General features: G+C 53.8%; 40 protein-coding genes and 1 other annotated feature (1 of these 41 running past the window's edge). Of the genes, 9 read left to right on the top strand and 31 right to left on the bottom strand.

Translation table 11 applies throughout. The features are described 5' to 3' along the window. Nucleotides 1–18 precede the first annotated feature (18 nt). Genes spoVAE through AC6CHQ_RS01770 form a run of 4 tightly spaced genes read right to left on the bottom strand, consistent with a single transcriptional unit; the run spans nucleotide 19 to nucleotide 2,247 of the window. A complete protein-coding gene (gene spoVAE, locus AC6CHQ_RS01785; RefSeq protein ID WP_251239760.1) occupies nucleotides 19–381 on the bottom strand; it encodes a stage V sporulation protein AE in 363 nt (120 codons plus the stop codon). After that, nucleotides 378–1,400, bottom strand: a complete 1,023-nt coding sequence (locus AC6CHQ_RS01780) for a beta-ketoacyl-[acyl-carrier-protein] synthase family protein (RefSeq protein ID WP_251239759.1) — start codon at nucleotides 1,398–1,400, stop codon at nucleotides 378–380. Before AC6CHQ_RS01780 ends, spoVAE begins: the two co-directional genes overlap by 4 nt. Continuing rightward, nucleotides 1,394–1,849 carry a stage V sporulation protein AC gene (spoVAC, locus tag AC6CHQ_RS01775; protein ID WP_092054060.1) on the bottom strand — a complete coding sequence of 152 codons (456 nt, stop codon included), beginning with the start codon at nucleotides 1,847–1,849 and terminating at the stop codon, nucleotides 1,394–1,396. The genes AC6CHQ_RS01780 and spoVAC overlap by 7 nt, the downstream gene beginning before the upstream one ends. Continuing rightward, nucleotides 1,849–2,247 (bottom strand): hypothetical protein, encoded by a 399-nt coding sequence (locus AC6CHQ_RS01770; RefSeq protein ID WP_092054063.1) that lies wholly within the window; start codon nucleotides 2,245–2,247, stop codon nucleotides 1,849–1,851. Before AC6CHQ_RS01770 ends, spoVAC begins: the two co-directional genes overlap by 1 nt. Before the next feature lie 148 nt (nucleotides 2,248–2,395). On the opposite strand from AC6CHQ_RS01770, the gene AC6CHQ_RS01765 reads away from it, so the two are divergent. After that, a complete protein-coding gene (locus AC6CHQ_RS01765) occupies nucleotides 2,396–2,869 on the top strand; it encodes a CotY/CotZ family spore coat protein (protein ID WP_498080650.1) in 474 nt (157 codons plus the stop codon). 413 nt (nucleotides 2,870–3,282) lie between these two features. On the opposite strand, the gene AC6CHQ_RS01760 is transcribed toward AC6CHQ_RS01765, so the two are convergent. Next, nucleotides 3,283–3,678 (bottom strand): hypothetical protein, encoded by a 396-nt coding sequence (locus AC6CHQ_RS01760; RefSeq protein ID WP_498080649.1) that lies wholly within the window; start codon nucleotides 3,676–3,678, stop codon nucleotides 3,283–3,285. A gap of 47 nt (nucleotides 3,679–3,725) precedes the next feature. Then, nucleotides 3,726–5,099 carry a magnesium transporter gene (mgtE, locus tag AC6CHQ_RS01755; protein WP_498080648.1) on the bottom strand — a complete coding sequence of 458 codons (1,374 nt, stop codon included), beginning with the start codon at nucleotides 5,097–5,099 and terminating at the stop codon, nucleotides 3,726–3,728. 127 nt (nucleotides 5,100–5,226) lie between these two features. Between mgtE and prpE the strand changes: the two genes are divergently transcribed. Further along, nucleotides 5,227–5,967, top strand: coding sequence for a bis(5'-nucleosyl)-tetraphosphatase PrpE (gene prpE / locus AC6CHQ_RS01750; protein WP_498080655.1), 741 nt, complete (start codon nucleotides 5,227–5,229; stop codon nucleotides 5,965–5,967). Between the two features lie 10 nt (nucleotides 5,968–5,977). On the opposite strand, the gene AC6CHQ_RS01745 is transcribed toward prpE, so the two are convergent. The 4 genes from AC6CHQ_RS01745 to AC6CHQ_RS01730 are packed head-to-tail and all read right to left on the bottom strand — an operon-like array spanning nucleotide 5,978 to nucleotide 8,764. Beyond that, complete coding sequence (locus AC6CHQ_RS01745) at nucleotides 5,978–6,889, bottom strand: RluA family pseudouridine synthase (protein WP_498080647.1); 912 nt, start codon at nucleotides 6,887–6,889, stop codon at nucleotides 5,978–5,980. Next, a complete protein-coding gene (locus AC6CHQ_RS01740; RefSeq protein ID WP_092054082.1) occupies nucleotides 6,879–7,682 on the bottom strand; it encodes an NAD kinase in 804 nt (267 codons plus the stop codon). Before AC6CHQ_RS01740 ends, AC6CHQ_RS01745 begins: the two co-directional genes overlap by 11 nt. Beyond that, nucleotides 7,679–8,353 carry a GTP diphosphokinase gene (yjbM, locus tag AC6CHQ_RS01735; protein ID WP_498080646.1) on the bottom strand — a complete coding sequence of 225 codons (675 nt, stop codon included), beginning with the start codon at nucleotides 8,351–8,353 and terminating at the stop codon, nucleotides 7,679–7,681. The genes AC6CHQ_RS01740 and yjbM overlap by 4 nt, the downstream gene beginning before the upstream one ends. A 30-nt stretch (nucleotides 8,354–8,383) precedes the next feature. After that, entirely contained in the window at nucleotides 8,384–8,764 is a 381-nt protein-coding gene (locus AC6CHQ_RS01730; RefSeq protein WP_498080645.1) for a UPF0738 family protein, read from the bottom strand. A gap of 194 nt (nucleotides 8,765–8,958) precedes the next feature. Here AC6CHQ_RS01730 and AC6CHQ_RS01725 point away from each other — a divergent pair, with 194 nt between their 5' ends. Together AC6CHQ_RS01725 and AC6CHQ_RS01720 are read left to right on the top strand one after the other, a co-directional pair. Then, a complete protein-coding gene (locus AC6CHQ_RS01725) occupies nucleotides 8,959–9,360 on the top strand; it encodes a globin domain-containing protein (RefSeq protein WP_092054093.1) in 402 nt (133 codons plus the stop codon). After that, the gene (locus AC6CHQ_RS01720) at nucleotides 9,357–10,154 is read left to right on the top strand and encodes a DsbA family protein (protein ID WP_092054097.1); all 798 of its coding nucleotides are present in this window, start codon (nucleotides 9,357–9,359) and stop codon (nucleotides 10,152–10,154) included. Before AC6CHQ_RS01725 ends, AC6CHQ_RS01720 begins: the two co-directional genes overlap by 4 nt. A gap of 453 nt (nucleotides 10,155–10,607) precedes the next feature. Here the strand turns inward: AC6CHQ_RS01720 and pepF are convergent, their stop codons facing one another. The 5 genes from pepF to AC6CHQ_RS01695 form a co-directional block, all read right to left on the bottom strand. Then, a complete protein-coding gene (gene pepF / locus AC6CHQ_RS01715) occupies nucleotides 10,608–12,422 on the bottom strand; it encodes an oligoendopeptidase F (RefSeq protein WP_498080644.1) in 1,815 nt (604 codons plus the stop codon). Nucleotides 12,423–12,471: 49 nt separating this feature from the next. Continuing rightward, nucleotides 12,472–13,620 (bottom strand): competence protein CoiA, encoded by a 1,149-nt coding sequence (locus tag AC6CHQ_RS01710; protein ID WP_498080643.1) that lies wholly within the window; start codon nucleotides 13,618–13,620, stop codon nucleotides 12,472–12,474. A gap of 253 nt (nucleotides 13,621–13,873) precedes the next feature. Next, nucleotides 13,874–14,533 (bottom strand): adaptor protein MecA, encoded by a 660-nt coding sequence (mecA, locus tag AC6CHQ_RS01705; RefSeq protein ID WP_092054109.1) that lies wholly within the window; start codon nucleotides 14,531–14,533, stop codon nucleotides 13,874–13,876. 237 nt (nucleotides 14,534–14,770) lie between these two features. Continuing rightward, nucleotides 14,771–15,169, bottom strand: coding sequence for a transcriptional regulator SpxA (gene spxA / locus AC6CHQ_RS01700; protein WP_008296836.1), 399 nt, complete (start codon nucleotides 15,167–15,169; stop codon nucleotides 14,771–14,773). Nucleotides 15,170–15,604: 435 nt separating this feature from the next. Further along, the gene (locus AC6CHQ_RS01695; RefSeq protein ID WP_498080642.1) at nucleotides 15,605–16,801 is read right to left on the bottom strand and encodes a putative glycoside hydrolase; all 1,197 of its coding nucleotides are present in this window, start codon (nucleotides 16,799–16,801) and stop codon (nucleotides 15,605–15,607) included. Between the two features lie 131 nt (nucleotides 16,802–16,932). Next, nucleotides 16,933–17,143 (top strand) — a binding site (T-box leader). Between the two features lie 543 nt (nucleotides 17,144–17,686). Here AC6CHQ_RS01695 and trpS point away from each other — a divergent pair. Continuing rightward, complete coding sequence (gene trpS / locus AC6CHQ_RS01690; protein ID WP_498080641.1) at nucleotides 17,687–18,679, top strand: tryptophan--tRNA ligase; 993 nt, start codon at nucleotides 17,687–17,689, stop codon at nucleotides 18,677–18,679. Nucleotides 18,680–18,945: 266 nt separating this feature from the next. Here the strand turns inward: trpS and opp4C are convergent, their stop codons facing one another. From opp4C to AC6CHQ_RS01655, 7 genes are all read right to left on the bottom strand, one after another. Continuing rightward, nucleotides 18,946–19,863 (bottom strand): oligopeptide ABC transporter permease, encoded by a 918-nt coding sequence (gene opp4C / locus AC6CHQ_RS01685; RefSeq protein WP_092054127.1) that lies wholly within the window; start codon nucleotides 19,861–19,863, stop codon nucleotides 18,946–18,948. Nucleotides 19,864–19,878: 15 nt separating this feature from the next. Continuing rightward, on the bottom strand, nucleotides 19,879–20,844 hold the full coding sequence (opp4B, locus tag AC6CHQ_RS01680) for an oligopeptide ABC transporter permease (RefSeq protein WP_498080640.1): 966 nt from the start codon (nucleotides 20,842–20,844) through the stop codon (nucleotides 19,879–19,881). 446 nt (nucleotides 20,845–21,290) lie between these two features. Then, on the bottom strand, nucleotides 21,291–23,030 hold the full coding sequence (opp4A, locus tag AC6CHQ_RS01675; protein ID WP_498080639.1) for an oligopeptide ABC transporter substrate-binding protein: 1,740 nt from the start codon (nucleotides 23,028–23,030) through the stop codon (nucleotides 21,291–21,293). A 36-nt stretch (nucleotides 23,031–23,066) separates the two neighbouring features. Beyond that, entirely contained in the window at nucleotides 23,067–24,074 is a 1,008-nt protein-coding gene (locus tag AC6CHQ_RS01670) for an ABC transporter ATP-binding protein (protein ID WP_092054140.1), read from the bottom strand. Continuing rightward, on the bottom strand, nucleotides 24,071–25,102 hold the full coding sequence (locus AC6CHQ_RS01665; RefSeq protein ID WP_092054144.1) for an ABC transporter ATP-binding protein: 1,032 nt from the start codon (nucleotides 25,100–25,102) through the stop codon (nucleotides 24,071–24,073). Before AC6CHQ_RS01665 ends, AC6CHQ_RS01670 begins: the two co-directional genes overlap by 4 nt. A 293-nt stretch (nucleotides 25,103–25,395) precedes the next feature. Continuing rightward, entirely contained in the window at nucleotides 25,396–26,640 is a 1,245-nt protein-coding gene (gene fabF, locus AC6CHQ_RS01660) for a beta-ketoacyl-ACP synthase II (protein WP_251239742.1), read from the bottom strand. 70 nt (nucleotides 26,641–26,710) lie between these two features. After that, nucleotides 26,711–27,643, bottom strand: coding sequence for a beta-ketoacyl-ACP synthase III (locus AC6CHQ_RS01655; protein ID WP_251239741.1), 933 nt, complete (start codon nucleotides 27,641–27,643; stop codon nucleotides 26,711–26,713). A gap of 184 nt (nucleotides 27,644–27,827) precedes the next feature. Between AC6CHQ_RS01655 and AC6CHQ_RS01650 the strand changes: the two genes are divergently transcribed. Beyond that, on the top strand, nucleotides 27,828–28,013 hold the full coding sequence (locus AC6CHQ_RS01650; protein WP_092054156.1) for a DUF2929 family protein: 186 nt from the start codon (nucleotides 27,828–27,830) through the stop codon (nucleotides 28,011–28,013). Nucleotides 28,014–28,065: 52 nt separating this feature from the next. Here AC6CHQ_RS01650 and AC6CHQ_RS01645 read toward each other — a convergent pair whose 3' ends face one another. From AC6CHQ_RS01645 to AC6CHQ_RS01635, 3 genes are all read right to left on the bottom strand, one after another. Then, on the bottom strand, nucleotides 28,066–30,195 hold the full coding sequence (locus AC6CHQ_RS01645) for an ATP-dependent Clp protease ATP-binding subunit (protein WP_498080654.1): 2,130 nt from the start codon (nucleotides 30,193–30,195) through the stop codon (nucleotides 28,066–28,068). Between the two features lie 155 nt (nucleotides 30,196–30,350). After that, nucleotides 30,351–30,659 (bottom strand): metal-sulfur cluster assembly factor, encoded by a 309-nt coding sequence (locus AC6CHQ_RS01640; protein WP_092054159.1) that lies wholly within the window; start codon nucleotides 30,657–30,659, stop codon nucleotides 30,351–30,353. A 37-nt stretch (nucleotides 30,660–30,696) separates the two neighbouring features. Next, complete coding sequence (locus AC6CHQ_RS01635) at nucleotides 30,697–31,473, bottom strand: prolyl oligopeptidase family serine peptidase (protein ID WP_251239740.1); 777 nt, start codon at nucleotides 31,471–31,473, stop codon at nucleotides 30,697–30,699. Nucleotides 31,474–31,614: 141 nt separating this feature from the next. On the opposite strand from AC6CHQ_RS01635, the gene AC6CHQ_RS01630 reads away from it, so the two are divergent. Genes AC6CHQ_RS01630 through AC6CHQ_RS01620 form a run of 3 tightly spaced genes read left to right on the top strand, consistent with a single transcriptional unit; the run spans nucleotide 31,615 to nucleotide 34,655 of the window. Continuing rightward, entirely contained in the window at nucleotides 31,615–32,439 is an 825-nt protein-coding gene (locus AC6CHQ_RS01630; protein WP_092054168.1) for a Cof-type HAD-IIB family hydrolase, read from the top strand. 12 nt (nucleotides 32,440–32,451) lie between these two features. Next, nucleotides 32,452–33,303 (top strand): DegV family protein, encoded by an 852-nt coding sequence (locus AC6CHQ_RS01625; RefSeq protein ID WP_251239739.1) that lies wholly within the window; start codon nucleotides 32,452–32,454, stop codon nucleotides 33,301–33,303. Nucleotides 33,304–33,323: 20 nt separating this feature from the next. Further along, the gene (locus AC6CHQ_RS01620) at nucleotides 33,324–34,655 is read left to right on the top strand and encodes a CoA-disulfide reductase (protein ID WP_498080638.1); all 1,332 of its coding nucleotides are present in this window, start codon (nucleotides 33,324–33,326) and stop codon (nucleotides 34,653–34,655) included. A gap of 62 nt (nucleotides 34,656–34,717) precedes the next feature. On the opposite strand, the gene AC6CHQ_RS01615 is transcribed toward AC6CHQ_RS01620, so the two are convergent. The 6 genes from AC6CHQ_RS01615 to addB form a co-directional block, all read right to left on the bottom strand. Further along, nucleotides 34,718–36,172, bottom strand: coding sequence for an alpha-amylase family glycosyl hydrolase (locus AC6CHQ_RS01615; protein WP_498080637.1), 1,455 nt, complete (start codon nucleotides 36,170–36,172; stop codon nucleotides 34,718–34,720). A gap of 249 nt (nucleotides 36,173–36,421) precedes the next feature. Next, nucleotides 36,422–36,793: a YisL family protein gene (locus AC6CHQ_RS01610; RefSeq protein ID WP_498080636.1), complete on the bottom strand. Its 372-nt coding sequence runs from the start codon at nucleotides 36,791–36,793 to the stop codon at nucleotides 36,422–36,424. 72 nt (nucleotides 36,794–36,865) lie between these two features. Next, nucleotides 36,866–37,768 carry a fumarylacetoacetate hydrolase family protein gene (locus tag AC6CHQ_RS01605; RefSeq protein ID WP_498080635.1) on the bottom strand — a complete coding sequence of 301 codons (903 nt, stop codon included), beginning with the start codon at nucleotides 37,766–37,768 and terminating at the stop codon, nucleotides 36,866–36,868. 82 nt (nucleotides 37,769–37,850) lie between these two features. Then, nucleotides 37,851–39,011 carry a DUF418 domain-containing protein gene (locus AC6CHQ_RS01600; RefSeq protein ID WP_251239734.1) on the bottom strand — a complete coding sequence of 387 codons (1,161 nt, stop codon included), beginning with the start codon at nucleotides 39,009–39,011 and terminating at the stop codon, nucleotides 37,851–37,853. Beyond that, nucleotides 38,980–42,702, bottom strand: a complete 3,723-nt coding sequence (gene addA / locus AC6CHQ_RS01595; RefSeq protein WP_498080634.1) for a helicase-exonuclease AddAB subunit AddA — start codon at nucleotides 42,700–42,702, stop codon at nucleotides 38,980–38,982. The genes AC6CHQ_RS01600 and addA overlap by 32 nt, the downstream gene beginning before the upstream one ends. After that, nucleotides 42,677–43,063, bottom strand: the 3' end of a protein-coding gene (addB, locus tag AC6CHQ_RS01590; protein ID WP_498080633.1) for a helicase-exonuclease AddAB subunit AddB. 3,114 nt of this gene lie beyond the right edge of the window; only the last 387 of its 3,501 coding nucleotides appear in the window; its start codon lies off the right edge, out of view; the stop codon is at nucleotides 42,677–42,679. The genes addA and addB overlap by 26 nt, the downstream gene beginning before the upstream one ends.

The following is a 43,063-nucleotide window of genomic DNA, read 5'->3' as shown; positions in this document are numbered from 1 at the left end:
ATGGGAAGCAGGGCTTTATTAGGGTCTTCCTTTGGAACGGAACAGCAGCGAAGCGATAAACCCAAACAGGATTGCTGCACTGATGCCTGAACTCGTCACTTCGAACATACCGGTAATGACACCTACAAGGCCATGCTTTTCCGCTTCCTGAAGTGCGCCGTGCGTCAGGGAATTCCCGAAAGAGGTGATCGGTATCGTTGCACCGGCCCCCGCAAAGTCGATCAGCGGTTCATAAAGCCCGAACCCGTCGAGGATCGCGCCTGAGACGACCAGAAGACATAATGTATGGCCCGGGGACAGCTTGGCGACATCAAACAGCAGCTGCCCGATCACGCATATCAGTCCGCCGACAACAAAGGCAATGACAAATGCAGTCATCATCTTTCCTCCCCCTCTCCCATGGTCAATTCAATCGCATGGCAGGTGCAGGGGATGCTTTCCCCCTGCTGGAAGGAAAGCGGGGAAAGCAGGGCGCCGGTGGCCATCAGAAGCGCCCGGCTGTATTCCCCTTCCATCATCCGGTTGTATACATCGGAGAAAAATATTGCGGCTGAACAGCCCGCCCCGCTGGCACCGGAAAAGAAGGCTGAATCCCCGCCATAAAATTCTTTTCCTGCATCTCTCCACCGTTCCCCTTCGACGTTGTATCCTGCTTCTGAAGCCATCTGCAGGAACAGCTGCGTCCCGATCGCACCGAGATCACCGGTGATGATGACGTCATAGTCTTCGGGGGCGGTACCCGCAGCCTCCAGATGTCTCCTGAACGTATCAAATGCGGCGGGCGCCATGGCCGCTCCCATGTTCAAAGGGTCAGTCAGGCCATAGTCCACCACCCGGCCAACTGTTGCCTGAGCGATTTCGGGATAGCCCTTCTCGTGGGGAGTAACTGCGGCGATCCCGGCTGCCGTAACTGTCCATTGGGCATTCTGCGGCTTCTTGAATCCATATTCGATCGGATACCTAAACTGCCGCTCGATGGCATTATGGTGGCTTGCCGCTCCCGCCAGCACCAGTGAAGCTCCCCCCGCTTCCGTAAGCAGGGCCGCATTGGCGAGGGCAGATGTGGAAGTCGCACAGGCCGAAAACAGCCCCACATACGGCAGGCCGGTTGAGGCGGCGGCAAAATTGGAAGGCGTCATCTGATTGACAAGATCCCCGCATACCAGATAATCCGCATCACTCATCGTCTTTTCCGCCTTGTTCAGCACCAGGTCGCACGCATCTTCAATAAGTTGCCGATGGGCCTGCTCATTCGTCTTCTGGCCACAAAGTTCGGAGTCATGTAGGCGGTCAAACTGATTGCTGAATGGGCTGTTTTTCTTTTCCGCAGGTCCCGCTGCTACAGCGGCCGCACGGATAATCGGCCTGCCTGCAAAACGGATTACCCCCCTGGCTACCATCCGACCACCCCGAACTTCACAAGAATCGTTTTGATGAGCGCCACCACAAATGCGGAAAAGACACCGAATACGATGACGGATCCGGCGAGCTTGAACATATTTCCGCCGACCCCGAGAACGTAGCCCTCCGTCCGGTGCTCAATCGCAGCCGAAATCATGGCATTTCCGAACCCGGTCACCGGCACGGCGGAACCCGCCCCGCCAAACTGGGCGATCCGTTTGTATTTTCCGAATCCGGTCAGAAGCATGGCAATGAAAATCATTGTCGCAACTGTCGGATTGCCTGCAGTCCGCTCTGTAAAGTCAAAGAAGTACATATAAAAATACATGATGCCCTGCCCGATGGCACAGATGATTCCGCCTGTCACAAATGCCTTCAGCAAATTCAGGGCCAGCGGCGTCTTGGGCGTGGTCTGCTGCTCCAACTGTGTATACGCCTGGCGGTCCATCAGGTTTCCTCCTTAGAGAGGGATTTGATTGTTTCAACTTTTTTATGCAACTTATCTTCCTCCTCAAGCTCTTCCAGCTTGTCCGTCTCCCAGTAGATCTTCAGATCCGCAGAAAGGGTGACTGTCTCATCCGGAAATGCTTTTTCCATCTTGCCGGTCAGTTCTTCTTCGATTTTCGCTTTGCGGTATCGGTTAAACGGGCTGACCTCCACGCCCACCAAAAGGTCTTCTTTTACAAAGACCGCCACGGCCGATGTGATCTGTTCCTCTTCACCGAGGATTTCCTGCACTTTCCGGTTGTCTTCGGGTTCTCCGCCTGAAACCCGGATCTCCTCTCCGCCGGCTCCACAGCCGGCGACCAGCAGGCACAGCCCGGCAGAAGCTGCCAATCGTTTCAACGGCTCCACCTCCCGTTTTTCTCTTAGTATGTCCACCACCACTTACAGTTATGCACACTTACAGCTATGCAGGCTGTGCGTTCGCCCGGACACCCCTTTTCAGAGCGCATATGGTAGACAGAGATCAAAAGGGAGGAGGTGTTCAGAAATGAGCTGCTGTGGTGATAAGAAAGACTTTACCGCCGGATCCTCTTCCTTCGATCACTGCCTTTGTGATGTGATCAGGACGATCAAGGACATCCAGGATGCAGGAACAGATGAGTGCATGGGCTGCAACGATTGCTTTATGGAACCGCTTGGTGGGCTTGTCAGCCCTGGCCGGCGTTCCCCTGTCGACACGCGCGTCATCTCGCTCTTGACAAAAGATGGCTCCGCGTTTAAAGTATCGACTGCACATTGCCCTAGATACTGCAAAGAATCCTATTCTGGCCAAACATGCTTCTTCCGCATTGAGCGGATCATCGGCAAGTGCTGCGTTACGCTTCGTGCACTCGAAAAAGTTCCGCAAACTCCAGCACACCCATGTGGATTTATCGCAACCGACGTATGCCTCACCGTCGATATCCGATGCTTCTGCGGTGTCACATGCGTCACTGACTGCTTCCTCGACATTTGCGACTGACCGCCGTATTATGGAGTGTCCCGCCGTCCGGACTCAACCGGGCGGTGTTTTTTATGTTCTTCGAAAGCTTCCGCCCAAAATACGGCTTTGTTAAAGAGTGGTGTTGCTTTCCGTTACGGGCGGACGCTTTCCGCGGGGAAGGCTAAGAGCCGGCGCCAATACGAAGGTTGGCGTCTGCGCCCAAAAGCACAGCGTTGGGAAGCACCAATCTGCGAAGTCTCTCCGCACTTCCTTTTCCGCAGGACAATAAACAGCTTCCTCGAACTTGCCTCGCACGAAGGAAATGCGAAGCATTTTCGTGGAGTCGCCTTCACTCCAATCCACAGCTAAATATCAACATCATCCATTAACAGAGCCAAAAATAAAAAGCCGACGGATCTCCGCCAGCTTTCAGGGTTTGCAATTTGTGTTCATTAATACGGAAAAGGTTTTCCTTTCCACCAGATGGCATCCAGATCATCGATGGATAATTCCATTTCGATTTTTTCTTCGTTGATGCCCTTGACAGCGACTTTGCTTTCCTCGAGATTCAAAATTTCGCCGTTGATTACAGTTCCATCTTTTAACCGAAACTGGATTGGACGGTACACTTCCCGCTGGAACGGGCGTGACAAAAACCGGAGCTGTGTGAGCAAACGGGCCGTCTCTTCGGGCCGCTTCGGCAATTCATACACCGATGTACTTTCTTCCGCAACTTCTTCCTCTGCCAGAACCTCCTCCACCGCCTCGCGGCTATAGACCGGCTCTGAAACAAAGTAAACAGGCGGCGCATCCACAAACAGCAATGGCCCTCCGTCACGTTCTGCCATGGGCTCACATCCTTTTTCCCCATCCTATGCCGGATGGTGCCCAACTGTCACAGCTGGGAAATGAATGCCGTAGCAAGCCCAAGGTAAATCAGAATGCTGATAATGTCGTTCAGCGTCGTGATGAACGGGCCGGATGCGACCGCAGGGTCGATTTTCAGCCGGTGCATCAATAGCGGGATAAAGGAGCCGGCCAGCGTAGCTACAAAGATCGAACCGACGATTGCCACACCGACCAGGAGCCCAAGGACGAGCTCGTGTTTCCAAAAGTAGATCAGCCCGACGACAAAGATGCCGCACACCGTTCCGGTGATCAGTCCTGTTCCCGCTTCCCGCGCGAGAAGCTTCATCCTGCTTTCGCCTTCGATATCGCCCGTAGCGATTCCCCTGACAGCGACAGCAAGCGCCTGTGTCCCGCTGTTGCCGGCCATTCCCGCAATAAGCGGGATAAAGACCGCGAGAAGTGCGACCTGATCAAGGGTCTGTTCAAAACGTCCCATCAGGTTGGCCGTCACCATCCCCAGGAAAGTAAGCAAAATCAGCCATGGCAGACGCTTTTTGGCCGCTGCGAGCGGGTTCCGGTCGATGGTATCCATGTCCGATACACCCGCAAGCTTGGAGTAGTCGTCGGAAGCTTCTTCTTCGATGACGTCGATGATATCATCGACCGTGATGATCCCGAGCAGATGCTGCCGGAAATCGACCACCGGCATTGCCAGGAAGTCATAATCTTTCATCATCCGAGCAACTTCTTCCTGGTCCTCGCTGACTAGGACGCTGACAACCCGCTCATTCATAATGTCCGCCACAATTGCATGTTCGTCCGCAATGATCATATCCCTAAGCGACACAACGCCCGCCAGGCGGTTCTCATCATCGGTGACGAAAATATAATAAATGGTTTCCGCGTCGGGTGCCGCGTTCCGGAGAATGGTCATCGCGGAGCGGACCGTCGAATTTTCGGGGATTGTGACGTATTCCGTTGTCATGATCGATCCGGCCGTATATTCCTCATAGTGCAGAAGGTCTTTAATTTCGCTTTCAGCCTCGTCATCCATGAGAGTCAGATAGGTCAGTACCTTGGATTTGTCGAGCTCATTAAGCACATCGACCGCGTTGTCTGCGTACATGCCGGCGAACATGTCCGCCGCATAACGCGTGTCCATCTCGTCCAGGTATGCGTCAAACTCATCGTCCTCAATCTCCGAGACTTCGAAAATCTCCGCGAGTTCCTTCGGAGAAAGGAATTCATACATTTTCCTCCGGAGTTCCGGACCTGCTTTTTCATAGTACTTTGCCTGGTCATACGGATGGCCTGCGAGGAACTCATCCCTGAATGCCTCCGGATCCCCCTCTTCCAATAATCGGGTAACCAGATCCTCGTCGATATAGGTTTCTTCCTGCTCATTCAGTGCTTCCGGCATGCAGAGCCCTCCTTTCAATACCTGACATTCCGCAAATCTCCCTTAAACGCGTTGGAGGACGGCTGTCCGGGGTAGACTCAAGATAAGACGATTCCTGCTAAACAATGCTGAATGGGGTGTTAACATGTTGAAACTGGACATTTTCGGGGACCTTCATGGGTGCTTTGATGAATTCATGGAGCTGTTCGCCAAGCTCGGATACCACATGGAAAACGGTCGCTATGTCCATCCGGATGACCGGAAACCGGCATTCGTGGGAGATGCGACGGACCGCGGCCCGAAATCGGTCGAGATGCTTAAATTCCTATTTGCCCTTCAGGACGCCGGCCAGCTGATTTATTCCCCGGGAAATCATTGCAACAAACTATACCGGTACATGCTCGGCAACAACGTCCAGCAAAAGCATGGACTGGAAACGACTGTCGCGGAATTGGGTGCCCTTTCAGGCAAGGAGCGGGAGCATATCCGCAAGCGCTATATCCGCTTCTACGAATCGCTCCCGCTCTATGAAATGCTGGATGATGGGAAACTGATCATCGCCCATGCCGGAATGCGCGAAGACCTGATCGGCAGAAAAGACGGCAGCCGACTGCGCACGTTTGTCCTGTACGGGGACATCACCGGCGAGACGCTGCCGGACGGACGTCCTGTAAGGCGGGACTGGGCAAAGCATTATAAAGGAAAACCGTTCATCGTCTACGGCCATACCCCGGTTTCCGAATGCCGTTTCGTGAACAACACGGCCAACATCGATACGGGCTGTGTGTTCGGCGGCAAACTGAGCGCACTCCGCTATCCGGAAAAAACAGTGGTCAGCGTTCCTTCCCGCCAACCTTTCCAGCCGGAGAAATTCAGCGATTTCAGCTGACCTCCTCCATTCACCTGTGAAAGCCGGCCACCGCCAGCATATCTGCCGGCACCGGGCTGTTGATGGCAATCGGTTCCCCGGAAAGCGGATGGCTGAAAGATAACCCGGCGCAATGGAGCGCCTGGCGGCCGATCCTTTTCGTGCTGCCCCCATACAGCGTATCCCCTTCCAGCGGATGGCCGATGTGGGCAAGGTGTACACGGATCTGGTGGGTCCTTCCGGTATGGAGGATCACCGACACCCTGGAAACCTCATCCCCGGGCAGCCCTGCTGTTTCCACCACCCGGACTTCCGTTACGGCCCGCTGACCTCCGGGTAGAACCATCCGCTCGATGATGCTCCCTTCCTTGCGTCCGATCGGCTCATCGATGAAAAAGTGCCGCTCCCTGAATCCTCCGTCCACGATTGCTTCATATTTTTTGAGAACCCCGCCGGCCTTCATCTTCTCTGACATGAGGTGATGGATGTGGCGGTTTTTTGCGATACATACGATTCCCGATGTTTCACGGTCGAGCCTCGTGACGACATGCACCGTCGCCGGCGTGCCGTCTTTCACGAACTTCCCGGCGACCGAATTGGCAAGGGTGCCGGAAGGAGCATCCCTGGAAGGGATGGTCGCCTGTCCGGCGGGCTTGTCCAGAATGAGCAGCGCCTCGTCCTCATAGAGCACCGAAAGCAAGCCCTCTTCCGGGATAAGCCCCGCTGCCGGTTTTTCCAGGGGAAAAATGATGGTGACCGCGTCTCCTGCCCCCAGTTTATGGCGCACCGTCTTTTCCTCACCGTTCACGAGTATGTTCCCGCCTTTGTATTTGACCGCAGTAAGCGTCCTCCGGGAAATCCCGCATTCCGCCAGGAAGTCCCTTAATACGACACCTTCCGATTCCACGGTAAACGATAGCCGGTAGCGGCGGTCAGAGGACATCGCTGTCGATAAAGGAGTCGTGGACCCGCTTCCAGAACGGGAACGGACGGAAACGCGCAAAGCGCACGCGTTCATCCGCAACCCGGTAGCTGATCGTCTTGACATCCTTGTGGAGAAGATGCAGATGGTCAACCGTCACCATGAAGTCTGGCCCTTTCACCGGCTTCAGCACACAGCTGTGATGGGCCGGCAGAACAAGCGGGGAGCCTACAGTACGGAACACCCGGTTGTTGATCGACGCCATCTCAGTCAGCTGCATGGCCGGCAGTGCAGGGTGGATGATCGCTCCCCCCAGCGACTTGTTGTAGGCGGTGCTTCCCGAAGGCGTAGAAACACAAAGCCCGTCCCCCCTGAACCGCTCGAACGGCATGCCGTTCAGCTCGACATCCATGACGAGCGTGACGTCCGGGGACTTTACGGTGGATTCGTTCATGGCGAGATAGACTGCATCGTTCATGTCGTTCCGGTATTGAATCGCCACTTCCAGAAGAGGATACTCGATGACGTCATAGTCATGCTTGGCGATTGAGATGACGAGCTTCTCGATTTCCGGCGGCTGCCAGTCTGCGTAAAAGCCGAGATGTCCCGTATGGACGCCGACAAACGCCGTATCCGCCAGCCTGTCCCGGTAGCGGTGGAAGGCATGAAGAAGCGTTCCGTCACCGCCGATGGTCAAAACGATATCGGGTGCCTTCTCGTCATACTCGAGGCCGAAGTCATTCAGGTACTGTTTTGCGCGTGCCGCAAGATCGTTGGATAGATCATCGCCCCTGGACTGAATCGAGTACTTCATCCTTCATCGCCTCCTTTTCCGGATTTCCTCAGGTCATTTCTTGAATCGCTCTTGTATTCACTGAAATAGCGCTGGGCTTCCTGGATTTCGTCACGGATCTTCGACATCTCTTCGTCGAGTGAAAAGGCCGCCTCCGCTGCACTTTGCAGGCGCTCCTTGATCACTTCAGGAAAATCCCCCTTATATTTATAGTTCAGAGAATGCTCGATCGTCGCCCAGAAATTCATCGCGAGCGTCCGGATCTGGATTTCAACCGGGATCGCGATTTCCCCGTGGATCGTCTGGACTGGGTACTCGACAATCATGTGATAGGAGCGGTAGCCACTCGGCTTATTTTTCGAAATATAATCACGCTCTTCAGTCACGACCATATCTTTGCGCCGCCGGATACTTTCGACGACCGCTCCGATGTCATCCACGAACTGGCACATGATGCGCAACCCTGCAATATCGGGTATTTCCGACGCCAGCAACTCCGACGGCTCAAACGGGATCCCCTTTTCAAGCGCTTTGTCGTAAATGCTCGCGAGCGGTTTTACACGGCCTGTCACAAACTCGATCGGCGCGTGCTCGATCTCGGTTGCAAACTGCGTCCGCATGCCTTTCAGCTTGATCTTCAGTTCATCGACCGCCTGCTTGTAAGGCTCGAGAAACCGTTCCCATTGTCCCATTGGCTACTCCCCCGTTCGGTCTGGCGCTGCTCAGGCGCCCAGGATCTGACTGAATGCCTTCTCGACCGCCGTCGAGAAGACCTCGCCGTAATTGTCATTGCCTTCGATATTGAAAATCAGCATCTCCAGCTCCTCCGCGAAATTCACCAGCTCGAGCCGGTGTCCGCCCACGGAGAGCCCGGGCGTCTGTCCGCTTTGCAGGGCTGTCGCCATCTGCGGCCAGATCTCTTCCGGAAAATGAACATGGACGAACCGCTCCCCGTCGTCCAGCAAGTAGACGAACGTCCCGGAATCGGTGTCGGTGATCATTCTTCCGGCGGGACGCATTCCGGACAATTCCGTCCCTTCCCGCAGGATAAATTCGGTTACATCGCCGGTTGTTCCGGCACTCTGAATGATTGGCTGATTCATCTCAAGTTCTCTTCCTTTCTCAACAAGCAATTCATCTCACTTCAGTCTATCACAGCCTGCATCCGCGCGCAGTTACCAATTGGGAACAAAGGCCTGTCGCCCGGATGGAAATCGATTTATTTGTAGAACCTGAATCCGGTTGATAGAATGAGTCTACAATCACAGGCAATGGAGTTTGCAAAGGAGCATGCATCATGACCCGGAAACCCATCATTCCTTATGAAGAGATCGGCCCGGAGCTGCTGTCCGATCTCGTCGACACGTTCTACGGTAAAGTCGCCCGGCATCCGATGCTCTATCCCATTTTCCCAGATGATCTGACTGAAACTGCCAGAAAACAAAAACAGTTCCTCACCCAGTTCCTGGGTGGCCCCAATCTATATAGCGAAGAGCATGGGCATCCCATGCTGAGGGCACGGCATATGCCGTTTCCGATCACATACGACCGCGCACAGGCCTGGCTCGAGTGCATGGCCGAAGCAATGGATGAGGTCGGGATGGAAGGCAAGATCCGTGATGACTTCTATAACCGGCTGATCCTGACTGCAAACCATATGGTCAACCGGACCACACCGGATGAGGAGGGATCGCCTTGAACCTGCTTCCCAATCATTCCGAGATGCTGGCGGCAGAATGCTCGTCAAAACCGCTTGAACTCTATGTCTTCATCGATCCTTCCGATGCCGGCTGCTATGGGCTGATTCCGGTCCTCCGCCGCCTCCAGGTAGAGTATGAACAGTATTTCACTTATCGGATCATCATGAAGACCTCCCTCTCTCCGCAAAAGAACCTTGGCCAGGGCCCCCATGATACACGGGTCCCTCACCCGGCTCTGCCGGCAGTCGCTGTCAAAGCGGCTGAGTTCCAGGGGAAGCGGGCCGGATTCAAGTACTTGTCCAGGCTTCTCGACTACCGCTTCCTGAAGGGTCGTGACATCACGACACAGGAAGTCCTTCTCGAAATCGCCGAACTGACGGGGATTGATGCGGCTGAGTTCATCCAGGACTTCCGGTCGGTCAATGCTGCCAAGTCATTCCAGTGCGATCTGTACATCTCCCGTGAGATGGAAGTGCACCAGGCTCCAAGTTTCGTCTTTTTCAACAACAACTTCGAAGACGAGGGCCTCATGGTGGAAGGCATCCACGACTATGAAATGTATGTAAAAGTACTTGAGGAACTGCTCGGCCGGCAGATGGAAAAAGCCGTCCCTCCATCCCTTGACGAACTCTTCAGGCGGTTCGACTCCCTGACAACAGGTGAAATCGCCGCCATTTATAAGGTGAATGTCCGTACGGCAGAGCGCGAGCTGAAGAAACGCCTGCTCCAGCGCCGCATCGAATGCCTGCCAGTCCGGGGCGCCACTCTCTGGCGAAGAAAAATGGACTTATAATCATGAAAAGCCGGGACCTTATTAAAGGTCCCGGCTTTATTATGCGCATCCTTCAAACGGATGACATTTTCACGAAATATAAAGAGCACCCGCTCCGGGGGAGGAGCGGGTGCCATTTTCGTATTACACGAAGGGGATGGGGGAAATGTTCACGTTCAAACAAAAGGGGTGTTTGTTTTCGTGAAATATTTCACGCTCTTAATTTATCACGAAATAATTGATTGCGCAAGATTTCACATAAGAATTCACAGGGTTGTCATATTGCGAGCGTTTTCAACCCTAATTTTACTATTCCAGCAAAAAGAATCTGAATGATGAGAAACGGAAATGTCCGATACTTCCCACCCTGGCTAAGATCAGTTGTCCGGGTCATAACGCAGAAAAAACTGCAGACAAGGATACATTGTCTGCAGTCTGTTGCCGGCATCGTTCACGCTTCTTCAAGCGGATGGTTCAGCCGAGCAATTTCTCAAGTTCGGAAAGCTTCTCTTCAAAGGCCCGGCAAGCTTCCTCAATCGGCTGGCTTGAAGTCATGTCGACCCCTGCCTGCTTCAGGACTTCAATCGGATAGTCGGAAGAACCTGCCTTCAGGAAGCGGCTGATATAGCGTTCGACGGCCGGCTCCCCCTCTTCAAGGATTTTGTTGCTGAGAGCGACCGCAGCGCTATACCCCGTCGCATATTGATATACGTAATAGTTATAGTAGAAATGCGGGATGCGCGCCCACTCGAGTCCGATCTCCTCATCGGCGATGATGTTATCACCAAAGTATTTCTTGTTGAGCTCATAGTACACTTCGGTCAGCTTATCGGCGGTAAGTGCGACTCCCTGCTGATCCAGCTGGTGGATCGCATGCTCGAATTCCGCAAACATCGTTTGGCGGAATACCGTGCCGCGGAAGCCTTCCAGCCAGTGATTGAGCAGATAGATCTTTTTCTGTTCATCTTCCAGCGTCTTCAGAAGATGATCGTTCAGGAGCGCTTCATTGCAGGTCGAAGCGACCTCCGCGACAAAGATGGTGTAATCGCCGTAGACGAACGGCTGGTTGTTCCGTGTGTAATAGCTGTGGACACTGTGGCCGAATTCATGGGCGAGCGTGAACAGGTTGTTCACATTGTCCTGCCAGTTCATGAGGATGTACGGGTTTGTCCCATAAGACCCGGATGAATAGGCGCCGGAGCGTTTGCCTTTGTTTTCGCGGACATCCACCCAACGGTTCTCAAGACCCTCCCGGAGAATTTCCGTATACTCGTCACCCAGTGGTGCCAGCCCCTCAAGCATCAGCTTTTTGGCTTCTTCATAAGGAACTTTCATTTCAACATCTTTTACAAGTGGGGTATAGAGGTCCCACATATGAAGTTCGTCCACACCAAGAAGCTTTTTCCGGAGTGCCACATACCTGTGCAGCAGGTGAAGGTTATCGTTGATCGTTGAAATGAGGTTATCATAGACGGATTCCGGGATATGATTGTTCGAAAGAGCCGCTTCCCGTGCCGATGAATAATTCCGGATGCGTGCGTTCACGTTATTCGATTTGACCTCACCGGCCAATGTCGATGCGAAGGTATTGCGGAACTTCCCGTACGTACCGTACATTGCGCGGAATGCCGCTTCCCTCACCGACTGGTCACCGCTTTCGAGGAACGTCGTATAACGACCGTGGGTCAGCTTTACCTCGTCGCCGTTTTCATCTTTGATCGTCGGAAACTCCAGGTCAGCGTTGTTCAGCATGCCGAAAGTCTCGGATGATGCATTGGCCACCTCGGAGAACTGCGCGAGGAGCGCTTCCTGATCTGCCGGCAGGACGTGTGGCCGCTGGCGGTTCACTTCTTCGAGGGCATGGCGGTAGACCTGCAGCTCTTTCTCGTCTTCCACGAAGCGGGTAAGCTTCTCCTCGTCGATCGAAAGAAGTTCAGGGACCAAATAGGACAGTCCTGTTGAAATTTTGACATACAGCGATTTTGCCCGGCTGTCCATCGCCTGGTAGGTGCTGTTCGCCGTGTCCTGGTCATAGCGCATGTGAGAATACGCGTAGAGGCGCTGGAGGCGCTCAGAGAGCTCATCCCGGTATTTCATGGCAGCCAAAAGTTCCTTCGGGCTATTTCCGAGTGTGCCGCGGAATGTATCCGCTTTCTTTGCCAGCTCTTCAATGGCCTTGTATTCGGTTTCCCATTGATCGTCCGACGCGAAGATATCTTCCAGACGCCATGTCTCTTCGACTGCGACCTCGTCTCTTGTCAGCACATCCGTTTTGGGTTCGTTGCTCAATTGGATTGCTCCTTCCTTCGATTGCCAAAATAAACTCAAGAACATTTTCTCAATATTCATTATGGCTTGCAAGGAATTCTTTCCAAAGAAACAAGATTGACGGAGCCGCCAGCTCCGTACAGCCGAAGATGTCTTCCAGGCATGTGACGCCGCTGGAAGCAAGAAAACGGCCATAGGCAGAAACTGCAGCAAAACCGTCTCCCTTTTCGGGCGGGACTGTCCTCAGAAAGTTTCGGATGACAACAGGACTTTCAGGATCCTTCACCTTTTCACCGAACACAAAGAATACGAACAAAGCCTGCCACTCCGCATCATTCTCTTTGAAAGCTTCCGCTCCGGGTGTCGGCACACCGATCAGGGGCGGCAGCCGGTCTGCACTGATCCGGTTCTCATAGCATGCCCGTAGAAGCGGATCTCTGATGCCTTTCCTGTTGTATGAGACTCTCCGGTTCAGATGCGATTGCCGCCTTGAAGAGTAAATCTTTAGATACTGTCCGAACGTTTCTTCATCAGCCGGAGACGGGACCGCAAACGGGAACTTTTGAAGTGTATAAGGGATGGCGACAAGTTTCCCAAGGAATGTGTTGCCGCTGATATGCATCGGATGGATAAAATAAAAAAAGTGTTTGGTAATCGGGTCATAGGTCATCAGGTATTTCCCGTACTGGCTGTCCTGCCGGATAAATAGCTGCAGAAATTCAGAGATGGCCAGGGCACGCACCGGCTGCCCGCCCGCACTCCATTTTTCAGGAGTGGCCGGAATCCAATGCGGAATAACGCCGCCCTGTTCGTAGCCTTCTGTACGTCTCCTGACCAGCACGGGCGGAATCCGGCTGCATTGGAACTCGATGGCATGTGCCCGGCCGTCATATTCCACCAGCAAGTCGGGCCGCTGCCCAAGGGCATTCAGGGAGGTCTCCATGCCCGTCCTGAGCCCGAGACCGGTAAACATCTCATAAAGCTGTTGTTTTCCGGCAAGATGGGCAGGTGTCTCCCCTTCCGAAAACATGCGCCTGCAGTCGCTTCTTGCCGCATGGGCAAAATGCGGAACCCGTACATCCCCTATTTTCAGCCACATTTTCCCCAGGCATTGAGGGCAGCGGAAATGATGCTTGCCCTTGAGTGCATGGAGTGATTCTCTGGTCAACTCCTGAGTAATGATAATTGGTGTCCCATCATCCAATACAGCGGCCAACATGATGCATCCTTCCCCCTCTCTTTCCGACATTGTAAGCGCGCTCATGAATTCCGGCAACCACACTCACTGACAAAGGAATAGCCACTTTTTGATTTTGACTTCTGAATTTGTTCCAAAATTAAATTTCACCCCAAAAAATCACGCCAAAATAAAAAGATGCGGATTTTGCAATCCGCATCTGGAAATTCCAATAATTTGTCTTTTCCCGACCAAAAGAAAAAAGCTGCACGGTCGGATCCGTACAGCCCTGAAATCAGAAATGTTCCGCGATCGTGCCAAAGACGTCTTCGGCGATAATCGTTTTACCGTACTCCTCGATGCGGTGAATCGTGACGTTCGTCCGCTGAAGATACTCTGTGAGCACGCTGACCACATCCTCGAGGTCATCTTCATCGCCAGGCAGGCCGTCGAAGCCCACATGGAGATAATAGTGATCCTCGAAAAGATGCAGCGAAGTTCGGAGCGCCTCTTCTTTTAGTATCTGCGCCAGCGGGATCAGATCATCGAATTCGCCGACGAGGAAGGTGGAATCTTCCCAGTCGTCCTCTTCCTGGCGGAATCCGGGGACGTACTGATCAAGATTTTGGAGGTCTGCGTATGAAGATTCATCTTCCTGGAACATCCGCTTCCCGTCCTGGCCGAACGGAGGTTCCAACTGTTTCCCGTCACGGGACACCTGGGCGCGGGTTACGGTCACTTCAAGTCCCTTATCCATCGCGTGGACCTGGATCCAGAGCGGCCCCTCGATGGTGAAGTCGGCTTCCTCATCGACTTCCTCCATCATTTCCCAGAACAGCTCTTCACTCCGGTCGCGATTGTACCAGATTTCGTCGCGCGTAAAACCGCGTTCTTCAATATCAATATACGAAATGAAAAACTTTACAGTATTTTCATTGATGCGTTCGATTTCCATGTTACACCTCTCCTTTCCGACGGTCTTCTCAGAGCCGGGTGTGACAATGCATTCCGCCGATGGCAAGTGTCCTGCTGTCAGTATATGCCGTCACCGTCAAAACTGGAAAGGCGTGTCCAGTCGGAGCGGCTGCTTGTAGTATTAGCATTGTATTGGAGCAAATGCAGGAAAGCAAGAGAAAAAAACGAAAAAGACTGACAGGTCATTCGGAACATCCCGTCAGTCCACCCATTTTTCTCAGTTGACCATCCGCTGTGCTTCAAGGAGCTGGTATGCCCTTACTTTGCGCGGAAGGAAACGTCTGATTTCATCCTCGTTATAACCGACCTGAAGCCGTTTGTCGTCCAGGATAATCGGTCGCCTCAGAAGGCCCGGATGTTCCTGGATCAGTTCATATAGCTCATGCAGAGGCAGGCTCTCCAGATCGACATCAAGCTTCTGGAAGATTTTCGAACGGGTCGATATGATTTCATCGGTCCCGTCCTCCGTCATACGGAGGATCTGCTTGATCTCATCGATCGTCAGGGACTCGGAGAAAATGTTCCGTTCTGTATATGGAATCTCATGTTCCTCCAGCCAGGCCTTCGCCTTTCGGCAGGAAGTACAGCTAGGGGATGTAAAGAGGGTCACGCTCATCCACAACACGTCCTTTCAAGAAGTAGGAAGTTGGAATCTGTTGAATATGCTATTTTAAAATCATTCTAATGTCTAATGTCATAAGTTTATTATACACCATTTTTATACTTGGCGAAACACAGTTTTGAAAAAAGTTTTCATTTAGCCGTTAACCTTCACACCTTCGCTATATTTTCCGGTTAAACCGAGCGGACGTTTGTGTCGGAGCTGTTATACCCATTCCGGAATAGGCACAAACACAGTTTGACAGTCCATTCTCAATTATGGCTTGGCGAATGAAAATAGCGGAAAAGCGGGACCATCATGGCCTCCCTATCTATTAGTACGTCCCGGGTGAAAATAAGTTCCGCTTTATTTGTACTATTTCCCATTTTATATAGAGATAAACGAAAAAAGGTCCACACCTGAAAATTAAATTGGTGTGAACCTGCTTTCTCACGGCGTATAGTCGACGCCTTCCGTATATGTGTTTCCTGCATTCCACAAAAGAAACTCGCTGATTCCCGCATCGTTGAGTGCCTTGATCTGCGCTTCCACTTCGGCCTTTCCGTAACGTTTGTAATTGCCGCTCCCCAGCCAGCTTGCGGTGAAGTCCTGCAGCCACGGCCTGGAGACCGGCGGGGTTTCGAGGGCCGCAAGCTTCTCGTTCTCGACCTTTGCGTATTCGGCCACGAGACGGTATGGTTCCAGGTCGGGCTTCGGGATACCGAAATAGGAAGTCCAGTGGCTCGGGTAGATCATCGAAGAAATGACATCCACATTTTCCGAGATCTTCGAGAAGTTCTGTCCGATACCCGGCGCTTCAGGCAAAGTGGCCGAGTAGCCGAAGATATCCACGGAGACTTCCACATCATAAGGTTTCAGCTGTTCCCTGGCATAGGCAACAAAGTCCGTGACAGCCTGTACGCGACGCTGAATCGGATCCAGCTCCGAGTCCTCGTAGTCGCCGAACGTATACTGAAGCGAATCCGCCCTCGTCTCGAACCCTTCAGGGAAACGGACATAATCAAACTGGATCTCTTTGAATCCGAGCTTTGCCGCCTCGATGGCGATCTCGACATTGTAATCCCAGACTTCTTTCATGAAGGGGCTGACGAACGCTTCTTTGCGTCCGTTTTTCCACACCTGCCCTCCGGCCGTGTAAGAAAGGTCCGGACGCTTCTCAGCAAGTACGGTGTCTTTGAAGACAACCACCCTGGCGATCGGATAGATCTGCTTTTCCTCGAGCTCCTCAAGCATCGCTCTCGGGTCTTTTATGTATGGCTGGCCAATCTCCTTCCCGGCGAGCGGTGAGTCTTCCGCCGGTTCGTAGGTCAAATATCCGAAATCATCTTTGATGTCGATGACCATTGCATTCAGATCGGAGTTCTCAATCAGATTGACAAGACGTCCGAATCTTTCTCCTCCCGCAGAATGTCCGGTCACATAAACACCTCTGACCGCGTCCGGATATTCGAATGACAGTCCCGAGTCGAAGCGGAACAGCTTGGATGAAGCCACCATTTCCTGATCGATCTCCCCGTATTCATAGGACACGCCTTTGAAATCGGACGCAGGCTCCTCGGCCGCGGCTGCCGGAGCTGCTGCCATTGTGCCCGCGAGAGCAAACGCTGCCATCCATTTAAGCTTCATGCAAACAACCCCTTTTTCTCTTGTGCCTATTATTCTATCAGCTCAGACAATTAGAAGGAAGGAATTTCAAGAAGATTCGTGACAGGCAGTTGCAAGTTCCCGGGGCGGGCTATATAATAGTTAGAAATTGATGATCAGCTTCGATGGAGAAGAGTAAGCGGGGACCTGCCGTACAGAGAGCCTGTGGACGGTGTGAACAGGCCGGCGTTCCCCGCTGAATGGACTCCGGAGCCGGCCGGGCGAACTGCAGTAGCCCGGCCCGTCCGCCCGCGTTACGGGTCTGAGCGGCCTTCGGGCAATGCGGGTGGTACCGCGGCTGATTGAACATCATCCGTCCCTTTTTTACGGGATGGCGTGGTGATTTTTTTTTGGCTTCATAATGCTCGTTTGATTTCCGTTACAGGCGGCGCTTTCCGCGGGGAAGGCTAAGAGCCGACGCCGATACGAAGGTTGGCGTCTGCGCCCAAAAGCACAGCGTTGGGCAGCATAGCTCTTTCTGCGCCCAAAAGCACAGCGTTGGGCAGCACAGCTCTTTCTGCGCCCAAAAGCACAGCGTTGGGCAGCACAGCTCTTTCTGCGCCCAAAAGCACAGCGTTGGGCAGCACAGCTCTTTCTGCGCCCAAAAGCACAGCGTTGGGCAGCATAAAAGTGCGAAGTCTCTCTGCACTTCCTTTTCCGCTGTCCAGCTGTAGAGGGCCAACTCCTCGGGTCATAAGCCATTCCACTCCGCGAAGCAGGCTTCGCTGCGCGGCATGTCTTATGCCTGTCGGGGCTGACCGTCCCTCTTCGCTTTCAATGCAGGAGTCGCCGCCCTTCACTCCATCAACAGCTAAAATCCAGCCACACATTTAGACTTTTATAAATTTTTTAGGAGGTTTTATAACAATGAAACGGATCTTCTCAGGGGTGCAGCCGACTGGTACAGTGACACTTGGCAACTATATCGGTGCATTCCGGCAGTTTACAGAACTTCAGCATGAGTACGACTGTATTTTCAGCATCGTTGATCAGCATGCGATTACGATGCCCCAAGAGCCTGATGACCTCAGTGAGGCCATCCGTCGTCTTGCGGCCACCTATATTGCTGCAGGCATCGATCCTGAAAAAGCCACACTGTTCATCCAGTCGGAGGTTCCGGCACATGCACAGGCAGGTTGGATCATGCAGTGCATTTCTTATATTGGAGAACTCGAGCGCATGACTCAGTTCAAAGACAAATCCGAAGGCCGCGAAGCGGTCTCTTCTGCCCTGCTCACCTACCCTCCTCTGATGGCGGCGGACATTCTGCTTTATGACTCTGACATTGTGCCCGTCGGTGACGACCAGAAGCAGCACGTAGAGCTGACGCGCGATCTGGCCGAGCGCTTCAATAAGCGTTACGGAGACACGCTTACCATTCCTGATATCCGGCTGCCGCAGCACGGGGCCCGCATCAAGTCCCTGCAGGACCCTCTTAAGAAGATGAGCAAATCCGACACCAACAAAAAAGCACTCATCTCCCTTCTCGATGAGCCGAAACAAATCGAGAAAAAGATCAAGAGTGCGGTAACGGATTCTGACGGCAAGGTCGCTTATGATGTTCCGAACAAACCTGGTGTAAGCAACCTGCTGAATATCGAGGCCTCACTGACCGGGCATTCCGTAGAGGAGCTTGTCCGGAAATACGAGGGCAGCGGCTACGGTGCCTTCAAGGCTGGCGTGGCAGAAGCCGTGATCGGACACCTCACGCCGATTCAGGAGCGCTACAATGAACTGATCGGCTCAAAGGAGCTCGACCGGATCCTTGACGAAGGTGCCGAGAAAGCCGATGCAATCGCTTCGGCTACTCTTTCCCGGATGGAATCCGCGATGGGGCTCGGCCGGAAACGCAGAAAATAAGCACGATCAGCGACAGAACCATGAGCTTGAAGTCCGCCGTGGACAAAATATACCGGAACACCGTTTCCCAAGAATGTCCCAGGGCCCGGTAGTTCAGGAACAGCACAAGATGTGACAGCGTGATGACGCAGAGTCCATACGATACGAGAAACAGGAAGATTCGGTTCATCGGATGCGCCCTATCCTTTCTCTGATTTATACACCATATGAAAAAGCGGACCCCTTCTTTCGGAGGGATCCGCTTTTTGTATACGGCCTGATTTAAATCAGCGCTGTGATTTCGGGTTGAGGGCATCTTTCAGGCCTTCCCCGATAAAGTTGATGGACAGAATGGTCGCCGTGATGATGAGTGCCGGCGGCATCCAGATCCACGGCTTGCCCTGGAGGACATCCGGTTCGTTCGCGAAGGCGAGCATATTGCCCCAGCTCGGCGTTTCCTGCGGGACACCGAATCCGAGGTAACTGAGACCGGTTTCTGCCACGATCAGGCTCGCGAACAGGAGTGTCGACTGAACAATGATCGTTGACAGGACGTTCGGCAGAAGGTGCTTGATGATGACCTTTGCCGGTGATGTGCCGATCGAAATGGCTGCGAGGACATATTCATTTTCCTTCTCCGCGAGCACCTTTGAACGCACAATCCGCGCGACCCCGCCCCAGCTGAGCAGCCCGATGACAAGGATCAGAACCCAGAGGCCGTCAATGATACCGAAGAGGATCGTGTTCAGGACAATGACGAAGACGAGGAATGGGAAGTTCAGGACAAAGTCCGTGAATCGCATGAGCAGGCTGTCGACCGCGCCGCCGAAAAATCCTGCCACGGACCCGACGATGGTTCCGAGGACGACGACGATCAATGTCGCGCTCGCGCCTACAAGAAGTGAGATCCTTCCGCCGTAAAGGAGCCTGGTCATGACGTCTCGTCCGCTCTTATCCGTACCGAGCAAGTGGTCACCGTTTGGCGCAATGCTCATTTTGCTGATATTGACTTTGGTGATGTCAGGAATCGGCGACAGATAAGGTGCAAGGAATGGAGCCAGCAAAGTAAGGATGATTACAAGAATCAGGAATACGGTGCTGATCATCGCCATTTTATTTTTCAGGAATTTTCTCCTGGCAATCGCCCATGGAGATGAGCTCTTTTCGGGGCGCTTGACGGCCCCGGTTGCTGCATTGGTTGTCATGATGTTGCTTCCTCCTTAACCTAAGCGAATCCGCGGATCGACGATTCCGTAAAGAATATCGGCGATCAGGTTGCCGATCAGGACCATCGCGGACAGCATCATCGTGATGGCCATGACGGTCGGATAGTCACGGTTGTTGACGGAATCCAGGAACAGGAGCCCGATTCCCGGGTAAGTGAAGATTTTCTCCGTGATGATGGCACCGCCGACAAGTGCGGCGATATCGAATCCGAGGAACGTCACGAGCGGGATGATGGAATTCCGAAGGATGTGGACATTATAGATTTTGCCCATCGGCGTTCCCTTGGCGAGTGCCGTCCGCACAAAGTCTTTTCTCGAGTTCTCGATCAGGTCATTCCTGAGGAACTGGGTGTAGGACGCTGTACTGAACATCCCGAGAACAAATGCCGGAAGCATGACATGGTGGATGCGGCTCATCCAGTACTCAAGTGTCCCCTTGTCGATTTCGATATCCACTGATCCAGCAAACGGGAACCAGTTCAGCTTGAATGCGAAGAAGTATACGGCGAATACACCTGCGACAAACGAAGGGATCGCTATGCCCGCATAGTTGAATCCGGCAATGAGGTTATCTCCGACCGTATACGGTTTCCTTCCTGAATACATCCCCATTGCAAATGCCAACACATAGGTGATCAGCAGTGATGTCAGTGCCAGGAAAATGGTGTTCGGCAACTTTTCCGCAATCAGGTCGGCAACCGGCATCTTATAGCGTGTCGATTTTCCAAAGTCCCCCTGCATAAAGTCAGTTACCCAGCGGTAGTACTGGACATATACCGGATCATTGTAACCCAGTTTTTCACGCATCTCTGCTATGTACTCCGGGTTGGTGTTGTTCGGGTCGATCTCGCCGCTCAATGAATCTCCGGGCATCGCCTTCGCCAGGAAGAACACCACGACGGATACGAGGATCAGCATGGGAATCATGCCGAGAACGCGGCGCAGCGTGTATTTAAGCATACGGGTACTCTCCTTCTTGTCTGTCTCTCTTCGTTGTGACTCTCAAACACGGTAAGAGATATTTAGATTAGGCTCTGTTATAGAGTGTTGTTGCTTTCCGTTACGGGCGGACGCTTTCCGCGGGGAAGGCATCGAGCCTTCTGCGAAGTCTCTCCCCACTTCCTTTTCCGCTGTCCAGCTGTAGAGGGCCAACTCCTCGGGTCATAAGCCATTCCACTCCGCGAAGCAGGCTTCGCTGCGCGGCATGTCTTATGCCTGTCGGAGCTGACCAGCCCTCTTCGCTTTCAATGCAGGAGTCGCCGCCCTTCACTCCATTCCACAGTTAAATATCAACATTATCCGCTAACAGAGCCTTAGAATAAATACGTCTTACCGTGTTTAAGAGCAAAAAAAGAGCAGTGGCGGACGGGCTTGCCGCCCGCCACTGACAGGTCAGATCAGTGTAATTATTGCTTCAGATACCATTCAGCAGGACTGTTGTAGCCCGAAACGTCCATCGAGAAGCCGCCGACTTTCTCGCCGACTCCCATGATCTCATCGAGTTCAGCGATGAAGATCATCGGAACATCTTCAGTTACTTTCTTCTGCCATTCAGCATAGATCTGGGCACGCTTCTCCTGGTCGTCGCCGACTTCCTCAACGCTCAGAGCCTGCTCGAGGAGAGCATCCGCTTCAGGGTTGTTGTAGCGCGGGTAGTTCCAGATCTGGTCAGCTTTCCAAAGTCCGGACGGGTCAGGGTCTGTGCCTGTGCTCCAGCCGCCGAAGAATGTCTCGATCGAAGGTTCGTCTTTTTCCACCATGTCGTAGTAAAGGTTGACTTCAACCATTTCGACTTCCGACTTCAGGCCGACTTCTTCCCAATACTGGGCAAGTGCTGTCGAGCGGGATTCGAAAGTAGGGTTCCCTGTTGCATAGTGCGAGAACTTCACGACGAATTCTTCGCCGTTCGGATCTTCACGGAAGCCGTCGTCGTTTGTATCAACGAAGCCTGCTTCATCAAGGAGTTGTTTCGCTTTTTCAGGGTCGTAGTCGTATACTTCGACTTCACTGTCATCAGCTGCGATCCAGTGTGCAGTCGGAACCGGCTTGTTGACCGGCTTGCCGTAGCCGAAGAAGAATGCGTCGATCCACTCTTCACGGTTGATGGCATGGGCCATAGCCTTACGGAGGTTGACGTCTTGATATTTCGGAAGTTCTTCAGTGATTGTCTTCGAGGCGTTGTCGAATTTGCCGAGTTTGAAGCCGACATAGTAGTACGACAGGCCAGGTGCGGTTACAACTTCAACGTTGTCGAGTTTCTCAACGTCAGGAGCCGAAACCGGCTGCAGCGAGATCATGTCGATATCGCCATTCTGGAGAGCGCCGACTGTCGCCGTGTTGTCGATAACACGGATGATGACCTTGTCGAGGTTAACTTCGCCATTCCAGTAATCTTCGTTTTTCACGAGTTCAATCGACTCGCCGGGAACGATGTTTTCAACTTTGAACGGACCGAGGCCGACCGGCTTGGTGCGGACCTGTTCGGAACCGGACATGTCTGCCACTTCGATTCCTTCAAATTCCTTCTGGGACATCGGGTAAGACCAGATGTTCGTCAGGTTGTTCAGGCGTGGCTCATCGAATGTAACTTCGATGGTGTAGTCATCAACGACATTCAGGCCGGAGATGCTGTCTGCTTCGCCTGCGCGGAATGCCGGTGCACCTTCGATTGTTTCAACGTTTGTGTAACGAGGGCCGTCATAGTCAGGGTGCGCGATAGTTTCAAGTGCGAATACCCAGTCATTGACTGTGAGTTCCTCACCGTTGTGCCACTTGACGCCTTCCTTGAACTTGAATGTGAAGTGCTGGTTGTCTTCAGTTTCCCATTCAGCAAGGTTCGGTATCGGCTGGAGGTTCTCGTCATAGTCGATGAGACCTTCATCGAAGAAATCGATGATTTCTTTATCTGTAGCGATACCGTAGAACGCCCAGTTGTAGAGACCTTCAGGAACAGCGTCGAGACCGTATGTGAGCGTTCCGCCCTGTTGTGGCTCGCCGGATTGTTCTTCAGTCGCTTTTTCTCCGTCTTTGCTATCGCCCGAATCAGTTTCGGACGCATCGTCGCTGCCGCCGCCGCCACAAGCCGCAAGGAATGCGGAAAGGACGAGGATCATGGCGAACAGCCAGAGCATGGATTTGCGTTTCATGCTTGTTTCCCCCCCATTTTCATGGATATTTTTTGATCAGTACAGTACGCACGCAACGTGATGCCCCGGTCTCACCTCCTTCAGTGGAGGCTTCTCCTGCGAACAGATTTCCTGTGCCATCGGGCAGCGCGTATGGAACGGGCAGCCTGTCGGCGGGTTCGCGGGACTCGGCACATCCCCCTGCAGCACAATCCGCTCTTTCCGCAGTTTCGGATCAGGTTCCGGAATCGCGGAGATGAGCGCCTGTGTGTAAGGGTGCAGCGGCTCGCTGTAAAGATCTTTATTTGAAGCAACCTCGACGAGATTGCCCAAATACATGACACCGATCGTATCGCTCATATGCTTGACGACACTAAGGTCGTGGGCGATGAACAGATACGTGAGGTCGAACTCTTTCTGAAGGTCTTTCAGAAGGTTCAGGACCTGGGATTGGACAGAAACGTCCAGTGCGGATACCGGCTCATCGGCAATGATGAGCTTCGGGTTGAGGGCCAATGCCCTGGCAATGCCGATCCTCTGGCGCTGGCCGCCTGAGAATTCGTGCGCGTATTTATAGTAAGCGGTCTCCGGAAGGCCGACCCGGACCAGAAGGGACTTGACGAATTCTTCAAGTTCTTTCTTATCACGGCGCTCAAAGTTCTTGATCGGCTCCGAAATGATGTCGCCGACCATCTGCATCGGGTTAAGGGACGCATACGGATCCTGGAACACCATCTGGAAATCCTGGCGGGCCTTGCGAAGCTTGGATCCGCCGATCCTGGTAATGTCCTCTCCGTCGAAGATGATCTGGCCGCCGGTCGGCTTGATCAGGCGCAGGATCGTCCGGCCGGTTGTGGATTTACCGCATCCCGACTCGCCGACCAGGCCCATCGTTTCCCCTTTTTTGATGGTGAATGAGATATCATCCACGGCCTTTACATTTCCTACGACTCTCTTAAAAAAGCCGCCGTGGATCGGATAATAAGTTTTGAGGTTTTTTACTTCAAGGAGATTTTTGCGCTCTTGCTGCGGTTTCCCCTGTTCTGTAAAGTCTTTTGTTGTCATCGTGCACCTACTCTTTCTTCTTTCGGCCAGCTTTCCTCATACAGCAGGCAGGCCACTTCGTGTCCGCCTTTGGTGTCTTCGAGGAGCGGGGTGATCTGCATGCATTCCGGCATCGCTTTCGGGCAACGGTTCGCAAACCGGCATCCGACTGCAGGCATGTCCTTGACCGATGGTACGAGTCCTTCGATCGTTGCCAGGCGCTCCTTTTCTTCCTCCATCTTCGGGATGGCCTCCATAAGGAGCTGTGTGTACGGGTGCTGAGGGTTTTCGAACAGATCCTCGACTGTTGCCCGTTCCACAATCTTGCCTGCGTACATGACCAGGACGACATCGCAGATCTCAGCTACAACACCAAGGTCGTGGGTGATGAGCATGATCGACATGTCATTCACTTCCTGGATGCTCTTCAGCAGATCCAGAATCTGGGCCTGCACTGTGACATCAAGTGCCGTGGTAGGCTCGTCCGCGATCAGCAGTTTCGGCTGGCAGGCAATCGCCATCGCGATCATCACACGTTGCCGCATCCCCCCGGAAAGCTGGTGGGGGTACTCATCGATGATCTGGTCAGCACGTGGAATCCCCACATTTTTCAGCAATGTAACCGCTTTCGCTCTTGCTTCATTTTTAGTGATGTCTTGGTGATTCAGCAACACTTCTGTGATCTGGAAGCCGATTGTAAATACCGGATTCAGGGAAGTCATCGGCTCCTGGAAGATCATGGAGATATCTTTGCCCCGGATGTTGTTCATCTTTTTCTCGTTATATCCGACGATGTCGGTACCTTCGAAAAGGATCTCTCCTCCGCGCACCTTTCCGATGCCCTTTGGCAGCAGATGCATGATGGAAAGCGACATGACGCTTTTGCCGCAGCCGGACTCTCCGACGATGCCGACGATCTGTTTGCGGTCAACCTTGAAGGAGACTCCTTCAACTGCGTTATAGTATTGTTTCTCGATTTTAAAGCCGGTCTGTAGGTTACGGACCTCCAGGAGAGGTGTCTTTGCCGGTGTGTTTAGTTTGGATGTCATGAATACACCTCAAGATTTCTATTTTTCTGTTATTTTTTGCTCTTGCTAAATTTTATTACAAATAGATTACATCCGCAAGCTGTTTTTTGAATTTCCTGTAACGAGTATACAATTCAAACCATTCTTTCGGCTCTAAAACCCAATCATATCAAGGGTTTATACCAATATGTCAGAATAATTATTTTTGAATAATTTATTAATATCATACGAATCTCCTATTATATTTGAATCGTATTTCACGTAAAAAAGCCCTGGTCTCCACAATTGGAAATCAGGGCTTTGCATCTATTTTCTTATTCCGCTTTTTTGAAAAGGAGTGAAACGTTGTGACCTCCGAAGCCAAGAGAGTTGCTCATGGCATACCGGATGTCCTGCTTTCTTGCTCCGTCCGTGACATAATCCAGGTCGCATTCCGGATCAGGGGTTTTATAGTTTGTGGTCGGCGGCAAGATGCCTTCATGAAGGGCAAATGCGGTAAATACCGCTTCCACACCGCCAGCTGCGCCGAGCAGGTGTCCCGTCATGGATTTCGTGGAGCTCATTGCCAGGTTGTAAGCATGCTCCCCAAAGACAGATTTGACGGCCTGGGTCTCAAATTGGTCGTTGTAAGGTGTGCTTGTACCATGGGCATTGATATAGTCGACTTCATCCGGACTGATGCCGGCCTTCACGATCGCCTGGGTCATTGCACGGGCCGCGCCTTCTCCCTCCGGAGCCGGGGCCGTGATATGGTGGGCGTCACCGGTTGATCCGTAACCGACAACCTCTGCATAGATTTTGGCTCCCCGTTCTTTTGCACGTTCATACTCTTCGAGAATAAGGATGCCGGCGCCCTCTCCGATAACAAAACCATCACGGTCCGCGTCAAACGGACGGGATGCCGTTTCAGGATCCGGATTGGTCGAGAGGGCGGTATTTGCACAGAATCCCGCTACCGCCATGGTGGTGATCGGGGCCTCCGCCCCTCCCGTGATCATCATGTCCGCGTCGCCGCGGAGAATCGCCTCGAAAGCGTCGCCGATCGAGTTGGCACCGGATGCGCAGGCTGTCACCGTACATGAGTTGATTCCTTTGGCGTTGGTATAGATCGAGACCTGTCCGGCAGCCATATCCGGGATCATCATCGGCACGAAGAACGGGCTCACCCGACGGTAACCGCGTTCCTGAAACGTCTTGAACTGTTGCTCATGCGTCTCCATGCCGCCAATGCCTGAGCCAATCCAAACACCTGTCCGGAGGGCATCTTCCTCTTCCAGACGGCGCGGCAGTCCTGCATCCTCCAGCGCCTCAAATGCTGCTGCAAGCGCATAATGGGTGAACCGGTCCATTTTGCGCGCCTCTTTTTTCGGGACGTATTGTTCAATGTCAAAGTCCTTGACTTCAGCAGCGACCTTTGCAGGGAACTGCTCCCTGTCCAGACGGGTCATCATGCCGATGCCTGATTTCCCTTCCTTGACTCCCTGCCAAGTGCTCTTGGCGTCATTCCCTAGCGGGCTGACCGCTCCTAGGCCTGTTACTACGACTCGTCGCTTGTTCATCTCATTTTCCCTTCCTTCTGTATGAATGGTTTGATATATATGGTGTTGTTATAATGCTGCTTTATCTTTCTCAGCGTCCCCAGCGGATCGCGAGCGCACCCCATGTAAGGCCGCCTCCGAAACCGACAAGGACGATGACATCATCATCTTTGACATTCCCCGCGCCGACTTCATCACAAAGGGCGATCGGGATTGATGCGGAAGAGGTGTTGCCGTACTTGTGGATCCGCTTGGACATCTTTTCCGGCGGCAAGCCAAGGCGTTCCCGCGCGGCTTCCATAATCCTGATATTTGCCTGGTGCGGAATCAGATAATCGGCGTCTTCTTTGGTCAGGCCGGCTTTGTCGAGGACCGATACCGCTGAGTCGCCCATCTGGCGGACTGCGAACTTGAACACTTCCCTGCCGTTCATCTTGATGTTTTCATCCTGGTAGAGGTGTTTTCCTCCAGAACCGTCAGCGCCAAGTTCAAATGACAGGATTCCGCGGCCTTCACCGACCTTCCCGATGACGGCAGCGCCTGCTCCGTCGCCGAACAATACAGCAGTATTACGGTCTTCCCAATCGGTGATTTTCGAGAGTTTTTCCACCCCGACGACGAGAATATAGTCATAGCAGCCGTTTTCAACGAATTGCTGTGCGGTCACAACGCTATACATGAATCCCGCACACGCGGCGGACTGATCCATCGCACCGGCATTTGTTGCACCGAGGCGCTCCTGGATCTGAGTGGCCACGCTCGGGAAAGGCCTGTCCGGCGTGACCGTCGCCACGATGATAAGGCCAAGCTGCTCAGCCGTAATTCCGGCGTCCTTCATCGCAGCTTCGGCGGCACGGAAAGCGAGTTCTGAAGTGTCTTCACTTTCTGGAGCAATTCTTCTTTCCTCTATGCCTGTACGTGTGCGGATCCATTCATCAGATGTATCCAGGCGTTTCTCCAGATCTGCATTTGTGACCACCTGTTCCGGGACATACTTCCCGATTCCGATCATGCCGACGCCCATATTGCATCCCCTTTTCTTATCATCTTCTATTAGTACCTGGTATCAATTTAACATACTTGAACGTTCTTTGACAACTTGCTGCGCATGACTGTTTTTGGTGAAAAATGTGTCTTCATCCGCTTTTGCATTCTCTGTCCGCTATGGTATGATGAGTTCGGATATTTCCGTTCAGAGGTGAAACCTTATGCAATTTATCATGACGTTTGTCTGGTCGTTCCTTCTCATTACGACCCTGAATTATGTTGTCAGCTCCGTCAATGCGGTTCCATTCGATTTCGGTCTTGGAGCCATCGTTTCTGTCGTTTTCGCGGTCATGCTCTTCATGATGTCGGCCGTTCTTCCGGAAGAGACGCTGCCGGACTACGAATGAAACCGGAAAAACCGTTCCCCCTCAATGGGTGGAACGGTTTTTTGTTGGGTGTTTATGCCTTTTCAATTTGCACCTTGCCGTCTTCAAGCACTGCGCGGATCGTATCGCCTTCCCGGAAGCCTCCCCGGATCAGCCCATGCGCGACGGCGGTCTCGACATGGCGCTGGATAAATCGCTTAAGCGGGCGTGCGCCGAATTCAGCATCGGTCCCTTCTTCAACGATCCATTCGGCGATGCCTTCCCCGAACTCAAGCCGGATACCCTGAGTGGCGACACGGCCGGCCAGATCGCGCATCACCTTCATTGCGATTTTCAGGAAGTCGTCAGCCTTAAGTGAGTTGAAGATGACAATATCATCCATCCGGTTGATCAGCTCCGGCTTAAAGTGTTTTTTCAGCTCAGCCATCACAACGTCCTCGATCGCATGGTCTTCGATCCCCTCCATCTGGAGGAGGAGCGAGGAGCCGATGTTCGATGTCATGATGATGATTGTGTTAGTGAAGTCCACATTTCTTCCCTGGCTGTCGGTAATGCGCCCGTCATCCAATGCCTGGAGCAGGATGTTCGAGACATCCGGATGGGCCTTCTCGATCTCGTCGAGCAGCACGACTGCATAAGGGTTGCGCCGAACGGCCTCGGTCAGCTGTCCGCCTTCTTCAAAGCCCACATATCCCGGGGGCGCGCCGACTAGCCGGGAGACAGAGTGCTTCTCCATATACTCCGACATATCGATGCGGATAAAGTGATCCTCCGAATCAAACAGCGTCGCCGCGATCGTCTTGGCAAGTTCGGTCTTCCCGACTCCGGTCGGTCCCAGGAAGAGGAACGATCCGATCGGCCTGTGCGGGTCCTTGATGCCCGCCCTTGCCCTCCATATCGCCTCGGTCACAAGGCGGACAGCGTCATCCTGCCCGATGACCCGCTGTTCCAGCGTCTCGTCCAGGCGGAGCAGCTTTTCCCGCTCCCCTTCCACAAGTTTCGAGACCGGAATGCCCGTCCAGCGTGCGACGATGTCCGCAATCTCTTCTTCGGTCACTTCCTCGCGGAGAAGGCGGTTCTCGGAAGCGGTCAGCGGCGCCTCCAGTTCATGCAGTTCCTTCTCGGCCTGAGGAATGCGGCCGTGACGGAGCTCCGCCGCCCGGTTAAGGTCATAGCGGTTTTCCGCGTCTTCCAGCTCGCGCCGGTAGCGGTCCAGTTCCTCACGCTTCGCCTGGACGGTGCGGATCGCTTCTTTCTCCCGTTCCCACTGCTCACGCATATCTTCTGTGGATGTCCTCAGTTCGTGCAGCTCTGAACGGATGTCTTCCAGGCGGGCCTTGCTCCGGTCATCCTTTTCCATCATGAGGGCCTGTTCTTCGATCTCCAGCTGCATGATGCGCCGTGTCACTTCATCCAGCTCCTGTGGCATCGAATCAATCTCGGTACGGATGAGCGCACTTGCCTCATCGACAAGGTCGATCGCCTTGTCCGGGAGGAAGCGCTCGGTAATGTACCGGTCGGACAGCGATGCGGCAGCGACCAGGGCGCGGTCATGGATGCGGACACCATGGTGAAGCTCGAAGCGCTCTTTTAGGCCCCGCAGGATTGAAATCGTATCTTCCACATCAGGTTCCTGCACGAGCACTTGCTGGAAGCGGCGTTCCAGCGCGGCATCCTTTTCGATATATAGACGGTACTCGTCCAGTGTCGTCGCGCCGATCAGATGCAGTTCACCCCTGGCCAGCATCGGCTTCAGCATATTTCCCGCATCCATTGATCCTTCCGTACGTCCCGCGCCGACAATCGTATGGAGCTCGTCGATAAACAGGATGATCTGGCCGTCGCTGTCTTTTACCTGTTGAAGAACAGCCTTCATCCTCTCCTCGAACTCACCACGGTATTTTGCACCGGCAATCAATGCGCTCATATCCAGTTCATACAGATCCCTGTCCTTAAGCCCTTCCGGCACATCTTTCTTGACGATTCTCTGTGCCAGCCCCTCGACAATCGCCGTTTTCCCGACACCCGGCTCCCCGATGAGAACGGGATTGTTTTTCGTCTTTCTTGAGAGGATCCTGACCACGTCGCGGATTTCCTGGTCACGGCCAATAATCGGATCCATCTTTCCGGCCTTCACATCATCGATCAGATTTCGCCCGAACTTCTCCAACGGGCTGCGCTGATCGTCCTGCTGCATGTTCATCTGCATTGTTGATTCGCCCCCAAACCCTGAATTGATCTATACTGACTTTGACCTTATTTGACTATATTCATTATAAAGTATTCCCCCGGAGCATTAAAGCGAAACGAAAAAACCGCACGTTGACCCTTTTAGGCACGTGCGGCTGGGTAATTCTATTAACGTACACCAAGCGCGATTTTCGCGTAGCGGGACATCATGTCCTTCGACCATGGCGGGCTCCAGATGATGTTAACTTCTGTTTCCTTGACCTCAGGCAGTTCGGCCAGTTCACGTTTGACGTTATCAACGATCATCGGGCCCATCGGGCATCCCAGCGACGTAAGCGTCATCGTGACATCCACTTTGCCGGCTTCATCCATATCCACATCGTAGACAAGGCCCAGGTTCACTATGTCAATGCCAAGCTCGGGGTCGATCACGTTCTCGAGCGCACCCATGAGGCTGTCTTTCATCTCCTGATCCATCATCATTCCCCTTCCGTTCTTTGCTGACTCCATCATATCAGACCGTGGCGAGATCATTCAAATAGGTTGCAAGCCAGTCCGCGCATTCCAGCATGCCCGTCCTGGAGACCGCATGTCCCGCCTGGCGCTCGTAGCGGGTTTTCAGCCTCTCCGGTGCCTCCCGGTAGTCTTCCCGCAGCGCCTCGACAAAATTCCTGGTCGGCTTGAACGGGACGGTCTCGTCCATTTCGCCATGCCAGAAATAGACCGGCCTGCCGGCAAGCGGTTTGCGGTCTTTTGTCAGGTCGAACTTGCCGAGTGTCTCCAGAAGGCCGCGCCGCTCATCCGGCGTCAGCGGAATTTCAAAGCCTTTCGCTTCGTATTGCGCCATCTGGGCTTTCGCCAGGCTGACATATCCCGGCGTGCCCATCATGACAGCCGCGCAATCAATCCAGTCATAGACCTTCAGGCAGCCGAGAGTCTCGATGCCGCCCATCGACGTTCCGGCGACTCCGATTTTCCCCGCCTTCGGGTAGCGGCGGCCGATCTCTTCCTTAAGTATGCCGACTTCTTCGATGCTTGTCAGGACGATTTCCCAGAACCTTAGGCTGAGCTGGACCTCATCAAGCCCTTCTTCCCTCTCGCCGTGCAGATGAGCTTCCGGAAGAATGACACGGAGTCCCTGCTTGGCCATATTGTATGCATAATGCAGATTGTGTTCCTTGGCACTTGTAAAGCCATGAAGGAATATAACAACCGGGGAGGATTCCCCGCCTGTTTCGGGGTATATATGCAGGAGCGGTATGCCCGCCCACCGTTCTTCTCTGATTTCCATGTGCAGCACTTCCTATTTTTTCTTTTTATCGTATCAGACAGAACAGGAAAACTAAACCGGAACGGCAGCCCTTCCCGGGGGCTATTTTTGACTTGGCATCCCATTGCGGTCTACACTCAATCTTGAAGGGGGAGAACGAATATGAAACAGCACCTTATCGTACTTGATTTGGACGGCACGCTGCTTACAGATGAAAAAGTAATATCCGATAAAACGGAGCAAACTCTGCGAGCTGCAAGACAGGCCGGCCATCAGGTGATGATCGCCACCGGGCGGCCATATCGCGCCAGCGAGCCTTATTATAGGCAGCTGAACCTGGATGTCCCGATCGTCAATTTTAATGGAGCATTTGTCCACCATCCTGCGGATCGGAGCTGGAAGCCGTTCCATGAACCGATCAGCCTGCCGGTTGTCGGCGAAGTCGTTGAGGCCCTCCAGGACTTTAACGTGCACAACGTCGTTGCGGAAGTGATGGATGATGTCTATATCCACCGCCATGATGAAAAACTGATGAACATCTTCACGATGGGCGAGCCGTCGGTGACGGTCGGCGACCTCCGTTCCTATCTCAAGGACAATCCGACAAGCCTTCTGATCCATCCCGAGCAGGAAGATCAGGACAAAATCAGGCAGCATCTGGCCGATGTGCATGCGGAAGTCATCGACCACCGCCGCTGGGGAGCTCCGTGGCATGTCATCGAAGTGATCCGGCATGGCCTGAACAAGGCGGTCGGGATTTCGAAAGTGGCCGGATGGCTTGATATTCCGCAGGAGCGGATCATCGCTTTTGGTGATGAGGACAACGATTATGAAATGATCGAATATGCCGGCACCGGCGTTGCGATGGGCAACGCCATCAACGGACTCAAGTCAATCGCCGATGAAGTGACCGGGACTAACAACGAAGACGGCATTGCCGCCGTACTTGAAGAGCGGCTAAAACTGAAACTGGAAAGCAATACTTAAGGAGGACGAATGATGAAACTGTTCACAGACAGCGGATCCGACCTGCCGCTCTCATTCTTTGAGGACCATGACGTGACCCTCCTTCCCCTCCGCGTGGAGATCGGCGGTGACTCATACGACGATATTTCGGAAATCGATTCCACCACCATTTTCCGGAGAATCCGGAACGGGGAACGCCCAAAAACTTCCCAGGTATCACCTGAGCTGTTCACGAGGAAATGGAACGAACTGGCGGAGTCCGGTGAAGAAGGGCTCTACATTGCCTTTTCCTCCGAACTTTCCGGTACATACAGCACGAGTGTGGTGATCCGTGACCAGGTCAAAGAAGACCATCCGGAACTTGACGTTGTGATCATTGACACGAAAGGTGCTTCCCTGGGACAGGGGCTGATCGTCCAGGAAGCCGCCCGCCTTCGGGATGCCGGCAAGAGCCGGGATGAAATCGTTGCAGCTTTACGCATCCTGGTGGACCGTGTCGTCTCTTTGTTCACGGTGGAAGACCTCGACTACCTTGCCAAAGGCGGCAGAGTATCCAAAGCGAGCGCCTTTATCGGCGGCCTGCTGAATATCAAGCCGCTCCTCCATGTCGAGGACGGCAAGCTCGTTCCGATTGAAAAATACCGGGGACGCAAAAAAGTGTTCCAGCGCATGGTTGGCCTCATGGAAGAACGGGGCAGCAGCTTTTCCGGCCAGCACGTGGCCATCAGCCACGGAGATGACGAGGAAGCGGCTCTCACTCTGAAGGGGATGATCGAGGATTCCCACAAGCCGGCGTCGGTCGGCATCTACCAGATCGGCTCCGCGATCGGTGCCCATACCGGTCCGGGTTGCATTGCCTTGTTTTTCCTTGGGCCGGAAGCTTAACAGCCAGAAAGGATGATTGGATGAAAATCGTCGTCATCGGGGCGGTCGCCGGAGGGGCGACCGTTTCTTCTCAGATCCGCCACTTTTTGTCGGATGCCGACATCACCCTGATCGGAAAGGACTCGGAGCTCGGCTTCGGCACATGCGGAATGCCGTATGTGCTTGGCGGGCTGATCGATAGCGAGGAAGACCTTGTCCATGCGACACCTGAAGGATTCAGTGAGAAGAAATCGATCGATGTGCGTCTACTTCATGAAGCGACGAAAATCGATCGCGCAACCAAGAAAGTCCACATCTGCAATTTGGAGACGGGTCAAACCGATGAGCTGTCTTATGATAAGCTCGTGCTTTCTCCCGGTGGGCGTGCCCGGAAGCCGGCCGTTCCGGGAAAACCGGACATTCCAATGTTTACACTCCGTCACTTCGGCGATCTTGAGCAGTTCAAGTCATTCCTTGATGAACAGAAGCCGGCCTCCTGCCTGGTGATCGGCGGCGGTTTCATCGGTGTGGAACTGGCGGAGAACTTCCGGCACCGCGGCATCGAGACTGCCCTTGTCGAACATAATGACCATGTCATGCCGATCGGGGACGAAGATATGTCGGATCTGCTCGCAGAAGAGATGGAGCGGAACGGTGTCCGGCTCCATCTCGGACGGGAGCTGAAAATGATTGACGGCAGGAGGATCACCCTCGATGACGGCACCGAACTGGAAGCTGATTTCATCGCGACTGCTGTCGGCCTGGAGCCCAACACACTGCTTGCCAAAGAAGCCGGCATTGAGATCGGACCGACCGGAGGGATTGCGACGGACCCGTTTATGAGGACGAACGATCCGGATATCTACGCGATCGGGGATGCTGCGGAAGTCAAGGACTGGTTTACGGGAAAGCCCAAGCGGGTTCCGCTTTCATGGCCTGCACACCGGGCCGCATTCATCGTTGCAAACCACCTTGCCGGAGGAGACACGGAGATGGATGGGCTTCTTGGCACATCGATCACGAAACTATTTTCCCTCACCGCCGGTATGACCGGCATGACAGAGAAAATGCTGAAAAAAGAAGGGATGGCCTACAAAACGGTTATCCACAAGAGCCGGTCAAATGCCGGATACTATCCCGACAGCGGAAAACTTGTCCTGAAAGTCCATTATGATCCCGACACCCGCGCCATCTATGGTGCGCAGGCGGTCGGTGAAAAAGGAGCGGACAAGCGCATCGACGTGATCGCCACTGCGATCCGGGGCGGACTCACCGTTGATGACCTTTCGGCCATTGAGACGGCGTATGCCCCGCCGTACGGATCCCCGAAAGATCCTGTCAACATGCTCGGATACCGGGCAATGCGGTCCTGAAATTTATTTCCATCATCGAACAGGCCTCCATCCTTTACCGGATGGAGGCCTGTTCCTATTCATTATTTTTTTGTCCGGGCAGCCTGCTCGTCTTTTGCACGCTGCTTCCCTTTTCTCCAGACCATATAGATGAATCCGATGAACGTCACATAGACGAGGATAGCTGCAATGATATACGGGATATTGAGCCCGGTATCTTCCTCGACAATAAACAGATCCGCCTCTTCCCTGTCGAGCACGACCCGGTATTCACCGCTGTCCGCCTGACTGACCAGATTATCATCCATCAGGGCACGCAGCCGCTTGCCTTCGCCGATCTCCTCTTCGGACAGGTCGATGCGCTGTGTCTCGCTCGTATTGTTGAGAACGACAATCCACGTCTCCTCATCACTGAATCGTTTATAAACGATCAGCCCGTCTTCATTGTGGAGAAGCTTGAAGTCTCCGGTACGGAGTGTCTCCGATTGGTTCCGCAGGCCGTTCACATCAGTGATGTGGTCCTTGAGCTCCTCATCCGTCTTGAAATTGTGGAGCGGATGTGTACCTGGCGCTTCCTTGCCCGCCACAGCAATTTCAGTTCCGTAAGTCATGACCGGCACGCCAGGCAAAGTGAAGAGCGCCGTTGCTGCAATGTTCCAGCGTGTCGGCGGGAACATTCTCCGTTCCACCATCTCAGTCGTAAATCTTGTGGTGTTCAGGGTGTCGAAGAACATCATCGACGGAGGATCATTCTTTTCAACCACATCCATCCCGGAAGAATCAGGATCCATCTCGACAAATGCCGCACGGAGAGCCTCCATCACATCCGGGTCATACACCAGATCAAAATCAGCTTCGGAAAGTGCATCCGAAAACACGGTGATTGAAGGCGATTCTTTTTTCAGAGCATCGATCATCCGGTTCAAAAACGCCGGATCCGCCTCACCAAAGCTTGTCAGCCGGATGCCATCGAGACCGGTTTCCGCCGCAAACGAGACGGCCGCATCGATTAGTGCTTCCCGGACTTCCTCGTTGCCTAAGTCCCAGTCGACCGTTTCTCCGTCATCGGAAGGGATCGCCCAACCTTCATGTTCTGCAGTCCACTCGTGATCAGGACTCACACCGCCCAGCGGGAAGTCTGCATAAACTGCCATGTCCTTCTCATGATAGGCAGTAAGCATATCGCTCAGATCGTCTTCCGTTCCGAAACGGTCCTCGATCTCTCCGTAGCTCAGTACTGCACGGCCGTCATAGGTCGCTGTTTCGAAAATAGGTCCGATCGAAACCGTAGTGAAACCCATTTCCTGGAGATAATCCGACTTTTCCTGAAGGCCGGCAAAGTCCCCTCCGTTGAATCCTTGGCTATCACGGGGATCGGCTCCCTGGTCATTCTCTGTCGCACCGTTGTAAAACCGGTCAACGAGCGTATCATAAATGCTTTCATCGTGAATCGTCCGTTCATCCGCAGCAACTGCAGGAATCACGGCGGTTCCGAAAAGTAAAGCCGCGCCAAATGCGGCAACTGTCTTCTTGAACACTTATATCGTCACTCCTTGTTCCATCATCCGTTATTTTATCATCCCGCACCGTACGCGGCGACCCGTACGGAAAATCCGTGAATGAAAACTCCCGGAAATGGGGCGGAAATGTGAATTCATCGTTTCTGACGAGATCATCAACGTCTCAATAAAGATCGTCAACGTCTCACTCTCTTTCCCCGGCCCTTCCGTATGAAAAGGAAAAAGCCGGAAACGGTCCGAAGACCCGTTTCCGGCTTTTTGGTCCTGTCAGAAGAAGTCCATGCCGACCGGCAAGCTCATGCCGATGAACATCGTCGCAAGGAGGCTGATGAAAAACAGCGCCCAGAAGACGGTGGTCGGCTTGTCTTTGTTCTGACGGACAAGCACCATCTCCATGAATCCGATCGTCACGACGCCAAGCAGGAACTTGACTCCGTACATGGCCGCATCGGAGCTGGACCATGCGAAGAACAGGAATGCCCCGCTGAGGATGACGAGGATGTAAAAGAGTCGGAGGATCATATGAACGATCTTGCGCCCCTTGCTTCCTTTCGCCATGACCGCCGCCACGAGGAACAAAATGATCGCGACGACCCAAGTGAAGATGTGCAGATGTGTCGTATCCGTAAAGATGCCCAACTAGTCCACCTCATTTTCTATGATTGCCCTTTTATCCTACCATAATCGGGTACCGGCAATCACGCAGGACGGTCAGGCGAACGTATTGGACAGGGTGCCGATGCCCTCGATCGAAACCTTCACAGTATCGCCCGCCTTGAGAAAGGACGGAGGATTCATCCCTTTGCCGACACCGGAAGGCGTGCCCGTGAGGATGACATCGCCCGGCTCGAGTGTGACATAGCGCGAAACTTGCGCGATCAGTTCGTCGATCGGGAAGATCATGTCTTTTGTATTGCCGTTCTGCCGCACTTCCCCGTTAACCTTCGTGACAAGAGAAAGGTTTTGCGGGTCAGGGATCTCATCTTTTGTCACGAGATAAGGTCCCATCGGGCACGACTTGTCCAGGCTTTTCCCGAGGAAAAATTGGACATGGGCCGTCTGGACGTCTCGCGCTGTAATGTCATTGGCGATCGTGTATCCGAAAACATGGTCGTAGGCGAGCGCCTTTTGAATATTCCGTCCGCCCTTGCCGATGACAATCGCGAGTTCGCCTTCATAATCCAGGTTTTCCGTGATGCCGGCATGAACCGGCAACTCCTCTTCGTCTGCCGCGATTGTGGTCGGGGCCTTCGTGAAGACGACCAGCTTTTCCGGTGGACGGTCGCCGCCCATTTCCTTGACATGCTCAGCATAGTTCTTGCCGATACAGATGACGTTTTTGGGTGTCCGGGGAATCGGCGCTGTCCACTCGATCGTGTCAAATCCCCGTTTATAGGAATCCGAATTGCTAGAGGTCTCCGCCCGTTCTACGAGCCTGCGGATCCCTTCCACGAATTCATGGCCGGCCGCGATCCCGTCGATGATGTGGGCCGGGAATGGCTCCCCTTCCCCCAGATCCTCATGGATGGCGGCCAGGTCCCATACAGCCTCCTCTTTCTTCACTTTCGGGCCGAAGCACTCTTTCCCGTCATACCGGAACGACAATAACTTCATCTTGACGCCATCCTTTCCATACTGAGTTGGTTGTTCTCTCTTTCAACTTACGACAGATATGTGCGGAATCCTCTTTATTCTGTCATTTTCCGTAGGTGAGTCTGCGCCAGATGCGCTCGAAAGGACCCTGCCTGAATTTCTGGAAATACAGATTTGCCAGGATGCACTGGATGGCGAAGATAGCCACTGCCATCCAAGTCCCGAGCGAAACCGAAACTTTCCCGTAATAGCCGAGGCCATAGGAGTAAAAGATGAGTGTCGCGATGATCGACTGGGTCAGGTAGACAGTCAGTGACATCCTGCCGGCGGAAGCGACCGGATGGAACACTTTCCGGACAAGTCCGGACTGCAGAAGCAGCAGGACCAGCCCCACATAACCTGCAGTCAGGATCGGACCCCCGAATGAATCCTGGACCACTTGTGTCGTATAACGCAAATCTGAAAAATATGGGAGTGCCTTGATAGTAAGCCCGATAACTGTGAATAGCACGGCCGGCAATATCCACTTTTTCCAATTATCCGATGCTTTCTCAATGAGCTTTGCCTTCCCTGCTGCAGCACCGAACATGAAAAGCGGCAGAATCATAAAGATGGCCATCGGAAGAGAAGCCGAATTCATAAACAGCCAATCAGCGGCGCGCTGTGCAGTTACTTCGCCAAACGACCCGCCGGCATAGGCCTCGATCGATCGGTTGATGTTGGTGATATCCGCATAGGCTCCCATCATGCCTTCCGGGTCCAGCTTTTCCACGAAGAAAGTCAGAAGCGCGAGCCCCGCCATCGGTACCACATAGACAACCGCACCGATGGCCGTCAGTGCCGCTGCGGGCAGACGGATCATCCACATGAAGATCAGGCCCATCAGTGCATAAGTGATCAGGATGTCGCCTGGCCAGATCAGGAAGGCGTGGATGATCCCGAACAGCAGGAGCACGCCCATCCTTTTGGCCGCAGTCGGAACAAACGGCTTTCCGAGACTTACGGCCTTTTCATACTGCATATTCATCCCATAGCCGAACAGCATCGCAAAAAGCGGGTAAAAGCTGCTCTGGAACAGAATATCCACCCACATATGGGAGACCTCATCGCTAAGCGACCGGAACCATGTGAACGGATCAATATAGACGAACGGTGTGTGGAAAAACAGCATATTCGCTACGAAAATGCCGAGCAGTGCAAATCCTCTCAAGTAATCCAGCGCCGCGATCCGTTCAGAAGACGCGGTCGGTTTCAGTGTCGGCAAAATGATCCCCCCGGATGGTCAGTACTCGTTCCCCGTCAAACAGGTAAAGGAGCTTCTCTTTGATTTTAATATTCAGGATTTCCCCGAGCGCGCGGGCATACAAGGACAGCTGGACGCCGTAGCGCTCAGTCATCGCGGCTTCGAGGGATGTTTCCGACCGGAACATGCCTGTCCTGTCGGTCTTATAGTCAAGCAGGACCCAGCCGTCCTTTTCACGGAAGATGCAGTCGGCAATCCCCTGCAGGATCTGATGGTCGCCGTCTCCCGCATCGAGTCCGTAAGTAAACGGCAGCTCTCGGCGGACATCCGCGGACTTCCGGATGCGTTCGTAAAGCGGGGTCCCGAAAAATCGGGCGACAGCGGCTGCATCCACTTCCCGCGCCTCTTCATCCGTGATGAGTTCCCGTCGGATGAGTTCGGTGATCAAGTTCTGCACATCCCGGACAGTCTGCGGACCGGAGAGGTCGATATGCTGCATGATCGTGTGCATTGCCGTCCCGATCTCGGCGGCCGTGAGCGTCCTCTCCTGCATGAACTCCGGACGGTCATGCATATACATCGGCCTGATTTCATCCGAACGTGACATGAACGGGTCCGGCTCTTCCGCGTTTTCCAGCAGCCACATCCGCTTTACCTCACTGACTGACTGCTTTGAACGCTTGCGCACAGAAGCCACATGCGGGTAAGAGGCATTAAACCGGCCTAGCACCTCCGCTTCCGTGCGGCCTGCCTGTTCCTCCTCCAACCGGTGGACTTCTTCCGTTGCCCCTGCAGCCGGCCCGTACTCGGCAGAAAGATCTGAAGGTGCCAGGAACTCGATGGTCCAGGAAGAGCGGTCATCGATCAGATTCCCGCCCGGAACCACGCCATAAGGGGCAAATGCCCGGTGACGCGCCACGGCGGGCCCGATCCAGTCCAGATATCCCGCTGCGCGTGATCGGATGTATTCCGGAAGCCGTTCGCCGCCGGAAAGCTGCCCTTCCTGCCACTTCATGACGGCCGATTCAGGATCCTTTACGGAACCGATCAGGTGCAGGGCTTCTTTGGCGCGGGTCATGGCCACATAGAGGACCCGCATTTCTTCTGCCCGCATTTCCAGTTCTTTTTTCTCCCTGATAGCAAGAAACGGCAGCGATGTGTACTGGATCCGGTTGTCCGGATCCACCGCCTTGACCGCGAGACCAAAGTGCTGGTCGAACAGATACGGCTGGTTAAAGTCCATCTTGTTGAACTGCCGTCCCACTCCCGCGACAAACACATGCGGAAACTCCAGCCCCTTGGACGCATGGATCGTCATGATCCGCACGACGTCGTCCTGTTCGCCTACCGCTTTGGCGGTTCCCATATCATCACCGCGGCGTCTCATCCTGTCGATGAAGCGGAGGAATCGGAACAGCCCCCGGAATGACGTCCGCTCGTACTGGATCGCCCTGTCGTGCAGGGCGCGCAAGTTGGCCTGGCGCTGCTTGCCGTTCGGCATGGCGCCGGCCATCTCGTAGTAGTGGGTATCCAGGTACACCTGCCAGATCAGGTCTGCGAGGGACCCCCTTCGTGCCAGGTCACGCCATTCCTCAAAGTGGACATAGAACCGGCGGATCTTTTCTTCCGTTCCAGCCGGAATTCCCGCTGATACACCGTTCCGTACATACTGTTTGAGCGCCTCATAGAAAGGCTCGTCGGGTGCGGCCAGGCGAATTTTCGCAAGCTCATTTTCGCCAAGCCCGATAAACGGTGCACGAAGCACGGAGGCGAACGGGATATCCTGATATGGATTGTCGATGACCTTGAGCGTGTTCAGCATGATCATCACTTCGATGGCATCAAAATAGCCGCCGGACGTTTCGGCATATACAGGAATTCCCGCGAGCTTCAGTTCTTCCGCAATCTCACCGGACCAGGTCATCGAACGCATCAGGATGACAAAATCCCGGTAACGGAGCGGGCGTTTGCTTCCTGTCCATGGATCGGTCACTTCGGAACCGGATTCCATGAGCTGCCGGATCTCCCGGATGATCGCCCGCGCTTCCAGCCTTGGCTGCTTCAGCTCTTCATCCTGCTCTGAAGCCTCTGTCCCGTCCTCTTCCTCTTCTCCATGGAGGATTGTGAGGGAGGCTGCCCTGCCCTCGCCCGGGTAAGGCGCTCCGGGCTTGAGTGCCGCGGCTTCATCATAGTCGATCTCCCCGACACGTGCGCCCATGATCTGTCGGAACACATAGTTTGTTGCATCAAGCACTTCGCTCCGGCTGCGGAAATTGGCATTCAGGTCAATTTTCATGCCCGTGCCATCCGCCTCTCCGTTGAAACTGAGGTATTTCCTGAGAAACAGCATCGGCTCGGCAAGGCGGAAGCGGTAGATCGACTGCTTCACATCACCAACCATGAACAGGTTGCCGTCCTCGCTTCTTCCGCTTTTGACGAGCGAGATGATCGTCTCCTGAAGGCGGTTTGTATCCTGATACTCATCGACGAGCACTTCCCGGAAACGTTCCCGGAAGTCATTCGCGATCCCTGAAGGCACGAGCCGGCCGTCCTGCTCTTCGGACAGGATGGCGAGCGCCAGGTGCTCCAGGTCGGAAAAGTCGACGATTCCCCTGTTCTTTTTCACATCGGTATACCGCTCGCCAAACCGGATTGTAAGGCCGACCAGCGTATCCATCATCGGTGCCATCAGCCGCATCTCTTCCAGGAGACGGGCAGGCGTCCGGACGAAATAGGCTTCCTTAAGGCCGTTGACCAGTTTCTTGATATCATTGCGCTTTTTCTTTGCGCGTTCCGCCAGCTCTTCGTCGCAGCTGTCTTTGCGGATAGTGCCGGCCTTGGCCCATTTAAGTGCGGAAAAGGCATGATACGCCTCTTCCCATGTGCCGCCTTCCATGATACGGAGCAGCGAGCCGATGACGGCACCGTCTTCTTCCGCTGTCGCCGCGAGTGGTGCAGGACCATCCGGCAGGCGGGCGATGCGTCCCACTTCAGCCGCCATCGACGCCGCCTCTTCAAGCTGATGGCTGATCGCTTCCTTGAGCGGACCGATAAACGGCAGGCTGTCAATGTCCGCATCCTGTGCAAGATGGTATTGCCGCGGGATGTCCCGCAACCAGTCCTCCGGTTTCGGATGGACACGAGAATAGTCGTACAGCTTGTCAATCAGCACTTCGATGGCCTGGTCGTCCCTGTCGGATGTAAAGCTATCGGCAAGCCGATAGACCGGCTCCGGATTTTCCGATCCGTATGCTTCCTCGAGTACGCGCCCGACCACATCGTCCCGCAGCAGGGCCGCCTCCGCGGTATCCGCGATGCGGAAGCCCGGATCAATGTCCAGCACATAAGCATACTGGCGGACGACGTTCATACAGAAAGAGTGGAGCGTCGAAATCTGGGCTTTGTTTAAAAGGCTGAGCTGACGACGGAGACGCGAGGAAGACGGATTTTTCACGATTGCCTCTTCAAGGGCAGTCGCCATCCTATGGCGCATTTCCGCCGCTGCCGCATTCGTAAACGTAACGACAAGCAGTTCATCAACATCAACCGGATCGTCAGGATCGGTCACCTTGCCGATCAGCCGGTTGATGAGGACCGCCGTCTTGCCCGAACCGGCCGCAGCCGATACGAGAAGATCACTGCCCGAAGCATGGATGGCCCGCCATTGGGCATCCGTCCACGTTGCATCAGCGGGTTTCGCCGGAATCTTCATCTTCCCGCACCTCCTTTTCCATCAGTTTGATCGACTCTTCGGGAGTCAGCTGCCGCAGCGCCTGATAGCGCTGGGCAGGGTCTGCAGGATCGAACTGGCAGACCGAGCGATACGCGCACGTCTGGCACGGCATCCGGTCCTTCATCCGATACGGGAGCACACGGGTGTCGCCGTCAATCATGGAATCGCCCGCCTGCCTGTGCTTGCGGCGGACGTATGAGCGCATGAGTGACAGGCTTTCGGGTCCGAGAACTTTGGACGCTTTCGAAAACGTGCCGTTTTTGTTCATGCGGACCGGCAGTGTATCGGAAGAGCCGTCCAAGCTTTTGTCCATTTCAAGCACGACATCCGGATTGTCCAA

The organism is Bhargavaea sp. GQ12 (assembly GCF_059758705.1).
Note: the sequence above shows the minus strand (reverse complement) of the source record. Positions and strands in the feature narration are given on the sequence as shown.

Excerpts from the sequence above, each read along its gene's own strand:
- spoVAC (WP_092054060.1), bottom strand. The coding sequence starts at position 1,849 with ATGGACCGCCAGGCGTATACACAGTTGGAGCAGCAGACCACGCCCAAG.
- addA (WP_498080634.1), bottom strand. The coding sequence starts at position 42,702 with ATGAAGATTCCGGCGAAACCCGCTGATGCAACGTGGACGGATGCCCAA.
- AC6CHQ_RS01650 (WP_092054156.1), top strand. The coding sequence starts at position 27,828 with ATGCAATTTATCATGACGTTTGTCTGGTCGTTCCTTCTCATTACGACC.
- yjbM (WP_498080646.1), bottom strand. The coding sequence starts at position 8,353 with ATGGGACAATGGGAACGGTTTCTCGAGCCTTACAAGCAGGCGGTCGAT.
- AC6CHQ_RS01710 (WP_498080643.1), bottom strand. The coding sequence starts at position 13,620 with ATGTTGGCCGCTGTATTGGATGATGGGACACCAATTATCATTACTCAG.
- AC6CHQ_RS01645 (WP_498080654.1), bottom strand. The coding sequence starts at position 30,195 with ATGAACATGCAGCAGGACGATCAGCGCAGCCCGTTGGAGAAGTTCGGG.
- AC6CHQ_RS01725 (WP_092054093.1), top strand. The coding sequence starts at position 8,959 with ATGACCCGGAAACCCATCATTCCTTATGAAGAGATCGGCCCGGAGCTG.
- spoVAE (WP_251239760.1), bottom strand. The coding sequence starts at position 381 with ATGATGACTGCATTTGTCATTGCCTTTGTTGTCGGCGGACTGATATGC.
- AC6CHQ_RS01695 (WP_498080642.1), bottom strand. The coding sequence starts at position 16,801 with ATGAAGCTTAAATGGATGGCAGCGTTTGCTCTCGCGGGCACAATGGCA.
- AC6CHQ_RS01760 (WP_498080649.1), bottom strand. The coding sequence starts at position 3,678 with ATGGCAGAACGTGACGGAGGGCCATTGCTGTTTGTGGATGCGCCGCCT.
- AC6CHQ_RS01670 (WP_092054140.1), bottom strand. The coding sequence starts at position 24,074 with ATGACAACAAAAGACTTTACAGAACAGGGGAAACCGCAGCAAGAGCGC.
- AC6CHQ_RS01665 (WP_092054144.1), bottom strand. The coding sequence starts at position 25,102 with ATGACATCCAAACTAAACACACCGGCAAAGACACCTCTCCTGGAGGTC.
- AC6CHQ_RS01765 (WP_498080650.1), top strand. The coding sequence starts at position 2,396 with ATGAGCTGCTGTGGTGATAAGAAAGACTTTACCGCCGGATCCTCTTCC.
- trpS (WP_498080641.1), top strand. The coding sequence starts at position 17,687 with ATGAAACGGATCTTCTCAGGGGTGCAGCCGACTGGTACAGTGACACTT.
- AC6CHQ_RS01635 (WP_251239740.1), bottom strand. The coding sequence starts at position 31,473 with ATGGAAATCAGAGAAGAACGGTGGGCGGGCATACCGCTCCTGCATATA.
- AC6CHQ_RS01640 (WP_092054159.1), bottom strand. The coding sequence starts at position 30,659 with ATGGATCAGGAGATGAAAGACAGCCTCATGGGTGCGCTCGAGAACGTG.
- AC6CHQ_RS01655 (WP_251239741.1), bottom strand. The coding sequence starts at position 27,643 with ATGGGCGTCGGCATGATCGGAATCGGGAAGTATGTCCCGGAACAGGTG.
- AC6CHQ_RS01730 (WP_498080645.1), bottom strand. The coding sequence starts at position 8,764 with ATGAATCAGCCAATCATTCAGAGTGCCGGAACAACCGGCGATGTAACC.
- AC6CHQ_RS01605 (WP_498080635.1), bottom strand. The coding sequence starts at position 37,768 with ATGAAGTTATTGTCGTTCCGGTATGACGGGAAAGAGTGCTTCGGCCCG.
- AC6CHQ_RS01630 (WP_092054168.1), top strand. The coding sequence starts at position 31,615 with ATGAAACAGCACCTTATCGTACTTGATTTGGACGGCACGCTGCTTACA.
- opp4B (WP_498080640.1), bottom strand. The coding sequence starts at position 20,844 with ATGCTTAAATACACGCTGCGCCGCGTTCTCGGCATGATTCCCATGCTG.
- fabF (WP_251239742.1), bottom strand. The coding sequence starts at position 26,640 with ATGAACAAGCGACGAGTCGTAGTAACAGGCCTAGGAGCGGTCAGCCCG.
- mecA (WP_092054109.1), bottom strand. The coding sequence starts at position 14,533 with ATGGAAATCGAACGCATCAATGAAAATACTGTAAAGTTTTTCATTTCG.
- AC6CHQ_RS01620 (WP_498080638.1), top strand. The coding sequence starts at position 33,324 with ATGAAAATCGTCGTCATCGGGGCGGTCGCCGGAGGGGCGACCGTTTCT.
- opp4A (WP_498080639.1), bottom strand. The coding sequence starts at position 23,030 with ATGAAACGCAAATCCATGCTCTGGCTGTTCGCCATGATCCTCGTCCTT.
- opp4C (WP_092054127.1), bottom strand. The coding sequence starts at position 19,863 with ATGACAACCAATGCAGCAACCGGGGCCGTCAAGCGCCCCGAAAAGAGC.
- AC6CHQ_RS01780 (WP_251239759.1), bottom strand. The coding sequence starts at position 1,400 with ATGGTAGCCAGGGGGGTAATCCGTTTTGCAGGCAGGCCGATTATCCGT.
- AC6CHQ_RS01625 (WP_251239739.1), top strand. The coding sequence starts at position 32,452 with ATGAAACTGTTCACAGACAGCGGATCCGACCTGCCGCTCTCATTCTTT.
- spxA (WP_008296836.1), bottom strand. The coding sequence starts at position 15,169 with ATGAGCGTGACCCTCTTTACATCCCCTAGCTGTACTTCCTGCCGAAAG.
- AC6CHQ_RS01740 (WP_092054082.1), bottom strand. The coding sequence starts at position 7,682 with ATGAAGTACTCGATTCAGTCCAGGGGCGATGATCTATCCAACGATCTT.
- mgtE (WP_498080648.1), bottom strand. The coding sequence starts at position 5,099 with ATGCCGGAAGCACTGAATGAGCAGGAAGAAACCTATATCGACGAGGAT.
- AC6CHQ_RS01745 (WP_498080647.1), bottom strand. The coding sequence starts at position 6,889 with ATGTCCTCTGACCGCCGCTACCGGCTATCGTTTACCGTGGAATCGGAA.